The following is a 57395-nucleotide window of genomic DNA, read 5'->3' on the forward strand; positions in this document are numbered from 1 at the left end:
CTGGCCGGCATTCCGCCATTGCAGACGCTCGGCACCAACAAGGTGCAATCGATCTGCGGCGCCGCCTCCGCGACCATCGCCTATGCCCGCCAGGGCCATGTGCAGCTTCGCACGCAATTGCCGATGGCGCTGATGGCGGTTATCGGCGGCATGCTGGGCGCAGCGCTGGCGACGATCATGCCAGGCGACGTGCTGCGCATCATCCTGCCGTTCCTGTTGATCGCCATCGCGCTTTATTTCGCCTTCAAGCCTAATCTCAACGATATCGAAAAACATGGCCGCATGAGTGCCGCGCTTTTCGGCTTCACCTTCGTGCCGCTGATCGGCTTTTACGATGGCGCCTTCGGCCCCGGTACCGGCTCGTTCTTCATGCTCGCTTTCGTCACGCTTGTCGGCTTCGGCATGCTGAAAGCGACGGCTCATACGAAGCTATTGAATTTCGGTTCCAACCTCGGCAGCTTGATCGTCTTCATCTTCTCCGGCGCCATTCTCTGGAAGGTCGGCCTGACCATGGGGCTCGGACAGTTCCTCGGCGCTCAACTTGGTTCAAGGCTTGCCATGCGTATCGGCGCGAAACTGATCAAGCCGCTACTGGTGATCGTCTGCATCGCCTTCGCCATCAAGCTGCTGGCCGACCCGACCAATCCCGTTCGCGTCTGGCTAGGGTTCTAAAACAGGCTGCTTTGATTACCTGCCACGTAATTGATAGTGGTGAAGGGCTCACCCATGATCGCCTTGTCTGAATGTTCAGGCGATCCAAAGGAGTTGACCCGATGACCGATGCGACAACCATTGCCGAACGCTATCTCGCTGTCTGGAACGAGACCGATGCCGAACGGCGCCGCGCCCTCATCACCGAGGCTTGGACGGAATCCTGCACTTACGTCGATCCACTTATGCGCGGCGAAGGCCATGAGCAGATCGACGCACTGGTCGCCGCCGTACACACCCGCCTTCCCGGCCTCCGCTTCACGCTGGCAGGTCCAGCCGACCGCCACGGTGACAACCTTCGTTTCTCCTGGAACCTTGGCGCGGAAGGTGACGAGCCTTTGATCAAGGGCACGGACTTCGCCATTCTCGACGGCGAGCGGCTGAAAACGGTTCACGGCTTTCTTGATCAGGCCCCGGCCGCCCTATGATGGTGCCCGGCCGCTCTCTCGGCGATTACCTGCGCGAATGGCGGCAGCGCCGCCATTTGAGCCAGCTCGAATTCGCCCTCGAAGCGGAGATATCGCAACGGCATCTCAGCTTCATCGAAAGCGGACGCGCACTTCCAAGCCGCGAGATGCTGATCCATCTTGCGGAACGGCTCGGCGTGCCGCTCCGCGAACGCAATCCGATGCTGCTGGCCGCTGGCTTCGCGCCGGTCTTCCCGGAGCGCTCGCTGGAAGACCCGGCGCTGGCTCCCGCGCGCCGCGCAATCGATATCATTCTCAAGGGCCACGAACCCTTTCCCGCCCTTGCGATCGACAGGCATTGGACCTTGGTCGCCGCGAACGACGCGGTCGCGCCCCTGCTCTCCGGGGTCGCCGACGTTGCGTTGCTCAAGCCACCGGTGAATGTCCTGAGGCTCAGCCTGCATCCTGACGGCCTTGCGCCGCATATTTTCAATCTCCCGGAATGGCGCGCGCATCTGCTGGAGAGGCTGCGCCAGCAGATCATTGCGACCGGCGATCCGGTGCTCTCCGATTTGCTGAAGGAACTCTCGGCCTATCCCGCACCGGCAGCCCATAGGCCAAGCTCGCCTGATCGCGATTATGCCGGTATCGCCGTACCTCTGGAGCTTATCACCGACGCCGGACGCCTCTCTTTCATTTCGACAACCACCATCTTCGGCACGCCCGTCGATATCACCCTTGCGGAGCTGGCAATCGAATCCCTTTTTCCCGCAGATCAAGCAACGGCCGAGGCGTTAAAAGAGATGGCGGCGGTCGCGCGGAGTAGCTGAAACCGGTCTCAGCCGCTAATCCAACACGAACTCCCCGACTTTCATCGCCACGCCATTGACCATCGCGTCGATCCGATGGAGCCCTGGATAATGCTTGCGCGTCGTCAGGTCATCCAGACGCAATGCCTTGGAGAATTGCGCCGTTTCGCCGGGCGCCAATGAAACCGATGTCAGCTTGAAGACCTTCGGCCTGGCCGAGCCGTTGGCCTTGACGAAATGCACGGCAAAATCGACCAGCAGCGATTGCGCTGCGTCTCCGTCGTTGACGAGGGAAAAGCCGATACGGACGATATTGCCCATCTGCGCCTTCGCCGGAATTATCTCCGCGCTGCCGACACGAATGCCTTCGGCGGCAGAATAACCCATGGCGCCGATCGCATCCGCTTCGCCACGTTTGACGGCGGAGCGCAGCGCATGGCGGATGAGGCGCTGACGTTCCTTAGGCGCATCCACGCTCCAGCGCCGTACCGTGTCGATGAGAATGCCCGGATGATCCTTGCCAATATCGTTGAGATTGTTGGCGACGGAACGGCGGACGTAAAGCTCGGGATCGTCCTTCAGCAATTCCAGCAGCTCGAGCACCGGCGTCGGATCGGCTTGGAAGGCGCGGAGTCGTTGTGCCCATGGAAGGCGTGGGCGAGTGCCTTCCGACACCAGCCGCCGGACATGCACATTGGCGTCGCCGCTCCAGATGCGTAGCCGCTCCAACGTCTCATCCTGCCTCTTGTCGAGGAAGGTGCGGATGGAGAATTCGGCGGTGAAGCGCTTGGTCAGCTCATATTGCGCCCGCATGGATGGCTCGAAATGATCGATGCCGTTGTCGGCGACGAAGATCGTGTGCGGCAGATACAGAAACGGCGTCATGCCGAAATTGTCGCTGCCATCCATTTCCGGCCCCAGCGACCGAATGAGAATATCGACCGCCTCGGGATAATCTCCGGGCAAGAACGCCTTCAGCGTGCGCGCAATCGCCCGCCCGCGGTCCATCAGCTCCAGCGGCTCATATCCATCCAATGTCGCGGCGATGAAACCTTTCCGGTCGAATGGCGGATGCACCGCACCGATCATATCGGCGATGCGGGCCGGCACTTCTGCGCCGAAATGATCCTTCAGGCGTTCAGCCATGCCTATTCCTCAAAAGCTCCGCAGTTGTTCGAAATGCAGCACGCTGGTGCCGGCATTGGCGGAATCGATCTGCATGTGATCGAAATAGTCGAGGCAATCCTTGCTCGCATGCACCTTCGGCATGGCGGCCGCCGCATCGGCATGGGAGCGCCACCAAATGACGTCGACATAGCTGCCGTCACGGCCGCGCACCAGTTCGCGGTTGAGATAGCCGGGCTGCTGCTTCAAAAAACGATCCTGCATTCTCGCAGCCGCCTCCAAAAGTGCGCCTTCGGATACGTCGGAGCGTAGCCTGAACGGCGCCCATTCCATGACTTTTCCCGTCATCGTCTTTTCCTCGAGCTGAGTTGGATGGGCGTGGTCTATTGCTTAATAGGACAGATAACGACATATTTCAGCCATGGCGCGCACGGCAGATGGAACAAGGCTGAACAGGCTGGAGGAGCTGAAAGGGCTGCTTCGCGAACGCGAGCACGCGACCGCCGCCGAGCTTGCAGCCGAGATGGGCGTCAGCCTGCGCACCCTCAATCGCGATATAGCATTATTGCGCCAGAACGGCCTGCCGATCGATGCCGACCGCGGCCGTGGTGGCGGCATGCAACTGCACCGTAGCTGGTCGCTCGGTAGGCTGCATCTCGATCATCTCGAAACCATCGATCTGCTGCTCAGCATCACCATCGCCGAAAAAGTCGGCTCGCCCTTGCTGTTGCAACATCTCACATCGATCAAACGCAAGGTCTCCGCCACCTTCGCCGAAGGCTATCAGGGCCGCATCCGCGACTTACGGCGCCGCATTATCGTCGGTGCGCCGGCAACGCTCAACGTCGTCAACAGCTATGTGCCGCCCAGCCGCGCCAATCTTGCGCTGATATCGCAAGCCTTCTTCGAGCAACGGCAGGTGATCATCGATTACGAGGCCGGCGACGGCGTTGTCACTAGCCGCCGGATCGAGCCGCAATTCCTCTATTTCAATGCGCCGGTCTGGTATCTCATCACCTGGGATCACCTGCGTGACGACATCAGAACCTTCCGCGTCGATCGCATCCGCTCAGCCGAACTCCAGCCGACAACCTTTCGCGTCGGCGATCCGAAGATCTACATCGCCTCCGCCGACCGAAGTGCATCGCTGCTATGATCAGAATTCCACACCCGGCTGTCCCTTGATGCCGGAACGGAACGGATGCTTGATCAGCTCCATCTCCGTGACGAGATCGGCGATCTCGATCAATTCTTCCTTGGCGTTGCGGCCGGTCAAGACGACATGCGTCATATGCGGCTTCTCCGTGGTCAGGAAGTTGAGGACATCGTTGATGTCGAGATAGTCGTAGCGCAGCGCGATGTTGATCTCATCGAGAAGCACCATCGAGTTGCGTTCGTCGCGGATCAACTCCTTGGCCTTCTCCCAGGCAGCGCTGGCGGCAGCCACGTCACGGGCGCGATCCTGCGTCTCCCAGGTGAACCCCTCGCCCATGGTGTGAAACTGGCAGATATCGGAGAAATGCTTTTCGATGAGATCGCGCTCGCCGGTCCACATCGCGCCCTTGATGAACTGCACCACCGCACACGGCTTCCCATGGGCGATGTGACGGAAAATCATCCCGAAGGCGGCCGACGACTTGCCCTTGCCCTTGCCGGTATGGACGATGATCAGCCCTTTCTCGTCCGTTTTCTTCGACATGATCTTGTCACGCGCGACCTTCTTCTTGGCCATTTTCTCCGCATGGCGGGCTTCATCGTTCTTCGGTGCTTCAGTGCCCGTTTCGGTCGTCTCTTCGCTCATTCGGTCCTCCCTGGAATTGTCGATTTCTGCGCCAGTGGTCCGCCTCGCCAAAGGTAAAGCGCCACCAGCAGTGTTTCCTCGGTTCGCATCGCATGGCGAATATCCGAGGGATGATGAATGATTTCGCCCGTCCAGCGCGGCAGGAAGGCTTGGCTATCCTTCCTCCACAGAGAACCGTCGGCCAGCGGAATATAGATTTCCTCAGCGATATGATGGTGATCCGGATAGTACACATCCGGTCCAAGCAGCAGAAAGCCGCCGGCCATATCATCGCTGACAAAATGGCCGCGCGTCCCAAAAAGCTCGACCCAGCCATATCTCTGCAGAAAATCGGCGCCGAAGTCGGCGATGCTATAGGTTTGCGCCCAATGCAGCATGCTTGCCGCCCCCGCAAGGCTGGAAAACAGCTCACCTTCTGCGGCGTCGGCTGGCCGGTGGACTATATTCAGATAATTTACGACCGGCAGACTGTGAGCCGCAAGCGGCCGCTCCTCCATCCGCCAATCAAAACCTTCGACGAAACGCTTCAATAGCGGATCGCTCCGCGAAGCGACGTAACGATGGAAAGCCTCGAGAAGATCGCCGACCACGCTCAAGCGACGATCTCCTTATCCCCAGTCAAAGTCTCCAGATCGAACCGTGCCGAATTGCTGCGTGGCGTCCAGAGACGACGATCGATCGCTTCGAGCAGACGTTCTTTCATCTCCTGCAAAGCGGCCGGATTCTTCTCAGCCATGAAATCGCGCACCAGGGGATCGACAACAAAGGCCTGATAGACCGCCTCGAAATGATGATTGCGAACGGCGCCCGTCGTCGCAGCAAAGGCGAAGAGATAGTCGACCGTTGCTGAAATTTCGAAGGCACCCTTATAGCCGTGGCGCATGACGCCATCGATCCACTTCGGATTGACGACGCGGCCGCGTACGACACGGCCGATCTCCTCTTCCAGCGAGCGGATGACCGGCTTTTCCGGCCGTGAATGGTCGTTGTGATAAATCGACGGTCGGGCGCCTGCAAGCTGCTCCGCTGCAGCCGCCATGCCGCCTTCAAATTGGTAATAATCGTCGCTGTCCAGCAGGTCGTGCTCTCGATTGTCCTGATTCTGCACGACCGCCTGGATCGAACGCAGCCGCTCCTCGAACACGCCGCGCTCGGCTTTCCCGTCCTCACCTGCGCCGTAGGCATAGCTGCCCCAGACGAGATAGGCCTCCGCCAGATCGGCGCGCCTCTCCCAACCTTTTTCGTCAATCAGCGCCTGCAATCCGGCACCATAGGCACCCGGCTTCGAGCCGAAGACGCGGTAACCAGCTCGCCGGCTGGCCGATGCCTCGTCCAATCCCGCTGCCGCCAATCGCTTGATCTCGCCCCGCATGCGTGCCGCGATGGGATTGTCTGCCGCATCCTCATCCAACGCCCCAACCGCGCGGACCGCCCTGTCGAACAGCGCGATCTGCTCCGGAAAGGCATCGCGGAAGAAGCCGGAAATGCGCAGCGTCACATCGACACGCGGCCGCCCGAGTTTTGCCGGCGCGATGATTTCATAGCCGGTAACCCTCCGCGAGGTCATGTCCCAGACCGGCTTGACGCCGATCAAGGCCAGCGCCTGGGCAATATCGTCACCGCCGGTGCGCATATTCGACGTGCCCCAGGCCGTGAGCCCGAAGGAAACCGGCCACTCACCATGATCTTGCACATAGCGACGGATTAGCAGCTCGGCCGATTTCTTGCCCAACTCGTAGGCCGCCGGCGTCGGGACGGCGCGGCTGTCGACGGAATAGAAATTCCGACCCGTCGGCAAAACATCCGGCCTGCCGCGCGTCGGCGCACCCGATGGACCTGGCGACACGAACCGGCCGTCGAGGCCCTTCATAAGAGCAGCAATTTCGGCGTCGCCACAGGCAAGTATCGAAGGCTTGAGGCGGGATTCGATTTCGGCGAGGACGGCGTGGGTTTGCGGCCAGTCTTGAGGACACGCAATTTCGCCGGCGACAAAGCTCGCGGCCAGGAGTTCGATGCGCTCGACCGTATCGCCCTGGGTGCGCCAGGGAGCGTCGGAAATGTCGGCGAGGATATCGGGGCGGTGGCCAGTCCATGCCGCGGCCATATCGCAATCCAAAGGATCGAACGACACGGGCTGTCCGAACGCATCCCGCGCGATTGCCCGCTGCAGGCTCTGATCGCCGCCCTCGCCCAAGCCCCGCGGTACGCGCGCCAGCGCCACCGTCAAATCCGTCAGCAGCCTTCCGGAAGGCGAAACGCCGAAGATGTGTAATCCGTCCCGGATCTGCATTTCCTTGAGATCGCAGAGATAGGCGTCGAGTTTCTTGAGCGCCTCATCCTCACCCTCGCCCTTGGCAATCCCGGCATCCTGATCGAGGCCGATATCGGTGACGAGATCGAGAATCTGTTTGCGCAGCAACCGGATGCGTCGGGGATCGCCGCCGGAGGCCTCGTAATATTCGTCCACCAGCGCTTCCAGATCCTTGAGCGGGCCGTAACTTTCGGCGCGGGTCAAAGGCGGGGTCAGGTGGTCGATAATCACGGCACTCGTGCGGCGCTTGGCCTGCGTGCCCTCGCCGGGGTCGTTGACAATGAAGGGATAGAGATGCGGCAACGGCCCGAGGATCGCTTCGGGATAGCAGGCCTCTGACAGCGCCAGGGCCTTACCCGGCAACCATTCGAGATTGCCGTGCTTGCCCATATGAATGACGGCATGCGCGCCGAAGGACTGACGCAGGAATGCATAGAAAGCGAGATAGCCATGCGGCGGCACGAGATCCGGCGAATGATAGCTTTCCTTCGGATCGATGTTGTAGCCGCGCGCGGGCTGGATGCCCACCAGCACGTCGCCGAAGCGGGTGAAGGGCAGCGCAAAGGCGCCCTCTCGAACATAGGGATCGCTCCCCGGGTCGCCCCAACGGACGGCTATCTCTTCCTGAATCTGAATGGGAAGAGACGAGAGAAAATCCTTGTATTCCCTTATGGAAAGCCTTTCGCGCACGATCCTGCCATCATGACCCGAATTGGTCGGGCCATCCATCAGGTGCTGCATCAGCGCGTCGCCATCGGCAGGCAGATCGGCAGCCGGATAACCCGCCGCCCGCATCGCTTTCAGCACTTCCATCGTACCCGCCGGCGTATCGAGTCCGACGCCGTTGCCGAGCCGTCCGTCGCGGTTCGGATAATTGGCCATGACCAGCGCCACGCGCCGATTTTGCGGCGGCGCTTTGCGCAGATGCGCCCAATTGGCCGCCAATCGGGCGGTGTAGCGCATGCGGTCCGCTGCCGGCTCGCTGGCAACAATATTGGCCTCGACACGTTCATCATAACGCGCCGCCGCCTTGAAGGAGACGGCACGGGCAAGCACGCGCCCATCCACCTCCGGCAGCGCGACATTCATGCCGAGATCGCGCGCGGAAAGCCCCTGCGACGAGGCTTCCCAAGCCTCCATGGAGGAAGCCGAAAAGATCGCCTGCAGCACGACCGCATCACTCGCCTCCAACACGGTCGGCTGGCGATCAGCCCCTGGTGCCGAAACGGCAAAACCGGTGGTATTGATGACGACAGCCGGCTTCAACTCGGCGAAAACGCTTTCGAGAATGCCGACTGAAACGAGATCCTTGAGACTATAGGCAAACACCGGCAGCGGCCGCATGCCCTCGGCGATCAGCGCCTCGATCATGGCTTCGACCGGCTTGGTTTCACCGCTCTGAACGAGAGCGCGGTAGAAGGAAACAGCGACCGTCGGAGGTTCGAGTCCCTCCGGGACTACCACCGTGGAGGCATTTCTCCACTCCTCGATCCCGATCACGCCCCTGCCCGGCCACCAGATCCCCGCCTTCATCAACGGAGCGGCGGGCGCCGGTTTTTCGGCGCCCAACAGCATCGCTCCGGAATAGCCGAGAAAATCACGGGAATTGGCGTCGCCGCCTTCGATTAGATAGGACCACAGCGCATTGAGATCCTCGAGTGCAACATTGGAAAATGGCGTCAGCCCCGGATCAGGCTTCGAATCCCCCGGCAAAACCGCGATGAAAGCGCCATTGCGAACGGCGCTGGCATGCAGCGCCTCCAGCGCATAGTGAAAATAGCTGGCACCACCAAGCGCCCGGACGATGATCAGCTTCGCATGCCGCGCCGTCCGTTCGATATAGGTGTCGACGGACATGGGATGCTTGAGGCTCATCAGGCTTGCGAGCCGCAAGGAATGCGCGGCTCCCCCCTGCCCATAGGCCGCGGCTATCGCCGCAAGCTCGGTATCGGCCGCCGACAGAAACAGGATATCGCCTGGCGACTGACCGAGATCAATCGCCTCCTCGCCGTCGCTGATCGTTCCTTTTTGAGCTAGGAGGAGATGCATGGCTTCGCCTTAGGCCAACGTTTCTATCGCCTCGCGCACGATCCCTTCATCCATCTCATGCAGGCCAATCACCACAAGCCGTGTCTGGCGCTGTTCGCCCGGCGTCCACGCCCGGTCGAAATAGTGGTCGATGCGGCTGCCGACGGCCTGAATCTGCAAGCGCATCGGCTTGCCGGGCACATCAATGAAACCCTTGAGGCGCAGGACATCGTGTTCGGCAATCACGCCCTTCAGCTTCTCGATAAAGGCAGCCGGATCGGCGATCGGGCCGAGGTCGACGACGAAGCTGTCGAATTCGTCGTGATCATGCGGCGCGCCGTCCTCGTGCTCCAGCTCGTGATGCGATTTGCGGTTGGCGATGTCGCCTTCGGTGCCGATGCCGAGACCGAGGAGGATGGCGGCCGGAACCTCACCATTTTTCGCTTCGATGATCGTCGGCTTGCGGGCGGTGCGGGAGGCAACTTCGGTACGGACGCGGCCAAGGCCGGCGACGTCGATCAGGTCGGTCTTGTTGAGGACGATGAGATCGGCGCAGGTCAATTGATCCTCGAACAGCTCCTCGATCGGGCTTTCGTGATCGAGCGTTTCATCTTCGACACGGCGAGCTTCGACCGCATCGTGGTCATCGGCGAAACGGCCGGCGGCGACGGCGGCACTGTCGACCACGGTGATCACGCCGTCGACAGTGACCTGGGTGCGGATATCCGGCCAGTTGAAGGCAGCGACCAGCGGCTGCGGCAGAGCGAGACCCGAAGTCTCGATGACGATATGGTCAGGACGCGCCTCGCGCTCCAAAAGCTTGGTCATGGTCGGGATAAAATCATCTGCCACAGTGCAGCAGATGCAGCCATTGGTCAGCTCGATGATATCGTCCTCGGTGCAATTCTCCGCGCCGCAGCCCTTCAGCACGTCACCGTCAACGCCGAGATCGCCGAACTCGTTGATAATCAAAGCGATCTTCTTCCCGCCGGTGTTCTGCAAAAGATTGCGGATCATCGTCGTTTTGCCGGCGCCAAGGAAACCGGTGATGACGGTGGCGGGAATTTTTTCCTGGTTCATGCGGATCAACCTTTCATTTTCAGCGGCAGCCCCGCCGCGATAAAATAGACTTCGGCGCTCGCCGCCGCGATCATCTGGTGCAACCGGCCGGCATGATCGCGGAATTCGCGCGCCATACGGTTTTCAGGCACGATGCCAAGCCCGACCTCGTTGGAAACGAGGACAAGACGCGACTTTGCGCCCGGTAGGAATTCGGTGAGAGCGGAAAATTCCGCCGGGATGTTGCGCTCGGCCATCATCAGATTGGTGACCCAAAGCGTCAGGCAATCAACGAGAACAGCGCGCCCCTCGCTATCGATCGCCGCCAGCCGGGCAGTCAGATCGAACGGCTCCTCATGCGTCGTCCAAAGGAGATCGCCGCGATCGGCGCGATGCTGAGCGATGCGGTCGCGCATTTCATCGTCCCAAGCCTGGCCTGTCGCCACATAGTGACGTTCGAGACCGGTGTCCGAGACCAGCGATTCGGCGAATCGGGATTTGCCAGAGCGTGCACCGCCGAGAACGAAGACGACGCGGGACGATGGGGATGACATGACCTATCCCCGTCCCAACAGGAAAACAGTGGCCAGCGCGACGCGGCTGGAACCGAAAAGCGGGCGCCTGCGCGCCGAGAACTCATTTCGCGCCATGACAACCTCCGTGCTGGCAGCCGAGACATCCGTCCCTAGGTTGGGCCTTGCGCCCGGCACGTATGGCAGGTCTCCTGGCTCGCGGATGAGGCACAGCGAGGGCGGACCGAAACCGGTCGCCCCCGATCCTGCACCAGCGGATCTTTCTCGCCTTCCCGGCAAACATCATGAAAAAGCGGACGATTCGTAGATTTAGAGGCGTCCAGCCCTGGTTGATCATGATGCCACGCCAGTGGCTTTTCCGGCTCAAAGCTGCTTTCACCTGTCCGCACCATGCGGACCATCAGCGAAATACCACCAAGAACCGGATGAAAGACCCTGACCGCTCTACAGTCGCGGGGTCGGCTATGATGAGAGCGCCCGAGTTGGGTCCGCTCCTTCACATTCCCTTTTCATCCCATGCGGCAGATTGCCGCTCGGGAACCATTCGTTATGCCCGTAATGATTAGGCTTTCGGCCCCGGCAAGTCAATCAAGGCTGGTCGGCACGACATCGGCTGTTCCAATGGCGAAATATTGCCTAAAAGTCGCAGCCTGCGATGCTCTTTTTGCCGTATTTCTTTGATGTTAGGAGTTTATAGAAGCCAAGCACATAGCTTTGAGCACAAAACTGTCGTCTGTTCCCCATGTTGCAGAAATTCCAACCGCGCCGCTTCGGCGTCATCTCGGCTCTATTCGATCTCGGTCGCTTCAGGGCATTGCTGCGTCGTGGCGAATTGGGGCTCGTTTTCGCCGGCGCGCTGGCGGGAATAGCCTCCGGTTGCGCCGTGATAGGGATGAGCTTCATCTCACGCAAGCTTCACAGCGCCATCTACGGCATAACCGATTACGAGCGCCTCAGTTCTGCAGCGGTCGCGATACCCGACAAGTCGGTGCTGCTGATCGCCCCCATAGCCGGCGGCATTATCCTCGGCGCTCTGCTCTATCTATTGTCGCGCACGCGCAAGAAGCCGATGGTCGACCCGATTGAAGCCAATGCGCTGCATGGCGGCCGCATGTCGCTCACCGACAGTATCCTCGTCGCGGTGCAGAATCTCATCTCGAACGGATTCGGCGCCTCGGTCGGGCTTGAAGCAGGTTACACACAGCTTGCCGCCGGCATTGCGTCGAAATTCGGCTATAAGATGCAGATGCGCCGCGCGGACCTGCGCATGCTCGTCGGCTGCGGCGCTGCCGGCGCCATCGCAGCCGCGTTCAATGCGCCGCTGACCGGCGCCTTCTACGCCTTCGAGCTGATCATCGGCAGCTATTCCATCCTCACGCTGACGCCCGTCGTCGTCTCAGCGCTGATCTCGACCATGATCGCAAGACTGCTCGCCGGTGACGACTTCGCCATCGACATCGATCATTTCGGCGCGATCGTCCCCGCCGACTATCTTCCGGCTGTCCTGCTCGGTGCGTTCTGCGCCGGCATAGGCATCCTGATCATGCAGGGCGTCGCCTGGGTCGAAGAGTTTGCGCGCAAGAGTTCGATTGCACCGCCCTTTCGCCCTGCGCTCGGCGGCCTCGTCGTCGGCCTGTTGGCGCTGATCTCGCCGCAGGTTCTGTCGGCCGGCCACGGTGCACTGCATCTCAACCTGTCGACGAATGTCACCCTGGGCGCGCTGGCCGGGCTCTTCATCCTGAAATCACTGGCCTCAGCCGTGTCTATCGGTTCCGGCTTCAGGGGCGGCTTGTTCTTTGCATCGCTGTTCATGGGCGGGCTGCTCGGCAAGATCTTCGCCTATTGCGCCCCCTATTTCGATCACGCCACGCTGACGCCGGCCGTCTATGCCGTGGTCGGCATGAGTTCGCTTGCCGTCGCCATCATCGGCGGACCGTTGACCATGACCTTCCTGGCGTTGGAGATCACCGGGGATTTTCCGATCACCGCGCTGGTGTTAGCCGCCGTCATCACCTCGTCGCTGGTGGTGCGGACCACCTTCGGCTATTCCTTCGCCACATGGCGCTTCCATCTGCGCGGCGAAAGCATCCGCAGCGCCCATGATGTCGGCTGGATTCGTAATCTGACGGTCGTCCGCATGATGCGTCCGGATGTGCACACTGCGCCTGTCGACATGAGCATCGAGGAATTTCGTCAGCGTTTTCCGATCGGCTCGGCACAGCGGGTCATCCTAATCGACAAGGACGAGAAATATGCCGGCATGGTGCTGATGCCCGACATATATGCGAGCCCCGTCGAGAAGGACGACGAGGAACACGGCCTTTCCGATTTCATCCGCCATCGCAACGACTTCCTGCAGCCGCAGATGAACGCCAAGCAGGCCGCTGCCCTTTTCGATCAGACGGAAAGCGAAGCGCTGGTGGTGATCAACGACCTGATCGAACGCAAGGTGATTGGCCTGCTCACCGAAAGCTATACGCTGCGCCGCTACAGCGAAGAACTCGACCGCCGTCGCCGCGAAATGTCAGGCGAGCTTTAGGTTTCGCCTGGACGCTTCTAGAGCGGTTCAGCGTTTCACGGAAACGCTTTCCCGCTCTATCCCTTTGTTTCTTCGCATTCCGGGCGGGAAACCGCTACGCACTTTTCCTGGAACTGCTCTACTGCACCAGGCTGTCGAGCCATGCCGGATCGAGCACCGCTTCCAGCTCTGTCGCAACCTCGTCCAGAGCCGCCTCGACTCCGGCGCGGTAATCCACCCGCTCACCGGTCAAACCGAAGCTTGCAAGCAGCTTTGCCCGATAGGCATCGCTGGTGAAAAGCCCGTGGAGATAGGTGCCCATGACCAGGCCGTCGCTGGAGAGCGCGCCATCGGGCCGGCCGTCGATCATGGTCGAGGGCCGGTCGCAATCGACGCCGCGCGTCACGCCGAGATGGATCTCATAGCCCGAAAGCGGCGCGTCGTACTCCCTGGAAAAAGCCACGCTGTTCCGAAGGGTCTTTTCCGGCGCCATTTCGGTCTCGACATCCAGCAAACCAAGCCCGGGCGTCGCCGTCACCGATCCCTCTATGCCGAGCGGATCGTGCACCATGCGGCCGAGCATCTGGTAACCGCCGCAAATGCCGATAACGCGACCTCCGCGACGGACATGCGCAGCTAAATCCTTATCCCAGCCCTGCGCCCGCAGGTCCATGAGATCACCCACGGTCGATTTCGAGCCCGGCAGGACCACGAGCCCCGCATCCGTAGGCAACCGCTCACCTGGGCGAACGAAGACCAGATCGACATCCGGCTCGGCGCGTAGCGGATCGAGATCGTCGAAATTGGCGATGCGTGACAGCACGGGCACGGCGACCTTCAACGCTCCGTCGGTGCCGCGAGCAAGCCGTTCCAATACGACCGAATCCTCGGCCGGCAGCCGGCCCGCTGCCTTCAGCCAGGGTACGACGCCATAACAGGGCCAACCGGTGAAGCCCCCAATGGCATCCACGCCTTCGCCGAACAGCGAGATATCACCGCGAAACTTATTGATCAGGTAACCGCGGATCATCCGCCGGTCTTCTTCAGGCAGGATATGATGCGTGCCGACCAGCGAAGCGATCACGCCGCCACGATCGATATCGCCGACCAGCACGACCGGGACATTGGCGCGAGTGGCAAAACCCATATTGGCGATATCGCCGCGCCTGAGATTAATCTCGGCTGGCGAACCGGCGCCCTCGACAATCACCAGATCGGTTCCGGCGCGCATGGTCGCAAAGCTTTCCAAGACGGCGCCGAGCAGTTGCGGTTTGAGCGCCTGGTAGTCCCTGCCCTTCGCCTGTCCCCAGACCTTGCCCTGCACGATGATCTGGCTGCCGGTCTCCGATTGCGGCTTCAACAGCACCGGATTCATATGCACCGAGGACGGTACGCGCGCGGCCAGCGATTGCAGCCACTGCGCCCGGCCGATCTCGCCGCCGTCTTCGGCCACCGCAGCGTTGTTCGACATGTTCTGAGGCTTGAACGGGCGCACCCGAACACCCCTGTTGGCGAACAGCCGGCAGAGCCCGGCGACCAATACCGTTTTTCCGACATCGGAGCCGGTCCCCTGCAGCATGATCGCCTTCGTCATCCGTTATTGCTCCGATATGGTGCTTCTACTGGGAATGCTGGATTTTGCCTTGAATCCGCCGCGATGATTAACGGCGGAAAACCGGTTATATGCGGCAAAAACGCACCACTTCCAAAAATGCTCTATTTGCGACAATCGATGACGACTTCTTCCATTGTTCCTGATGCCGAAGAGGATTATCTCCATCACCAATTCAAACAACGAAAGCCGGTCGATCCGGCCCGAGGAAACCCCGATGCTCTTCATCTTCAACAACAAGAATTCCATTCAGATCGCCTGGAACTCGAAGGTGCCGTCGCGCCACCCCGACAACCGCCTGCAGCAGCTCGATACCCGCTTCGGCCTAGTCGGCTTCATCCGCACCTATAGCGCCGGTTGATTACTCGTCAAGCCGCAAGTCCATCGTACAGCAAAGCCGCCATGCCGCTGCATTGGCGGCTTTGCTGTTTCCGCCATTCAGGTGCACGCGAGCGCCCTATCCGTCCGCACCCGAGCGGTTACTTTAGTCGATTCTGCTCAAGACCGTTAGCGTAAGCCCCAAAACGCGAAAACCGCGCGATCGCGGGGATCGACGCGGTTTGCCAAAAAAACGCCGGCTCGCTTGCATTTCACACTGCAAGGCTCGCTTCCTCCGGTACGCACTACCTGATCCGGAGAGGCGGAAGTGTCTCCCGCCGCGTTCCGATTGATAGCCGGACATCGTTACCGGAGGGTTATTAAGTGCTTAAATAAGGATGAATCCGGAAATTTTTCGAACTTTTTTTCGACTTATTTCAAGAAGCTGAAAACGGCGCGAATGGAATACAAAAAGTCTTTGCCGGACGCGGCATTTTAGCGATCATCAATCTCTACCAGCTCACGGGGCATGATGGCGCGTCTTCCATGCCCATTTTACAGCCATGAATGGCAGAAAATAGGCTAATTCAAGCGCTTATATAAGCTTTTCGACAAGGCGTGGTAAGTCCGCGTAGTCGACGGCAGGTTGATTTCTTCACCTAAATCCTTAGGCTGCATCTTGTCGGTGCAGAAAAAGCGCGGCTGCGAGAGGTTCCGTAGCCGCAAAAAGAGCAAACGCACGACAGCAAAACAGGGGACCGGACAGGCGTCGTCAGCGGCGGGTGAACGGTTATGGTGCGACCACGCTGACGGGGGATCGGCAAGGCATCATGTCTGCTGGAGTCGATTCCGGTAACTTAACAAGAACTGGGAGACGTTATCCAATGAAGAAGCTCATTGCTTCCGCCATCTTCGCATTTGGTGCCTATGCTTTGGCTGGCTCGGCACAGGCTGCGGAATGCGGCGACGTGTCGATCGCCGAAATGAACTGGGCATCGGCCGGCGTCGCCGCTCAGGTCGACAAGATCATCCTGCAGAACGGCTATGGCTGCAATGTGACGCTGGTCACCGGCGACACACAGCCGACGTTCGCCTCCATGGACGAAAAGGGCGCACCGGACGTCGCGCCGGAACTCTGGGTCAATGCCGTGCGCACAGCGCTCGACAAGGCTGTTTCCGAAGGCCGCCTGATCGAGGCAGCACCCCTTCTCAGCGACGGCGGCGTCGAAGGCTGGTGGATTCCGAAATTTCTCGCCGACGCCCATCCGGATATCAAGACCGTTCAGGACGCGCTGAAGCATCCGGAACTTTTCCCCGCTCCGGAAGATTCCTCGAAGGGCGCGGTCTACAATTGCCCGTCGGGCTGGAACTGCCAGATTTCCACGGCCAACCTCTATAAGGCCCTCGGCGCCGAGAAGCTCGGCTTCACGCTGGTGGATACGGGCTCGGCCGCCGGTCTCGACGGCTCGATCGCCAATGCCTTCGAAAAGAAGAGCGGCTGGCTCGGCTACTACTGGGCTCCGACCGCGATCCTCGGCAAGTACGAGATGGTGCGCCTGAGCTTCGACGTGCCGCACGACAAGAAGGAATGGGACGCCTGCACCTCGCAGCAGGATTGCGCCAATCCGAAGGTCAATTCCTATCCGGTTTCTGACGTCTACACTGTTGTGACCAAGTCTTTCGCCTCCAAGGCAAGCGTTGCCATGGACTACGTCAAGACCCGCAAATGGGACAACGGCACGGTCGGCAAGGTTCTCGCCTGGATGACAGACAATCAGGGCACGAACGAAGACGGCGCAAAATACTTCCTGAAGACCTACCCCGACATGTGGACCAAGTGGGTTTCTCCGGATGTCGCCACCAAGGTCAAGGCTTCGCTCTGACGCGAAACGACGGAACTGGCGGCGAGTAAGCCGCCAGTTCCCCGCATTCGCTGCCGCCGTGTTGACGCCCATACCGACGGAGCGGCGGGGCCTTAGGTCGCAACAAGCGCAGAATGGCGACTGGGAATGGTATAAAAAATAAGAAGCAGCCTGACGAACCGGTCGCAGTGCTGCCTACCATCCACGCGTGAAGGCCACACGCTGAGCTGGGCAAAACCGGACAAGAAGGGGAATTTCATGGCTATTCAATGCAGTTTCTTGCCGGATGTTCTATGCAATTTTCCGGCGATCAACGAGACCCTCATTCGCGCCGCGCGCAAGAACATCGACGACGGCTTCAGAGGAATAGTGCGCGCCTACGGCAATGTTATCGACGCCGTGGTTCAGCCGCTGCAATGGTTTCTGAACTATCTGGAATGGCTTTTTACAAATACGCCCTGGTTCATCGTGCTCCTCGTCATGATGGCCGTCGTCTACGCTGCCAGTCGCAATCTCAAGATCGTCGCCGGCACGGCCATTTCCATGATCCTGATCGGTGTCTGCGGCCTGTGGGGCGACACGATGGTCACCCTCGCCATGGTGACCGTCTGTACCCTCATTGCCATCGTCATCGGCCTGCCGATCGGCATATTGATGGCCCGTTCCGACCGGCTGCAATCGATCATCAATCCCATTCTCGACGTGATGCAGACGATGCCGAGCTTCGTCTATCTCATTCCCGTCGTCATGATTTTCGGCATCGGCAAGGTCCCCGGTCTTATCGCCGTCGTGATTTACGCCATTCCGCCGATGATCCGGCTGACCAACCTCGGCATCCGCCTCGTCGACAAGGAAGTGCTGGAGGCAGCCGATGCCTTCGGTTCGTCGCACCGGCAGAAACTGTTCAATGTGCAGATCCCGTTGGCACTCCCCACCATCATGGCCGGCATCAATCAAACCATCATGATGTCACTCGCCATGGTCGTCGTCGCGTCCATGGTCGGCGTCGGTGGACTCGGCAGGAATACGCTGCAGGCGATCAACAGCCAGTTCTTCACCGTCGGCTTCCTCAACGGCTTCGCCCTGGTCGCGATCGCCATTATTTTCGACCGCACGAGCCAGGCCTATGGCAGACGGCTCCAGAAGCACTCGGAGGTCATCCATGGCTAGTCACGCGATCCAGATCAAAAACCTCTACAAGATCTTCGGGCCGCGCGGGCGCGACTATGTGGACGCAGTGAAGAACGGCATAGGCAAGGCCGAGCTCAACGAGACGCATGGCCACGTTCTCGGCCTGCAGGACATCAATATCGACATGCCAGCCGGTGCCATCACCGTGGTCATGGGCCTCTCTGGTTCCGGCAAGTCGACGCTGATCCGTCACATCAATAGGCTCATCGAGCCGACCGCCGGCGAAGTGCTCTATGACGGCGTCGATGTCTGTAATATGGGCGAAAACGCACTGCGTGAGTTTCGCCGCCACAAGACGGCGATGGTGTTCCAGAAATTCGCCCTGCTGCCGCACCGCACGGTGATGGAAAACACCATCTACGGCCTGGACATCCAGGGCGTGGCCCGGGCCGAAAGCCAGAAGAAAGGTCGCTACTGGATCGAGCGTGTCGGCCTGAAGGGGTTCGAGAACCATTATCCGAACCAGCTTTCCGGCGGCATGCAGCAGCGCGTCGGCCTTGCGCGTGCGCTCACCAACGATGCCGATATCCTGCTGATGGACGAGGCCTATTCGGCACTCGACCCGTTGATCCGCGTCGACATGCAGACCGTGCTTCTCGACCTGCAAAAGGAGTTGAAGAAAACCGTCGTCTTCATCACCCACGATCTCGACGAAGCACTGCGCCTCGGCGACAAGATCGCCATCCTGCGCGACGGCAAGGTCGTGCAGCAGGGCAGCGGCCAGGAAATCGTGTTGAAGCCAGCCGACGACTACATCACCGCCTTCGTCAAGGAAGTGAACCGCGGCCGCGTCATTCAGGCTCAGACGATCATGAAGCCGATTGCCGGCGAGCCGCATGGCGTGCGCATATCCGGCGACATGACGCTGGAGATCGCAGCTAAACAGATGACCGACAGCGGACAGACCGCTGCCGTCGTCACCGATCCCGGCGGCCGGCTGATCGGCACGATCGACCTGCAAGGCATCATTGCCGCCATGGTGACGCCGACGACACATGAAACGGCCGAGATGGCGGCCGCGTAAAAAACGCCCCACCGCAAAGCGAAAAAGCGCCCTGCCAGCCCCTAACTGAAATGTGGAATACTTTCTGTAACAAATATCTGTCGCGAAACTCTAACTTTTGGGAGCGAGTTTCGCGACAAGCCATCCTCGTGGAAGGGCAATACCGGCCTACAGTGGCTTTCGGAAGAACACGACGCGCTGTGTCTCCTCAAATCCTAAAGCGGTATGGAGCGCATGGCTGGCTGAATTCTCAAGCAGCGCGTCTGAGCCAAACTCAACACATCCAAGCGACTTCCCCCAATCAGCAACGGCATTGCAAAGCAATCGTGCGATACCCTTTCGCCTGTCAACGGGCCGGACATAAATCCCTTCGAGGAATAGAACGGGCGAGCTGCTGCATCCATTCACATAATCATATCGCAAAGTGGCCTCAGCAAACCCGACAGCTTCTTTCGCAGCGTTTCGAGCGATGAAGGCGACGGCTTCTCCACTTTCTGAAAGAAACGCCCGGCCCAACTCAGCTCGATGATCTTCAAGCGAGTGATGCGGCCACAGAGCAACGCGAAGCTGCGCCCATGGCTCAACATCTTTTATAGTCCCAACCTCAATCATCGATTCCATATTGCGGTTCTCTTCTTGTCTCAAAAACCCCAATTAAAGCGACAGTTTTGCAGCAGGTGAGTGCGCAGAATGCTTCACGAAGATATTTCCAGCAAGATAAACCGCCCCAAACACCCATGCCACAGGGGGATTCGGCACCAGTATCTACTTGGATTCCACATTTCGGTTGGGGGCTGGCCCCCTGCCCTGGGCGCTTTTTTCTTTTAGACCGCCTTATCGAGCAACCTCTGCCTTTATCCCGGGATTGTACTCATATAAAGAAATGTTTATATCTGCATTTCAATCCGGTTTATCTGACATTTGAGGAGACGCCATGACCGTCACAGCCAATCCCTTGACCGATCTTCTAGCCGAAAAGGGCGTACTGCTCGCTGATGGCGCGACCGGCACCAATCTTTTCGCCATGGGCCTGGAGGCCGGTGAAGCTCCGGAGCTCTGGAACGAACAGCATCCCGACCGCATCACCAAGCTGCATCAGGATTTCGTCGACGCCGGCGCCGACATCATTCTCACCAACACCTTCGGCGGCACCCGCCACCGTTTGAAGCTGCACCATGCGCAGGACCGCGTTCACAGCTTGAACAAGACGGCTGCCGAAATTGCCCGCGCTGTCGCCGACAAGGCTGGCCGCAAAGTCATCGTCGCCGGCTCGGTCGGCCCGACCGGCGAATTGCTGATGCCGCTTGGCGCACTGACCTATGAGGACGCCGTGGCCGCTTTCGCCGAGCAGATCGAAGGTCTGAAAGCCGGTGGCGTCGATGTCGCCTGGATCGAAACCATGTCATCGCCGGAAGAAATCCGCGCCGCCGCGGAAGCCGCCGTCAAGGTCGGCCTGCCCTACACCTATACCGGCTCCTTCGATACCGCCGGCAAGACGATGATGGGTCTTCATCCGAGAGACATTCACGGCGTTGCCAAGGATGTGGGTCAAGGTCCGCTCGCCGTCGGCGCCAATTGCGGCGTCGGCGCATCGGATATCCTCTCAAGCCTGCTCGACATGACCGATGCCGATCCGGCTTCGGTCGTGATCGTCAAAGGCAACTGCGGCATTCCGGAATATCGCGGCGCCGAGATCCACTATTCCGGCACGCCGCCGCTCATGGCCGATTACGCCCGCCTCGCCCGCGACGCCGGCGCCAAGATCATCGGCGGCTGCTGCGGCACTTCCTGCGGCCACCTTGCCGCCATGCGCGAAGCGCTCGACAGCTACACGCCCGGCCCGCGCCCGACGCTGGAAACGATCATCGATCGGATTGGCCCGCTGCGCAACAAGACGGCCAACGAAGGCGGGGCCGCCCCGACCCGCGAGCGCCGTCGCCGCGGATAAAAACAATTGGGCGGGATGACCTTTGAATGGTCATCCCGCCCTCACCTCAAATGGCGCTGAAGGTCCATTGACCCTTCGAGCTCAGCCCAAAGCCTATTTTTCGCCGCCCAGGATACGGCCCTCGGTGAAATGCGGCACGACGCGGCTCTCGAACGCCTTCAGGGCCGCGCCGATTGCCTGGTGCATGTCGAGATATCGATAGGTGCCGAGCCGTCCTCCGAAATGGACGTTGACTTCCGCTTCCGCACGCACCCGATATCGCAGGAAGACATCCTTGTCCTGCCGGGTGTCGATCGGATAGTACGGCTCATCCTTTCGCTGCGCCGAGCGCGAATATTCCCTTACGATGACAGTCTTTTCGGTCTGATAGCTTCTTTCCGGATTGAAGTGGCGAAACTCCAGGATGCGCGTAAAGGGGATCGTCTCATCGGCATAGTTCATGACCGCCATGCCCTGGAAATCGCCGGTGTTGACGGTCTCCTTTTCGAAATCGATCGTGCGCCAGCCCAATTCCCCTTCCGAATAGTCGAAATACCGATCGATCGGACCCGTATAGACAATCGGCAGGCCCGGCGGCAGCGAGGATTTCAGCGAAAAGAAATCGACGCCAAGGGCGATATTGATCTTCGGGTGGTTCAGCATCCGCTCGAAGATCGCCGCATAGCCGTCGACCGGCAGGCCCTCGTATTTGTCGTTGAAATATCTGTTGTCGTAGGTGTAGCGGACGGGCAGCCGCGTGATGATATGCTCCGGCAGATCGCGGGGGTCGGTCTGCCACTGCTTTGCGGTATAGCCGCGGATGAATGCCTCGTATAGGGGCCGGCCGATCAGGGAAATTGCCTTCTCTTCCAAGTTCGCGGGATTGCGCCCAGCCATCTCGGCCGCCTGATCCGCGATCAGCGTCCGCGCTTCAGCCGGAGAAAGTCGCCGGTTGAAGAACTGCGAGATGGTGCCGAGATTGATCGGCATCGCATAGACCTGATCCCGATACGTCGAATAAACCCGGTGCTTGTAGTCGGTAAAACCGGTGAACCTGTTCAGATAGGTCCAAACGGTTTCGTTTGGCGTATGGAAAAGATGCGCCCCGTAACGGTGGACTTCAATTCCGGTCTCGCTGTCGAATTCACTGTAGGCATTACCGCCGATGTGACTGCGGCGATCGATCAGTAGAACGTTCTTTTGCAGTTCGTTCGCAACCCGTTCGGCAATGGTCGCACCATAGAAACCTGCGCCGACGATCAGCAGGTCAACGTTGGAAAAATCGATCATGAAACTTTCAGGTCCCTCGGGATTGGAAGAGAAATCGGCTTGCTGGCTTGCCCCTCGACACATCGCCATCCGCAAGCCGCATGCATCAATTTACGCCTGGAATCGGCTTGTAACTAAACCCGTAGCTTCTCCAGAGCGCCGCTTGCTCGGCAATGGCGGACCGCACGTCATAGCTCGCGCCGATCGGCCTCGTGTGAACGATTCCAACCGCGTCGATGATGCCCATGCGCGTTGCAGGCCGTCCGAGGAATGAGGGCCACAAATGGTCCAGACCATAACCCGAGACCGCATCCTTGATGCTGCCGACGCAGATGCGGAGAGCGCGGCGCGAAAAGACCGGGCACATGATTTCGACGAAGGGTTCGAAGCGGACGTCGCCGCCTTGGCGTTGAGCGGTGATCGGATGATTGATGTGGCAGCCGGGTTCCTGGCGCAGCGATGGCTGAGCCAGATCCAGCCCGTATTTGCGCGACAGATGGAACATCTTGTTCAAATCCGGTCCGCTGCACAGCAGATCGTCGTCAGGCAACCAGATGCGATCGTAATTCCAAAGCGGGCTATCTTCATAAAACAGATCGAAGATCGGCTTGAATTTCCGCTGGTTCGGCGCATGAGTCAGATATTCAGGCGAAACCGACGGGTCGGGAATTTCGTTTCCGTACCAACTGACGCACAGATCCCAGGTGCGGGTATTGTCATTGAGCCCTTCGAACCAGCGCGGATGCAGCGATGAACCATTGGCGCGAACGACGACGAGATTGGCCCGGCGTGCGCCCACGGGCGGCTGTTTGATGAATCTCGCCCGACGCTCCATGTGCGGTGGCGTTGCCGATACCGGATGCGGCGGATGATCGACAAGGTTCAGAATGTAGATGGCGTCGACGCCGGCAAGAACGGCGCGGCCGGCAAGCGCCACGACCGCTGAATTCACGACGCGAGCCGCGTTGAATACGATCGCTGGCATCCCTTGACTGTCGAGGATGCAGAGCTTTCCATCAGCCACATACCAATGATCCAGCGATCCATGAAAGGCATTGCCGACCAATCCCTCGGGAGCAAGCATTAGAAACGGCAACAATTCCCGCCCGTCCAGATCGCCCAATTGCCAGGATGTACCGGAAAGCATCTCTGCCTGCAAATATGGAGCATCGGACCACTGCGCGGCAATTGCCACACGCTCCGCCTGCGTAAGAGTTTGCAGATTGCTCGCTGCAAATGACGTCATAGACTGCCCCTTATTCCTGGATTCAATGGCGCGCGCTGGCCGAAAGCCGCTGAACCTTTACAGTTTCCCTGAGCTCCGAAATTTCGATCCGCAGCTTCTCGACCTTATCGCTCAGTTCTTCGACCTGAACCGATATGATGTCGTCGTTCGGATCGACCGTTGACGGCGCCGCCTTCGGATATCCAAGCTCCATGGGAGCCTGCCGCGGCAAGGGCTGTTCCAGCGTAACCTTTGGAGCCACCGGCACGTCGAATTCCGCGCCGAAGAAATGCAGCCACATGCGCTCAAGCATATATCCGTAGACGGGCATGCCTAACGTCGCCTGATATGTAATTTCCAGGCTCTTCCGCGGCCATTTGGCGATGAGGTTGTTACGAACGGCGAAGATCGCACCGTAGGTGAACACTCCAAAAGAATGTGCCCGCGCTTTGTCCGCCAACTCATCGAGTCCGCATTTCCGCAGGAAATCGCTGGCAACGTTTTCTCCTTCCGGCGGGTTGCCGTGGAACGCGCAATAATCACGGCTGGTGCCCAAAGCGCCTTCGTCGACGAAATCCGGCGGACCCCAACTAGACAAAGAGAAACGTTCCGGACGAACACGCAGACGACCGCCCAGGCGTCGTTCGTAGTCCGCGAGCAAGGACGCCGGTGGAATATTGTGATCGGCCTGCCATTGCCAGGTCAGCGGCTGCAGGCTGTCCCATTGCCGCCAGTTTTCCAGCAGCGGCAGGAAATCCGGACTATGGGTAAAGGGATCGCCTTGCGAGAAGACCGTGAAGGAATCGGCGTCCCGCGGTACCGTCAGCATATGGTGGATGTATGTTTCGGACTCCCGCCCAACATTCTGCCTGTCGATGATGTGATCGGCTCTGTCAATGATGAGCGGATCGCTGATCGGCTCGCCCTTGTTGTAGATGTAGACCTCGAAATCGTCGGGAATGTTCAGGACCCAATCGAGAGACTCTTTATAGCGGGCAATAACAATTGAGTTCATATGACATCTCCAGGCACCGGCAGCCGCCAACGGCGGCATAGATGAAATCGCGCCTCGATTAATCGCCCCGCGCTGCCGACCCTGCCGTATCAAGTTCGACGAACCACCTTGGCAGAGGGATAAAAATCAAAGCTTGCACCGGGCTGGAGGCCGTATGTCGCTTCACACTCGCCTGGAATGAGCGTGAATTCTCCAGCCCCGCGAAAGCAACCTCTCCTATCCAACGGCAAAGCTCGCGATCCGAATCGCGCCGATGCCTCTGGAGAAGTCGATGTCCTCTATTGAATCCCCCGTCCTTTCGATCTGCGTTCCGACCTACAATCGCCAGTTCATGCTGGAGCGCAATGTAAGCTTCCATCTGGACGCGTTTCGCCGGCTCGGCATTCCCTTTGAGATCGTGATTGTCGATGACTGCTCGACGGACAATACCGCTGGCTATGTCCAATCCATCTCGCATCACCCGGAAGTCAGCGCCTACCGCCGCGCAAGCAATTCCGGTTTTCTCAGCAACTATGCCTTCGCCATGCAGCGTGCCCGCGGTCAATACGCAGTTTTCCTCGGGGACGACGACTTGCTCATTCCGGAAAAGGTCGTCGAATACATCCGCTTGATGGCGGAGGACCAGCGGATCGGCATGGTGCAAGCGCCGTGGATGCTTGTCGATGGACGGCCGGGCGGCGGCGACATGCAGCCCTTTTATCACCTGTCCTATCCGACGCGTCATTCGAAGGGCGATTTCCATTCGATGCTGGAATTCATCCTCGAGCGACACGTCTTCCCTGAGTTCATGATCATCCGGCGCGACGTCCTGGCCAAGTCTATCTCCAGCCCGACGCCCTTCATCTTCTGGGCATTTCTTTATACGACGCGCGCGCTCGACAAGGCCGACATTCTCTTCATGCCGGAACCCTTCGCACGCGTAACGGCGGTCTCCGACGACCCGCGCCTGCAGCAGGGTAACAAGGAATGCATGTTCCAGTGGGACACCTACAGAGGCGGCCTGGAATATCTCGCCTCTCAGGCCCTTCGCGACGGCAAGCTTCCCGCCGATTACCGGACGTCTCTGGTGCAGCGCATCACGCAATTCATGCTGCAGCGCCAGGCCGTCGCCATGCGCCTGCATGTCAACGCGCAGAATTGGGTCGAGGCCTACATCATGTATCATCGCATGGCGGCCTATCACGCCGCGCCGCTTCCGCCGGAATCCTATGATCAGATCCGCAAGCTCGCCGGTATCGCGACAGCCGCAACGGAAGCGATCGCATTCAACGGCGAACCGGTCATCATCGAGCCGATCATCGACGACACGACGATCAATCTTCTGTCGCCAGCGATCCGGGAACGTTTGAGCCGGGAAGCGCCGCAGCTCGATAGGTCCGACAAGCCAAGGGCGTTCCTTCGCTTCACGCAGAACTTTCCGCCCAATCCCGGTCCGAGAGACGGGCTGTTCGATATTCTCACTTATATCGAACAGTTCGTTTGAGGCTCCTCAGCCCGGCAGCAGCTCCGTCACCGCGATGATCGGGCCGAGCGGGAATAATTCATCCCGCCTCTGCCATTCCGGTATATCGAGGCTGGAGATGCTGCCATCGAGGAAGAGTGCATTGGCGCAGCCGAGATCGTCACGGAACAAAGTCGCAAAATCGTGGAAGCGGACAGCGCCGTCAGATACGGCGAAGATGACCTTGCCATCGGCTGACACGCCGACGCCGTTGCGCGTCTTGAAACTGGTGCTGTCGGCGAGGAACGACGGATGCAGCTTGCCGTCGATCACCAGCATCGGGCCGGATTGCGTCGCGTAGAAAGGCTTGATGCCGGAAGCCTGGAAGGCTTTGCTCTCCATGATGCCGGCATGGCCCGGCTGAAGATAGAAGACGCCGTTCGGCAGTAGATGAAAATTGCCCCACCCCTTGTTGGTGTTGATCTCTCTCTGTTGCTTGCCGTCTTCGACATAGAGGCCGACCGGCGATTGGTCATCCCGGTACATGCCGCCATTCATCGCAAATCGGATGTAGATGCGGTCCTGGCGAAGATCGTTTTCCAGCGCTCGGAACGAGCCATAGGGCTTGCCGCTGCGGTCGTTCTGGTAGAGCCGGATACCGTCGGTGGCGGGATCGAAGGTGCAGACGGTATAGCTGTCGCCAAGATGCTGAACCTTGCGGCAGGCCTCATCAGCAAACGCCGTGGTGGCGCAGGTGAGGATGGCGAACATGGTCAGCAACCGAATCAAACGCTTGGGCTCCGCAGCGAATTTCGAAGCTTTAAGGGCGCAATCAAAATGCGGCAAAAGAAGGAAATTCCTTCCTTTTTAAGACCGAAGTGCCGCCATGTGAAAAGCGAGCTGCGCCTGCGGATAGCGATAGGCCGATCCCACTGGGCAGGCATTGCGCGCCAGGCAGCCGCTAATTATGCAACCGGTTTTCCCTGCATCCGTCCGGAGATGCGACCGACAGGCGGCTACGTCGAAACCGACCGATGTGACGGCCTCGACGGGACAGGCGGTCAGGCAAGGCTTTTCGTCGCAATGATCGCAGGGATGTGCAGCCATCGTCCCTGCCCCATCCACTTCGATTATGTCGGCAAACCCGAGCGCACCGCGATAACCGTGCCACAAGCCATAGTCCGGATGGATCAGGATGCCGAGCGGCGAAGCCTTCAAACCTTCCGCCTGCATTGCCCATCGCTGGAACGGCTGCCACGGCGGATCGGAGGGGAAATAGGCTGTCGCATTGAATACCGCGGCTAGAGGCCTTATGATCGCCTTCGACCACTCGTCCAGCGGATCGGTATGATCCGCATTTTCGGGCGATTGCCGCCATCGGGAAAACGGCTCCCAGATGGAACCGCCGATATTGCCGAGCAGGATCACGCTTCGCGCCGGCGTCCCGTCGGCCAATGCCGGTCCCTCGCCTTCGCCGAAGGAAATGATCCCACGAACAAAAACTCCGTGCGGCGCAAGCGCCGCACGGAGTTCGCTGACAATCGCGGAGCCGCCACTCATCGCGGCCCCTTATATTGATAGTGCGGCCGCCAGACCTCTTTCTGAATCAGATCGGCGACGCGAACCGCACCGCCTTGCTCCCTGGCGGCCTCGGGCTCTCTTCAGGTGAAAGCGTCCGGCATCGAATCCTTGCGCTTCTGGATATAGGCCAGCAGCGCCTCATCGATCGCCGGATCAAGCGGCGGTGCTTCGTAATGGTCGAGCCAGGAGCGGCAAAGCGCATTGGCGCGTTCCTCGATGCGCTTCTGACCTTCGATTTCCCACTGTTCGAAGGAATTGTTGTCAGCCAGCGCCGAACGGTAGAAGGCCGTCTGGAAGTTGGCCTGCGTATGGCCGCAGCCGAGATAGTGGCTGCCGGGGCCGACTTCGCGGATGGCATCCATCGCCTGGCCGTTTTCTGAGAGATCGACGCCCTCGGCCATCTTCTGCATCATGCCGAGCTGATCCTGATCGATCATGAACTTCTCGTAGGAGCTGACGAGGCCGCCTTCGAGCCAGCCAGCGGCATGCAGCACGAAATTCGTGCCGGCAAGCAGCGTCATGTTCAGCGTGCTGGCCGATTCATGAGCCGCCTGCGCATCCGGCACCTTGGAAGCGCAGAGCGAACCGCCGGTACGGAAAGGCAGTCCGAGACGACGGGCAAGCTGGGCCGAGCCGTAGGACACCAACGACGGCTCCGGGGTGCCGAAGGTCGGCGCGCCCGACTGCATGGAGATGGAGGCGGCGAAGGTGCCGTAAAGCACCGGCGATCCCTTGCGAATCAACTGCGTGAAGGATGCACCGGCCAGAACCTCGGCCAGGATCTGCGTCAGCGTGCCGGCAACCGTCACCGGGCTCATCGCGCCGGAGAGAATGAACGGCGATACGACGGAGGCCTGGTTATGCCGCGCGTAGACCTTCAATGCACCGAGCATGGTCTCGTCGAACACCATCGGCGAATTGGCGTTGATCAGGTTCAGCGTGACGCAATTGTTTTCGACGAACTCGTCACCGAAAACGATCTTCGCCATGGCGATCGTGTCTTCGGCACGTTCCGGCGCGGTCACCGAACCCATGAACGGCTTGTCCGAATATTTGATATGGCTGTAGACCATATCGAGATGGCGCTTGTTGACCGGGATGTCGACCGGCTCGCAGACCGTGCCGCCGGACGAATGGATCGACGGCGCCATATAGGCGAGCTTCACGAAATTACGGAAATCCTCGATCGTCGCATAACGACGATTGCCTTCGAGATCGCGAACGAAGGGAGGGCCGTAAACCGGCGCGAAGATCGTTGCCTTGCCGCCGACCTGGGCGTTGCGGGCGCTGTTGCGCGCATGCCAGGTGAATTCCTTCGGCGCGGTCTTCAGGAGTTCGCGGCAAAGCCCTTTCGGGAAATGCACCCGCTGCCCCTTAACGTCGGCACCAGCTTCCTTCCAGAGTTCCAGTGCTTCCGCATCGTCGCGAAACTCGATGCCGATTTCTTCGAGCACGGTGTCAGCATTGCGCTCAATGAGCTGCAGGCCTTCCTCGTCCAGGACCTCGTAGACACCGATCTTGCGCTGGATATACGGGAGCGACGGACCTGGCCCGCCACCGCTGCGTGATGCGCGCCGCGCAGCCGCACCCCTGCCCTCGCCGCGCGAACGCCGTCCGCCACCATCACCTGCGGCCGGTTGCTCAATCATATCATCCATGATGCTTCCTCACTCTTGCGCATGAATACGTCTGTACAATTTGCCCCATGCTACCCGATTCCGTCGCACGGACATTCCTTTATGCGCCAGTGACTAGCATAGGACAGACATGGCCGGCGTGAAATTGCTTCATATCCATCTGTTCCTTCCGTCGCGATTTATCTGCGTCACGTCGCTTTCGAAAAGGGTTTTGTTAGGCTTCCGGTCTATCGATAAAGACAGCATTGTTTTATAGAAGCCCCTGATGCATCGCACGAAAACGGGATGGAGCGCATGTCTGACGAAGAAATCATTCTCTCGGAACTCTCGGACGAGGAACTTGTGCAGCAGATGCACGACGACCTCTATGACGGACTGAAGGAGGAAATCGAGGAAGCGACAAATATCCTCCTCGAACGCGGCTGGGCACCTTATGACGTCCTGACCCAGGCGCTTGTCGAAGGCATGCGTATCGTCGGTATCGACTTCCGCGACGGCATTCTCTTCGTTCCCGAAGTGCTGCTTTCCGCCAATGCCATGAAGGCTGGCATGTTTATCCTGCGGCCGTTGCTGGCGCAGACCGGTGCTCCGAAGCTCGGCAAGATGGTGATCGGCACCGTCAAGGGCGACATTCACGACATCGGCAAGAACCTCGTCGGCATGATGATGGAAGGCGCCGGCTTCGATGTCGTCGACCTTGGCATCAACAACCCGGTCGAAAACTATCTCGACGCCATCGAGCGCGAACAGCCGGATATTCTCGGCATGTCGGCGCTGCTGACGACCACCATGCCGTACATGAAGGTCGTTATCGACACGCTCAAGGAAAAGGGCATGCGGGATGATTATGTCGTCCTCGTCGGCGGTGCGCCGTTGAACGAAGAGTTCGGCAAAGCGGTCGGTGCTGATGCCTACTGCCGTGACGCGGCCGTGGCGGTCGAAACCGCCAAGGACTTCATGAAGCGCAAGCACAACAGCCACGCTGCCAGCGCCTGATCGCGACGAATGCCAAGGCGGCGGCATCCATTAGGGTTGCCGCCGGCCGATCGGCACCCCAAATCAGTTGACGACGGCCCTCTTTACGCTGTGACCGGCGCTCTCGGTTGCGTTGACGGCATTGGCGGTGTCCCTGCCCACGCCGCGAATTGTGTTGGCACATGAAGCGAGTACCATAAGGACTGCACAGGCGGCGGCGATTTTGGTGAGTGTCGGTGCTGTCATGATCGGAGCCCTTTCGGAATGGATATTGATCGGCAAGAGGCGGAGACAAACACGCCGCCCAATGAACGCACAATCGCGCAAAAAGTTCATGTGATCGCGTGCGGTGCAATCGCGCGCGAAATACTCGCGATCGCCAGAATCAATAACCTCGATCATATCGACCTGCACTGTCTTCCCGCGATCTACCATTCCTATCCACAGAAGATTGCCCCTGCCCTCAAAGAGGCGATTGCGGATGCCCGCTCACGCGGCTTCGAGAAGATTTTCATCGGCTATGCCGATTGCGGCACCGGCGGCGATATCGACAAAATCTGCGAAAAAGAAGGCATCGAACGCCTTTCCGGCCCGCACTGCTATTCCTTCTTCAGCGGCAACGAAGCCTTTTCCACTCGCGAGGATGACATTACCTCGTTTTTCCTCACCGATTTCCTGGCGCGTCAGTTCGAATCCTTCGTCATCGTGCCGCTCGGCCTCGACCGGCATCCAGAGCTGAAGGAAATGTATTTCGGCAATTACCGCAAGGTCGTCTATCTCTCGCAGGAAGAGGATTCGGCACTGCAGGAAAAGGCAAAAGCGGCAGCGACCTATCTCGGCCTCGACTACGAATATCGCTTCACCGGCTATGGCGATCTCGCCCGCGAATTGAAGGCTGTCTGATTACGACATTGCCCAACGCCGCCCCACTTGCGGTTGCCGCCGGACCCGGCCATGTTGAAAGCCCCGAATCCCAGCGAAAAACAAGACGATGTCACTTAGAGGTGACCAGAAGTGTCGGTTATGCGCAGATGGTTTCGACATCGCGTCGTTTTTTGGCATGGGCCGCGTCGTCGCAAGCGCAGTCCCCAGATCGGCGGACGTGCATTCTTGTTCAAAGAGGAGAATTTGCATGGCAGATCGCATTGTCGTCTACTGGCGGGACATTCCTGCCCAGATCATCATCAAGAAAGGACGGCAATCGGCCAAGCGTGAATTGTCGCTGCGCTTCACGGAAGCGATCGACATGTGCGCCATGCGCACCGGCGCTGCCGAGACTGACGACTACTTGGCCGAATGGCGCAAGGCCGATCCCGTGCCAGTCTCCGACGATCTTGAAGCAGAGGCCGACAAGGCCGCCAGCGAACTCGAAGCCGCCTATGATCGCGAGCGCCTGGTAGCGTTGGTGAAGGCCGGAGGACGTGACAATGGCTGATACCGTCCAGAAACCAGGCAACGCCGCGGCGGGTGCGAAGGCAGCCACCGGCGCCTATACGCCATCGGGTGTTTCGCCGAACCGCCGCGCTCGTCGCAAATACACTGTCCGTCTCTGGGCCGTGCGTCATTCGCGTTTCCTCGAGTGGTTCTATCACCGCTTCGCCGACGCCTTCCTCCTGCTGCATCCGCTCTGGAAGTCCATCGGCTATGCGCGCGTCGAACGGCCGATCACCTTCGTCGAGCGCAACGTGAAGGGCTTTCTCTTCGATTGCCGCATGTGCGGCCAGTGCGCCTTATCGTCGACCGGCATGTCCTGTCCGATGAACTGTCCGAAGCAGTTGCGCAACGGCCCTTGCGGCGGCGTGCGCGCCAATGGCAATTGCGAAGTCGAGCCCGATATGCCTTGCGTTTGGGTGCAGGCCTGGAACGGCTCGCGCAATATGAACGGGGGCGATGCGATCTTGAATGTGCAGAAGCCGGTAAACCAGTCGCTGCGGGAAACATCCTCGTGGCTGCGCGTGACCGCTGAAGCTGCGGCAGCGCGCGAAGCGAAGAAGAAGGAAGCCTGATCGAATGGCGCATATTGATGAAAACCCGCTTGGCGCGCATCTGCCGCTCGATCCCCTGCCGGGCCACTCGTCGCTTGGGCGGCTTGAGCGTGTGCTGCGCCGCGGCGAGTTCGCCGTCACGGCCGAGCTGAACCCGCCCGACAGCGCCAATGCGGAAGATGTCTACGAGCGCGCCTCCATTTTCGATGGCTGGGTGGACGGCATCAACGCCGTCGATGCCTCCGGCGCCAATTGCCATATGTCCTCGGTCGGCATCTGCGCGCTGCTGACGCGCATGGGCTATGCCCCGATCATGCAGATCGCCTGCCGCGACAAGAACCGCATCGCCATCCAGGGCGACGTGCTGGGCGCTGCTGCCATGGGCGTCTGCAACATCATGTGCCTGACCGGTGACGGCGTGCAGGCCGGCGACCAGCCGGGCGCCAAGCCGGTTTTCGATCTCGACTGCATGTCGCTGCTCGAAACCGTTCGCATGATGCGCGACAACGCCAAGTTCCTCTCCGGCCGCAAGTTGACGTCACCGCCGAAAGTCTTTCTTGGCGCTGCCATCAACCCCTTTGCGCCGCCCTACGACTTCAGGCCCTATCGCCTGGCGAAGAAGATCGAAGCCGGCGCGCAGTTCGTTCAAAGCCAATATTGCTACGACGTGCCGATGTTCCGCGACTACATGAAAAAGGTCCGCGATCTCGGCCTGCATGAGAAGTGCTTCGTCATGGTCGGTGTCGGACCGCTGGCTTCCGCCAAGACCGCTCGCTGGATGCGCTCGAACGTGCCGGGCGTGCATATTCCGGACGAGGTGATCAAGCGCATCGAAGGCGCTCAGGATCAGAAAAAGGAAGGCAAGCAGCTCTGCATCGACATCATCAACGAGGTGAAGGAGATCGAGGGCGTTTCCGGCATCCACGTCATGGCCTACCGCCAGGAAGAATATGTCGCCGAGATGGTGCACGATTCGGGTGTCCTGAAAGGCCGCCAGCCCTGGAAGCACGAGGCGAGCCGCACCGACGCGCTCGTCGCCGAGCGGCTGGAGCATATCCGCGGCGGCATGGAGGAGAACCAGCAGCAAATGGCCGAAGCCGCCGCCCATCATCCGCCGCACCTGGCGCATTGAACCAGAATGTTCTTAACAGGCCCGCGGGAAGCCGGCCTGACTTGTAACCGAATTCATCGCACGATAGACCACCTCTATCGGGCCAACTGACCAGAGGATCAGACATGACGCGCACCATCGTTGCTTCAGCCACTCGCGAAATCATCATTGGTTTCGACCAACCCTTTTGCGTGATCGGCGAACGCATCAACCCGACGGGGCGCAAGAAGCTGGCCGCCGAGATGATCGAAGGCAATTTCGAGACGGTCATCAAGGATGCGCTGGAACAGGTAGCCGCCGGCGCGACCATGCTCGACGTCAACGCCGGCGTCACCTCGGTCAATCCGAACGAGACCGAGCCGGGCCTGCTGGTGAAGACGCTGGAAATCGTCCAGGGCCTCGTCGACGTGCCGCTGTCGATCGACAGCTCGGTAACCGCCGCTATCGAGGCTGGCCTGAAGGTCGCCAAGGGTCGTCCGCTGGTCAATTCCGTGACCGGCGAAGAAGAGAAGCTCGAAGCCATCCTGCCGCTGGTGAAGAAATACGACGTACCCGTGGTCGCCATCTCCAATGACGAGACCGGCATTTCCATGGACCCCGACGTACGTTTCGCCGTCGCCAAGAAGATCGTAGAGCGCGCGATGGACCACGGCATCAAGCCGCATGACATCGTCGTCGATCCGCTCGTCATGCCGATCGGCGCGCTGGGCGACGCCGGCCGTCAGGTCTTCGCGCTGCTGCACCGCCTGCGCAACGAGCTGAAGGTCAACACGACCTGCGGCCTCTCCAACATCTCCTTCGGCCTGCCGCATCGCCATGGCATCAATGCCGGCTTCATCCCGATGGTAATCGGCGCCGGCATGACCTCGGCGATCATGAACCCCTGCCGCCCGCAGGAAATGGAAGCCGTCCGCGCCGCCAACGTTCTGAACGGCACCGACGCTAACTGCACCAACTGGATCATGACCTATCGCGACTACAAGCCGGCCGAGGGTGGCGCAGTAGCTGCCGCTGCCACGACAGCGCCGGCAGCCGGCGGCGGACGCCGTGGTGGACGCGCGGCCCGCACTGGAGCAGGCGCTTCGAGGGAGTAAAACCCCTCATCCGTCTTTTCGCGATTTCGCTTCGCGCAAATCGCTCAAATCCACCTTCTCCCCGTTACACGGGGCGAAGGCGCTTCGCTACTCCGTCGTCCCCTCTCCCGTTCATGGGGAGAGGCTAGGGTGAGGGACAACCGGGGCCTCCGTAGGGAAATTGTCCGAAAGCCGAGTCCAATGACCAACTTAGACCCCCTCGTCCTCTTCATGCCCTCCGGCAAGCGCGGCCGTTTCGCGGTCGGCACACCGGTGCTGGAGGCGGCGCGACAGCTTGGCGTCTATGTCGAGAGCGTCTGCGGTGGTCGCGCGACATGCGGACGCTGCCAGGTGTCGGTGCAGGAAGGCAATTTCGCCAAGCACAAGATCGTCTCTGCCAATGATCACCTCTCGCCGATCGGGCCCAAGGAAAAGCGCTACGCCGAAGTCCGCGACTTGCCGGACGGACGTCGCCTCTCCTGTTCAGCCCTGATCCAGGGCGATCTGGTCATCGACGTGCCGCAGGATACGGTGATCAATGCGCAGGTGGTCCGCAAGGCCGCCGACGAGCGCGTCATTGCCCGCGATACGGCCGTGCATATGTGCTACGTCGAGGTCGAAGAGCCGGATATGCACAAACCGTCAGGCGATCTCGACCGGCTGAAAGCCGCATTGGCCGCCGACTGGAAATACGACAATCTCGAAATCGATTTTCATATCATCCCGCAGGTACAATCGATCCTGCGCAAGGGCGAGTGGAAGGTTACGGCCGCGATCCACAGGGATCGTGAGAGCGACCGTCCGCGCCTGATCGCACTTTATCCGGGCCTGAAGAATGAGGCCTACGGCATTGCCTGCGATATCGGCTCGACGACAATTGCCATGCATCTCTCTTCGCTGCTGTCGGGCCGCACAGTGGCATCCGCGGGCGCATCCAACCCGCAGATCCGCTTCGGCGAAGACCTGATGAGCCGCGTCTCCTATGTGATGATGAATCCGGACGGCCGCGGTGCCATGACCAACGCCGTGCGCGAGGCGCTGAACGGGCTGATCGACAAGGTCTGCGCCGATGGCGGTGCATCGCGCCAGGACATTCTGGACGCCGTCTTCGTCGGCAATCCGATTATGCACCACCTTTTCCTCGGTATCGATCCGACCGAGCTCGGCGGCGCCCCCTTTGCGCTTGCCGTCTCTGGCGCGGTGCATCTGACAGCAGCCGAAATCGGCCTGCCGATGAATGCCGGCACGCGCGTCTACATGTTGCCCTGCATCGCCGGCCATGTCGGCGCCGATGCCGCCGCCGCGACGCTGGCCGAAGGGCCGCACCGGCAAGACGAAATGATGCTGCTGGTCGATATCGGCACCAACGCCGAAATCGTGCTCGGCAATAGCAATCGTGTCGTCGCAGCCTCCTCGCCGACCGGCCCGGCCTTCGAAGGCGCCGAGATTTCCAGCGGCCAGCGCGCCGCTCCCGGCGCCATCGAGCGCGTGCGCATCGATCCCGTCACCCTTGAGCCGCGCTACCGCGTCATCGGCATCGAACCATGGTCAGACGAACCCGGTTTTGCGGAAGCCGCCGCCACAGTCGGCGTCACCGGCATTTGCGGCTCGGCCATCATCGAGGTAGTCGCCGAGATGTTCCTGACCGGCATCATTTCCGAAGACGGCGTTGTCGACGGCAGCATGGCGGAACGCTCGCCACGCATCCTGCAAAACGGCCGTACCTTCTCCTATCTGCTGCGCGATGGCGAACCCCGCATTACGGTGACGCAGAATGATATTCGCGCCATTCAGCTCGCCAAGGCCGCGCTTTATGCCGGCGTCAAGCTGCTGATGGACAAGCAGGGCATCACCCATGTCGACCGCATCGGCCTTGCCGGCGCCTTCGGCACCTTCATTGATCCGAAATATGCCATGGTGTTGGGTCTGATTCCGGACTGCGCCCTTGACAAGGTGAAGGCGGTCGGCAACGCCGCCGGCACCGGCGCTCGCATGGCCCTCCTCAACCGCGGCCACCGCCGCGAGATCGAGGAAACCGTCAGCAAAATCGAGAAGATAGAGACGGCGCTTGAATCAAAATTTCAGGAGCATTTTGTCTACGCGATGGCGCTGCCAAACAAGGTCGATGCCTTCCCCGAACTGTCGAAAGTGGTGACGTTGCCGGAACGCAAGCAGCTTGCCGACGATGCCGCTGGCGAAGGCGGCGGCCGCAGACGTCGCCGCAGCCGCGAGTAATAGGTGAAAGGCTGCGGCTCACGCAGCCATTTTCCGCCCGATCTCTACGAACGCCTGCCGGATGCTATCGGCCACCGCCTTCATCGGTCCTGTCATCTGCGATGCCGTCAGCAAACGAATGTCGAAGGATGTGAGTTCCGGCAGCCCCTCATTCGGCCCAAGGATTTCCATATCCTCCGTGATGTAGGAACGTGGAAACGGCGCAACGGCCAGATCCGAGACGATAGCGGCGCGCTGCGCCATCGTGTGGGCGCTGAGATAGGAAACGCGATAAGGCCGCTTCTGCCGCTCGAGCTGCGCCAGGGCCTCCGATCTCCAGATACAGCCATCTTCCCAAATCGAGATCGGCAACGGATCGCGGCGATAGGCCGTACCGCACTTTGCGCCGGCCCAGACCAAGCGCTCGGTGTAGATCACCTCGCCCTCCGTCGGGAAAGGCCGCGTCGCGCAGTTGATCAGCGCCAGATCCAGCCGCTGCTCCTCGATACGCTTCTTCAATTGGAGGCTCATGTCGACTGTAACATCGACCATGATGCCCGGATAACTCTCCGAAAAACTCCTCAGAATGCTCGGCAGCAGGCGCTCACCGATATCGTCGGGCGCGCCGAGCCGCACGACACCGCTGAGTTCGGGCATGATGAAGCGTGACACGGCCTCATTGGAAAGAGCCAGGATGTTGCGTGCATAGGAGAGCAGCATTTCGCCATGCTGCGTCAGGCTGACAGAGCGTGCATCGCGCAGGAACAGCGTCACGCCAAGCTGCTCTTCCAGCTTCTTGATCTGCATTGAGACAGCGGACGGCGTGCGAAAAACCGCATCGGCAGCGGTCGAAAAATTGCCGGTTTCAGCGATGGCGACGAAGGTGCGCAGAACTTCATTGTCGAGCAGCGGTATGGGCCGGCGGAGCGGTACGGTCATAACGGCATCCTTCAATTTTTCTGATTTTAAACACCATATCATTTCATTTGTCTGAATGTCAACGAAGCACCATATTAGGCCTAACGAAATTGATAGAGACGGCCGAAAGGAGCAAGAACCATGACTAGCACAGCACTTCGCGAGGCATCTCGCTTGTTCAACCTTATGCGCGCCCGAGACATTCAGCGCACGGCGCAACACACGCTCGATGAAATCGCAACGCATTTCCCGGCGCATCTGATCGACGACGTCAACGCCCGCGGCCTGCCCCCGGATCGCGTGATCTCCGCCCTCGAACGGAAGCCTGCCAGCGCACGATCGTTCAAGAATGCTAATGGCATCTATAAGATCTATTCGTTTGATTGATGGGCGAAGTACCCCCATATTAGCTCGTAAAGGTCGCGACCTTTCGGGCATCTGAAAACCGAAGGAACCTTGAAATGACGACGATCACCTATAGACATTCCGATAGGACGCGGAGCCCGCTTCCGTCGGCTGGCACTTTTGTGCAACTCATCACTCGGATTACCGATCGCTGGCAGCAATGGCGCTCCGAGCGCGAGCTCGAATCTCTCCCGGACGACATGCGCAAGGACCTCGGCTGGCCGGCCGTCGACGAAGCCAAGAATTCCAGGGCCGGTCGATGATCGTGACATGCTGTAAATTCTGAAGGCGACACTCAACCAAACCGGGTGTCGCCTTTCGAACATTTATGCATCTCAGCGCGTATTTGGTTTTTATTTCGATTGTTGCTGACATATATATTTAGTTGCTTCACGAAATTGCTTACCCGCTTCGCCTGCTTTCTTCGCAGCGGCAATTTTAGTGGGATTGCACAAATATCTCTTTGCGGCCGCTATTATCCATGCCAATGTCGCTATTGGACCATCGAGCCGACGCATTTGACGCAAGGAATACAGGATGGTCCTGGAGGATGGATTTTCCTGATATGAGCAAGACTCCGATTAAGACGCGTTCCCTCGTTTTCTTCCTCGTTCCCCACTTTACCATGCTGCCGTTTTCGGCTGCGGTTGAGACGCTGCGGATTGCGAACCGCATGCTCGGTTACCCAGCCTACACGTGGCGACTGGCCTCGACCGACGGCCAGAAGGTTTATTCCTCCAGCGGCATCGGCCTCGAAGTCAATACATCGCTCGCCGACGAGCGTCGCAATCTCGGCGGTGAGAACAGGCCGAACATGGTGCTCGTCTGTTCGGGAATCTACGTCGAGGAGTTCCTCAACAAGTCTGTCAATGCTTGGCTGCGCGAGACCTACAATCGTGGCGTGGCCGTCGGCAGCCTCTGCACGGGCGCGCATGTGCTGGCCCAGGCCGGCCTCCTGAACGGCAAGCGCTGCGCCATTCACTGGGAAAATCTCCCCGGCTTTGCCGAGAACTTCCCGCAGGCCGAAGTCTATGCCGATCTCTATGAGGTCGACAGCAATCTCTATACCTGCGCCGGCGGTACCGCTTCGCTCGACATGATGCTCAACCTGATCGGACAGGATTTCGGCGAAAACCTTGTCAATCGCGTCTGTGAGCAGCAACTTACCGACCGTGTCCGCAGCCCGCATGACCGCCAGCGCTTGCCGCTGCGCGCCCGCCTCGGTGTTCAGAACGCCAAGGTGCTGTCGATCATCGAGCTGATGGAAAGCAATCTCGCCGAGCCGCTGTCGCTGCTCGAAATCGCCGACGATGCCGGCCTCTCGCGCCGTCAGATCGAGCGCCTCTTCCGCCAGGAAATGGGCCGCTCGCCCGCGCGCTATTATCTGGAGATCCGCCTCGACCGTGCCCGTCACCTGCTGGTGCAGTCGTCGATGCCGGTCGTGGAGGTGGCGGTTGCCTGCGGGTTCGTTTCCGCCTCGCACTTCTCCAAGTGTTATCGCGAACTCTACAACCGCTCGCCCCAGCAGGAGCGCGCCGAGCGCAAGCTCACCCTGTCGAGCAACCGCAGTGGCGTCGTTGTCTAAGGCTGGCTGATGGAGGCGGCTATTCGGCCGCTTCCTCCGTCATCTTGGCGTCGGAATAGACCTGATTGCGGCCCTTGTGCTTGGCCATGTAAAGAAACTGGTCGGCCGCGTTGAGATAATTCTCGAATGCCTCACGACCTGCAATTTCGGCGACACCGATCGACACGGTCACCGAGAGTTCTTCGTCGTCCGCATTCACCTTCAAATTGGAGAGATTGACGCGCACCTCGTCGCACAGCGCCGTTGCTGCGCGTGAATCCATTTCGGTGAATAGGATAGCGAACTCCTCGCCGCCGAGACGGGACAGCAGGTTCTCGCTGCCTTCGAACAGCGAATGAAGCCGGCCGGCAACGGCCTTCAACACCTGGTCGCCGATCTCGTGGCCATAGGTGTCGTTCAGATGCTTGAAATGATCGATATCGAGGATCGCGACCGAGGTCGGCCGATGATGGCGCAGGCATTCGTGGACGATCCGCGGACCATGATCGTAAAAATAGCGTCTGTTATAGAGCCCTGTCAGATAGTCGCTCGCGGCGGCAGCGCGCAATTGCTTGAGCTGCATCAGGGTTTCGACATTGTGCGCTATGCGGCACTGCAGCTCTTCGGCCACAAACGGACGATAGATGAAATCGGTGGCGCCGGCCTTCAGGAACATCGCCGATAATAGGCGGTCGTTCGAAGAGGAGATGCCGATGACCCTCATCCGATCCGAACCATAGCGATGGCGAATACGCCGGGTCAGCTCGTAACCATCCATGTCGGGCATATGATGATCGGTCACCACCACTTCTATGTCGCCGTAGTCATCAAGCGCCGCCAACGCTTCGACACCGGTGCCGGCTTCGGCCACCTTGAACTGCTGCGCCTCTAGGAGCTCCACCAGCACGCGCCGCGCCGACGGGAGATCATCCACTACCAGCACCCGCGTGCCGCGGTTGGAGATGGCCCGCCGTACGGTGGAAACGAGATTGTCGAGGGCGAATTCATTGTCCTTCAGGACGTAATCGACAATGCTGCGCTCCATGATGCGGTTGCGCGTATCCATGTCGAAGGACGCAGTGAAAACGACGGTGGGAATATGGTGAGTGATGGCAACATCCAGCGCCTCCCCATGGGGTGCATCCGGCAGATTGAGGTCGACCACAGCCATGGTGAAGCTGCGCCCATCTACCGCCAACGCTTCATTCAGCGCCTTCAATGAGGCGCAATGGACAACATTGAGGCCGAGTTCGGTTTGGAACCGGTGGGACAGGACCGAAGAAAACATGCGCGAATCTTCAACCAGAAGTATGCTCTGGCTGCCGCGGCGACGGTTACGGCCATCGCTGAGGAAATCCACGCGGAACACCATTTGACTTCAAGTCCTCCCAGACCACACGGCGCGCACCGATCGCTGTTGCCTATCGCGAGCGAAAATGGCGCCGTCCTTCAACTCCATCGTGAACAGGATTCGTGAAGAAAGTGGAACCAGAGATTGCAGAAATCTTGTACTGAAGATGAATTATCCTCATATTTTACTTTTCTGAAACTCGGTCGGCTCCTTCTTCCGGCATGTCACGCACTCAATCGCATCGACTGGATCTGCAGCAAGGTGTCGAGGTTCTGGTTCACGCGGCAATAGAACTCTTCATCAATGAACGGCCGCAGAATGAAATCATTGCCGCCGGCCTTGAGAAAGCGCGCCGATAGCAACCTGTTGGTAGACGACGAGACACCGATGATGCGCAGCTCATGCGAACCGATGCTGGCCCGGATACGGCGCGTCAGTTCGAAGCCGTCGATGTCGGGCATGTTGTAATCGGTGACCATCAGACCGATGTCGCGATTGGCCTTCAGGATCTCCAGTGCCTTTGTGCCGTTCTCGGCGACGCTGACGCGGAAATTATAGCGCTTCAGACGGCTGGACAGCAAAGCACGCGCCGTGGCGCTGTCGTCGACGATCAGTACGTGATGACGATGATTGGTCAGGAAGCGGCAAATCGACTCAGCCAGCAGATCGACGGCGAAGATATTGTCCTTGAGAATATAGTCGACGATATCCTTGGCGATCAGCTCGTCGCGCATGCCTTCGTGGAACGTGCCGGTGAAAACGATCGTCGGGATGCTGAGATCGATCAGATATTCCAGCGCCTCGCCTTTTTCTGCTCCCGGCAGATTGATGTTGGAAATCGCCAGCCGGATCGGCTCGGACGACTTGTCATAGGCAAACTGCAATTCTTCGAAGTTCCGGCAGATTTCGATGTCGATGTCGAAGAGTTCCTTCAGCTTCGCGCTGATCATCGACGTAAAGACATTCGAATCCTCGGCGAGAAGAATACGCGCTCCAGCAAGCGAGCCGCCGGAATACTGCATTCCCGAAATACCCAAAAATGGCATGATTAAACCTGCTAATAGAAATCGGCCCCGTCCCAATTTTCTACAGCAAAGCACTTGAATATTTATTAAGTCGACTGGTTTCCCATAAATGAAAGGCGACCATCGGGCCGCCTTCTCATTTATTATACTCTGGACGTTCGGATATCAGGCGCAACGCCGCATTATCCTCGTGACCACATCACTGGGCGGATGCCTTGCCGCGACGGCGAACGCCGCTCCTGACCTCCAGCGGCTGCGGCAGTTCCTCTTCGGCCGGCGGAGCAATGTCTTTGATGAGATCTTCTGGAACGACTTCCGGCCCGTCTGCGGAATCGGCCAGATTGGTGGTCGCCAACAGATCGGTCTGTCTGCCTCGCTTGCTGTCGCGGACGATGTGCAGTTCCTGATGCGGATAGGGAATGGCAATCCCCTCTTCGCGAAAACGCTTCAGGATATCGATGCGCAGATTGTTGCGGATCTCCATGCCGTCGGAGAGATCGGAGAGGTAGAAACGCATCTCGAAATCGAGCGAAGACGGACCGATGCGCAGGAATTCGACATGCGGCTCGGGATTCCTGAGCACCTTCGGGATGCCGCGCACCAGCTCCAGCAGAATGTCCATAACTCTCTGCGGATCGGCATCGAAACTGACGGAAACCGGAATTTCCGAGCGCGCCAAGCGGTTACGGTGCGTCCAATTGCCGACCGAGCCGTTGATCAGCTCCGAATTCGGCACGATGATCGACTGCTTGCGGAAAGTTTCGATCTCGGTGGCGCGCACAGAGATGCGCTTGACGATGCCTTCCGACGTACCCGAGACGATCCAGTCGCCGACCTTGAAGGGCCGCTCAACCAGCAGGATCAGGCCTGAGACGAAGTTCGACACGATATTCTGCAGGCCGAAACCGATACCGACCGAGAGCGCGCTGGCGACGAGCGCCAGGCTCGACAGGTCGATGCCGGCAGCCGAAATGGCGATGATAGACGCCACCGCTACGCCGAGATAGCCGATGCCGGTCTTCACCGAGTTGCGGACACCCAAGTCCACCTGCCCCCGCGCCATGACATTGCTGTCCAGCCAGCGCTGGAACCAGCGCGTCACGAGATAACCGCCGGCAAAGAGCAGAACGCCTGCGAAGATGCCGACCAGAGAAATCGAGATGTTGCCGATGCGGATTTCGGTGAACAGTCGATAGGCGATCAGCTCCAGATCCTGGATATGGAATCCCCAGGACAGCAGGATCAGCGGAATGCCGGTCATAAGCGCGACGGCGTAGGTCGCAAGGCCCGCCCCCAGACCAGCCTGATCGAGCGCGACGTCGCCGAGCGCGAAACGGCTTTCGAGGAAGCGCCCGATGATCGTTTCGGCAAAAACGCCCTGCCTCGACACCGACTTACCGAGCTGGAAGCCGAGATACATGGTCGCCAGAACGGCGCTGGTGACGATCAACTGCGTTGCGATGAAGCGCGCCAGACCGACATAGCCGATAAAAGCCGTGAAGATCAGCAATGTACCGAGCACCCGAAGGATGATCGCCATGCCATGCGGCCAACGCCGGCCAGGAGCATCGGGATTGCCGTTCTTTGCGAGGATCGGCGAACCGAAGGAGGCGGCAATCAGGATGAGGCCGATCAACAGCGCCGCAAAGAAGCTCTTCGCCACGGTGACGACGACAGGCGAACCCATGGATTCGCTGATGCGGTCGAAAACATAATCAAGACCATTGACGACGGCCATGGCCTGCATGCACCAGCTTAGCGAACGAGCGCCTTTGTTGGACAGCTTGACGAGCCGCCAATGCGGCCTGAAGGGCGCAAAAACGGCATTGGCCAGGCGGCCGACGAAATAGACCAGCCCGATGAAGCCGAAGAGAGCCGCCAGGACCGGCGCAATATCCGGCCGCAGCACATTGAAATTCGACAGGAAGAAAAAGGACGTAACGAGAAACGCGACCAGCGACAGCGTGCGGATCAGCGTTGACCAGAAGGCGACCGAGAGGCGGCTGATATAGGGCGGATTTTCGATATTTTCGTCCCGCACATAATATCTGCGGAACAACCGATAGCCACCGGACAGGAAAAGCAGCGCCGCACCAAGCGATAGGAAGAGGGCGGTGAGGAGCGAACCGAGCTTGGCCTTCACGACGAAGCCGATCCAGCTTGTTACGGCAGTGCTGAACTCCGCGCCCTCGTTGACAAAGGCCGTTCCCGCATCCTCGAATGTGGTGGCGGAAACGCCCGTACGCTTGAACAGTGTCTCGGCAAACAACTTGCGGCGCATTTCGACGAGCTGCATCACAAGCCGGTTGCTCGCAGCAACAAGATTATCGGCGTCGACGGTCACGGCGCTGATCTGCGAACGTTCGGCGTTAAGACGGTCACGCTCCTGGGTGACGATCGCTGCTTCCGGCGGCTGCCCCTCCTTGGGCGGCGCACCGAGTTGCGTCAGGCGCGCGTCGATCTCTGTAGCGCGCGGCTTCAACCGCGCGGAAATCGCCGCTACGGAGCGATTGAGCTCATCCGCCCGGCCGGAAAGGGCCACCAGCGCACTGTCATCTGCCCCCTCCTCTTTGGATTCCCCTTCGATCGAGGCAAAGTCCTTCTTGGCCTTGGCAAGATCGGCAACGGCAGTTTCCAACAAACCATTGGCGAGCTGCGTCGGCTGCGGCGCTTGAGCTGCGGGCTGCAGTTCCGATTGCTGCGCGGGCTGTGCCTGTTGCTGATTTTGGGCAAAAGCGTGCCCGCCCGTCAAAGAGCCGGCAACAGTGGCTGCGCTCAGTGCCAGAAGCAGCACGGGCAAAAAACGGAAACGGTGTGTCAGCAGGCGCAAGCAAAGCTCCTCGTCGCAGATTAAGTCGCTGGCGGCTGAGCAAACGGATTCGCCGCACGAAACAATGGAAGAACGGGGTCTTCCCATACAGTGATTGCGAATTTCATATTCCCTACGCGTACGCCTTGTAAGGCAAAGAAAGGCGACACAAAGGCATTTACACCTTTATTCCCTCAGAATCCCGCTTCTGGCTGGGCAAGATAGTCTTTCTCCGCCTCCGTCGACGTCCTGCCAAGGAAGACATTGCGATGCGGGAAGCGGCCATAGGCGGCGATGACGGCACGATGCCGAAGCGCATAGTCGATCTGCTCTTCAAGGCCGAGCGAGCGGAAAAGCGCAACGGCTTGGTCTTGTTCGGCAAGGTCCTCGGCATGCTCGAACGGCATATAGAGGAATATCCGCCGTTCCGCCGGCATCCCTTGATCCGCGCCGACCTCCAAAGCCTCTTTCGCCTCCTGCAATGCCAAACCATCCGTCGCAAAGGCCAGCGGCGTGCCGCGATAGATGTTGCGGGCGAACTGATCGAGGACGATGACCGCCGCAAGCCGGCTTTCGGGCGTTGTCCTCCAAAGATCGGGGACGCCGGCTGCCAATGCCAGATGCGTGTCGCGAAACCGACGGCGCATTTCTTCGTCGAGAGCAACGGTCGAGCGGAACCAATCCTCGCTCGTGCATTCCTCGAACCAGAAGCTCAGCACCTCCTCTGGCGTACAAACAATCGGATATACGGCCATTCTCTTCCTCCGGCATGCCCGTCGGGAAATAGGTCCACGAGCGGCGGCCGGCAATGGGGAACACCACGCGTTGCTCAGCTTTTTCGTAGGATCAGAATGAAGGCGATGCCGCCTGCCAGACCGGTGACGATGCCGATCGGCATGTCCTCCGGCGCCATGATAAGCCGCGCGGCCATATCGGCCCAGACCAATGTCAGTGCTCCGAAGGCGGCGCTCAGCGGTACGACGCGGACGTTGTCGCCACCGGCAAGCAGCCGGACGAAATGCGGCACCATCAGTCCGATAAAGCCGATCGCTCCCGAAAAGGCGACCATGACGCCCGTCAGCAGCGCCGTAACGATGAACAGCAGGAAGCGGAATTGCGATACGGCGATGCCGAGCGTCGCTGCCGTCTCATCGCCCATAGCAAGCGCGTTCAGCTCCCGTGATTTCAGCATCAGCACGCAAAGGCAGACGAGGAACACGCCGGCCGGATAGATCAGATGCTGCCACTGCGCCAGCCCCAAGCCGCCGAGCATCCAGAAGACAACGGTATTGGCCGCCCTGGGGTCGCCGAGAAAAATCAGGAGATTGCCGAGCGCGGTAAAGACAAAGGCGACGGCGACACCCGACAACACCAGCCGGTCGGCCGAATGCGAACGCGTCAGCCGCGTTACCAGCGCCACCGCGGCAATCGCAAGAAGCGCGCCGGCGAAGGAAAATAACGGGACAGTCAACAGCCCGAAGATGAGCCCCGTGTGCAGGAGTGCCAATATAGCGCCGAAAGCCGCACCTGAGGAAACGCCGAGAAGATGTGGATCAGCCAGCGGATTTCGCGTCAAAGCCTGCAGCACCGCTCCGGTGACCGCAAGCCCGGCCCCCACGAGCAACGCCAGGATGACGCGCGGAAAACGGACGTCCCAAACGATGCTTTCCTGTCCGCCTGACCAGGTGACGGGAAACAACCCGGCATGCAGCTTGTTGCCGACGATCGACCATACGGTCGCAAACGGGATCGGCGCCGCGCCAAACGAGACGCCGGCCGTGATCGACATGGCGAAGAAAGCAGCAAGGAGCAGGATCATAATGGGAAGGCCGAGGCGCATGCGAAAATCCAGGAAGCGATCCGTCCAGTAATCGACTGGACGGATCGGCATTGTCGTTGGTTACATCGCCTCGGGATGGAATGCCTTCGCCAGCGCGGCGATGGCTTCGATGTTGCGCGGTCCCGGCGTGGCCTCCACATAGGGCAGCACGACGAAACGGTCGTTCTTCACCGCATCGATATTCTTGAAGGCCGGATTGTTCTTCAGAAATGCGATCTTCTGGGCTGCGGTGACCTGGCCATAATCGACGATGACGATGACTTCGGGGTTCTTCTCGATCACCGGCTCCCAGGAGACCTCCGTCCAGCTCTTTTCGACATCGTCCATGACATTGCTGCCGCCAGCCGCTTCGATCATTGCCGTCGGGATGCCGTAGCGGCCCGAGGTGAAGGGCTTTTCCTCGCCGGAATCATAGACGAAGACGCGGGTCGGCTTGTCGACATGACTGATTTTCGACCGGATATCGCTAAGCTGCTTGCGATAGCTGGCAACCAAGGCCTCGGCCCTATCCTCGACGCGGAAAATCTTGCCGAGATTCAGCAGGTCGACGAACATGTCGTCCATCGTCGGCTTGTTCTTCTGCATGACGAAAATGCAGGATTCGGTGAGCTCATAGACCTTGATGCCGAAGGGCGCCATGGTCTCGGGTGTCACCTCACCGCCCACTTTCATGCCATAGTTCCAGCCGGCGAAATAAAAGTCGGCATTGGCTCCGAGCAACACTTCCTTGGTCGGATATTTCGGCGATAGCTCCGGCATTTCCTGAATGCCGTCCCTGAGCTTCTCATCCAGCGTCTTCCAGCCGGAAACGCCAGTATATCCGACCATACGATCCCTGAGCTTCAGAGCCAGCATCATCTCCGTAAGATTGACGTCGTTCGAAACGGCGCGCGCCGGCGCCTTGTCGAAGGTGACATCGCGATTGCAGCTACGCACGGTGACGGGCTCAGCCAGAGCAGCGCCGGCAAAGAGTGTGCCGAGTAGCAAGCCGGTGGCGGACAAGGACATGCGGAAAGACATAAACGGCTCCAAATTATCGAAGAGAAAAACTAAAACGATGGGATGCGTCGCCCGCGACCTGACGGCTCGCTTCGACACGGAATGCGGATGAGATGCGCTCGGCGGTCAGAACTTCGGCAGGCAAGCCGTGACCGCTCAGACGGCCGGAATCGAGCACAGCAACATGCGTCGCGAAATCGGCGGCGAGATTGATGTCGTGCAGAGTGGTGATGATCGTCAGGCCAAGGCCTTTCAACAGCGCCAATATTTCGAGCTGATGGCGGATATCGAGATGATTGGTCGGCTCGTCGAGAATGATCAGCTCCGGCTCCTGCGCCAGCGCGCGGGCAATCAATACCCGCTGTTTCTCGCCACCCGAAAGCGACGCGAATTGCCGGAGCGCCAGATGCTTGAGGTCCAGGCGGAGAAGCGCCGCCGCCGTTGCCGCATGATCCTCTTCGCTCCAACGCGCCATGCCTTTGCGATGGGGAATGCGGCCCATCATCACCACGTCACGAACGCTGAAGGGAAAATCACCCGGCGTCTCCTGCAGGACGACGGCGATACGCCGCGCCGCTTCGCGCGGGCCGATCGACCAGAGATCGGTGCCGTCGAGGCGCACCAGACCCTGTTGCGGCCGGATACCACGATAGAGGCAGCGCAGCAGGGTCGATTTGCCCGCCCCGTTCGGACCGATAATCGCCAGCCGATCTCCGGTTTTCACGGACAGGCTGATGTCCCGGATGATTGGCTTTCCCCTATACGGGCCCCAGGTGACGCCGTCAGCTTCCAATCGCAAGCATTTTTCCAGCATGACCCGCTCCTATTGCAAAAGCGTCGCGTGACGCTCGGCTGAAAGGATGGCTGCCGGAATGCGCGCCAATGTCTTGCCGCCCAACATTTTCGGGCGATCGCCTTCCCGTGTCAGGCCATCGGGCCGATCGCGATAAAGCTCCGCGAAGGAGACGAGCGCGCCGATATCGGCCTCGCCCGAGATGTCACCGAAGAGGTAGGTCGCCTTTGCCGACGTCTGGAAGGCGACGGTGCATGGCCGGTCGCAGCCAGCCATGCAGACACTGCCCTCCAGACTGAAATCGTCGGAAAGTGTCGCACCGGCCTCGGCAATAGCCGCCTGCAAATGTTTCAGCAGATCGAGACCGGGATGGCATGGCGCGCCGACGTGGCGGCAACTCGTGCACACGGTGATCCGATGCGTCTGCTCTTTCGCTTTGTCCATGAAAAGCCTCCCGGAGATTTCGCCGGAGGCAAAGTCAAGATAGGGCTTGCGGACGCGAATGCGCCCCCGCCCAACCACTGAATTTCCATCGGAACACCCCGTCCGTTGCGGTTGACGTTATCGATGGCAGGTCTCCTGGCTCACGGGTCACAGCCCATTCGCACCTTCCCGGCATGAAGCCAGTGGTATATCGCGAACGCGCTCTCCGCTTACAGTTGCGGGGGCAGCCACGGTTTTGGCCCCTGATGGGTAATCCGCACCGTGTTCCCTTTTCAGCCGCCCTCCGGATGATTCCGGCGGCAGCACCATCGGCGTCGTTCATCTCACAGAAAATCGAAACGAGCAATGGCGATATGATCAATGTCTGCACTACCCTAAGTCCCGGCTGCATGATCGAAGTAATTTCGTTATGTTATTACGTTACTAATTTCAACAACAAAAATCAGATGCGGCGACGGGTTCCAAAGCTCTTATTCATTGGAGGCTATGGCGAACGTGGACGCTATCTCGCCCCGAGCTTATTGAAGGGCCGGCAAGATCAATCCTGGTCACACAGCCTTGCACTGCGGATAGAACCGCGCAGCCACCCCATCCGCAGCCGCATAGGCCTGCGTGACGATCTCGGGCACGAGATCGATATCCGGCAAGCTCCCGAGTCCCAGCGGGCCGATGGCAAAAAGCCCCTCGGTCGCTTGTCCATCCACGGAAAGCGCACCCGTCGCTTCGACAGCCAGACCGAGACCAAGTTCGTCCGGTGTGGCGAGGCCCGCCTCGATCAGGCTCCACATTAATGGCGTGTCGAGATCAGGCTCCTGGCAGCGGCAATCGATCACCTCGTCAGCATAGATCTGTTCCACGCCTTGCTGACCCGCGGGCTTCAGCATCAATCCGGTCGGCGTGCGCCGGAGGAACTGCCCGCGGCGCGACAGCGTATTGCCCTCCGCCAGCTCTTGCTTCAGCCGGACATAGAGAGCCTCCGGCAGGCGGTTACGGTGGCTATCGTAAAGAGCGCGCAGATGGCGATTGAATTGCTGCTTCTGTCCCGCAGGCAGCGAACGCCAGAGCGAGCGCGCATGTTTGCGCAGGCCGTTCATGACGGATTGCCAGCTTTGCCCGTTCGCCTCGGCGTTCTCGCAAGCCCGCCGGATGAAACGCACGATGTCGCTGAGACTGCCGGGCATGGCTTCTGCGGGAAAGACCGGATCGGCATTGCTGCGGGTGTGGCTCTGCGGCAGGAAGCCATGTCTCGAAACGATGGTGATCTGGCCGTCGTAGCCGTTGTCGCGCATCTGCAACAGCCGGTCGACGACGCGCAGACCGCTGCCGAGCAATACCGTATGCGGGCGTGACACCAGGCGGCGCGCGCGGACCGTCGTCGGCGTCGCCACGGGTTCACCGCTCTGCGGCTCATGATCGGCAATGCCGTAACCGGTCGCCAGGATCACCGTATCGAACGGTGGATTGGCAGCGCCGGCGCTCTCGACCATAAAGCGGTCACCATGGCTGCGGCAAAGGCCGGTCACCGTCTCGCCGCTGACTTGCACGGTTATATCCCGCCGCGACGACAGCGCCTCGGAAAAGCGCTGGTAGACATAGTCGCTGAAAATGCTCTTGGGGACGAATATCTGCAAAAACCCTGGTATTGCAGCCGGCACGGCACTGCGGAACGTCGCATTGCTACAGAGCCAATCGTTGAAATCATCGGGATCGCCAGCAGAAACCGAGAGATCGCGGACACGGCTGTTCAGGATTTCGCTGCTATGGCCGGACGCCAGAGCCTGACCGCCGCTGACGCTGGAATTGGGATCGAAAAGCTGCAGATGAAACGGCGTCCGCACCGTTTTCATCAAGGCAATTGCCATCATCATACCGGAAAAGCCGCGGCCGATGACGGCGATACGCGGTATTGCATAGGCTTGTGCCGAGGCGTTGGCCCTGGCGGAAAAAAGTCCCTGAACCGTCATATCAACTCCTGGGGCAAAGAGGTGGTCGATCATGCTTTTCTAAGGGCATACTGATACTTTGCCTGTGAACCGCACACAGCGCGCGGCCACCGAACGCTTGGCCGCTAGAGCGCCGCGCATCCGTAAACGCACAATGGCCGCTCTGGTTCTTTTGAACCCAGGGCGTCTGAAAACGAGAGGCTCTGGGCGGGTTCCCACGCAACCAGGAACCAATTTCACTTCGTCAACCTTCACATATCGAGCCTTTCGGCGGCCCGACGAGGTAATTGTTGCTATTGTCTACTTATTTAGTCGTATATGAAAGCGCGAAAATGCGCCGGTAGCAAGCGCTTTCTTGCGACCGACGTCTTTGAAGGTGGATCACATTTACGACATGGCCTCGCACAAGACGCTGTGCACCTGTGGTTTCGCCGACCTGGCCCGCTGATCCCAGACCCTTTTGGTGAACGCGGAAAATAGCTGATAGCCCTGCTGCCAGCGGCGGCTGCACTGAGCCGCCCGCTTACAATTTCTCCATTCGATGCCTATTATGGCGGGTAGCGAAATCTGGATAAGCAAAGAAAAACCATTGTAGAGTAGATCTATAGAAATTACGATCATACCGCTTTCGCACCGCTAAGTCACTGATATGCCAACCCTGATGGGGTCATGAATGGGAACTGTTTCACAGTTGCACGAGCGGGTCAGGCCGCTCGCACACCGCATTCAAAGCGATGAGGAAGCGCTGGAGATCGCGCGATCGCTGGCCGCCCGGTTCTCTCAGCAGGCAAGCGACCGCGACATCAACCGCGTATTGCCCTACGAAGAACTGGAGGCCCTGTCGCAATCCGGCCTGCTCGGCATCACCACTCCGTCCGAACATGACGGCCTCGATATCTCCAACTCAGTTCTTGCCGAAATCATCGCTATCCTGGCCGAAGCCGATCCTTCGATCGCACAAATTCCGCAAAACCATTTCTACATTCTGGAAGCGCTGCGCATCGACGGCAGCGAAGAGCAGAAGAACTTCTTCTTCTCCAGGGCGCTGGCCGGTGACCGTTTCGGCAATGCATTCTCCGAACTCGGCACGGCAACGGCCGGTCAATACAATACGCGCTTGACATCGGACGGACTTGGCTTTCGCGTCAACGGCCGCAAATTCTATTCCACCGGCGTGCTTTTTGCCGACTGGATCGCCATTTTTGCGCTGAATGCGCAGGACGACCTCACAATGTCACTCGTTCCGCGCGGCACCGAAGGCATCCAGATCATCGACGACTGGGACGGTTTCGGCCAGCGCACATCCGGCAGCGGCACGACCATCCTGCACAATGTCTATGTCAACGCGGACGCTGTCGTCCTGCATCACAAAGGCTTCGAGCGGGCAACGACCATCGGTTCGGTTGGCCAAATCATCCATGCCGGCATCGATCTCGGCATCGCCCGGGCCGCCTTCGCCGAGACCGTGGAGTTTGTGAAAACGCATGCCCGTCCCTGGACGGACAGCGGCGTCGAGCGAGCGGCCGACGATCCGCTGACCATCGCGAGAATAGGCCAGATCGCCATTCGCATCGAGGCGGCCGCCGCGATGCTGGAACGCGCCGGCAAGAAGATCGATATAGCCCAGATCAACCCAACCGAAGACGATGTGATCGAGGCAACGCTTGCCGTAGCCGCTGCGAAAACCCTGACGACGGAAATCGCCATCGAGGCCTCGAATACGCTGTTCGAGCTCGCTGGCACCTCCTCCACGCGCATCGGCCTCAATCTCGACCGCCACTGGCGCAATGCCCGGACCCATACGCTGCACGACCCGGTACGCTGGAAATATCACATCGTCGGCAACTACCATCTCAACGGCGTGATCCCGCCGAAGAACTGGACGCTCTGACGAATTTTGTAGCAGAAAAATGGGGGGAGCCCGTGACTGCAAATCGCCGTGCCAGTTTGGATGAGATACGAGCTTTCCACGCGAAAATGATGGTTGCCGCCAGCAATTCCCTGGATGAAAGGCTAGAGCGGATTTTTGAGCTTGTGCCGCGCGAAACCTTCCTGGGGCCGGGGCCCTGGCTGATAACGGTCAATCGGCGATATGTCGAAACGCCCAGCGCCGATCCCGCCTTTCTCTATCAAAATGCGCTCGTCGCTTTGGACAGAACAAAGGGCATCAACAATGGGGAACCCTTCCTGCACGCGGCCTGGATCGGCTTTGCCTCTCCGAAGTCCGGCGAGACAGTCATCCATATTGGCGCGGGAACGGGATACTACACCGCACTTCTGTCGATGCTGGTGCTGCCGAACGGTCATGTTCATGCATTCGAAATTGAAGAAGACCTAGCCAGTCGTGCGCGCGAAAATCTGAGGCCATTCGAGGGAATTTCCCTGATACAAGGCGACGCAACCACTCTGGCGCTGCCGGACGCCGATCTCATCTACATGAATGCCGGAGCAATCGCCCCACCGGCATCGTGGCTCAAAGCATTGCGGCCGGGCGGCCGCATCATCTTTCCCTGGCAGGCCAACAAGAAGGCTGGGATTGCTGTCCTGATCACGCGCACGGAGACTGGCTATACGGCACGGCCCTTGATGCCGTCATGGTTCATCCCCTGCGTCGGCGCCTCTGATCTTGCCGAATGCAGCAAGTCCCCAAGCGTTGACGACGCCTGGTCGATCAGGAGGGTTTGGTTGACCGAGGATCGCGCGCCTGATGAATCCGCCGTCGCGATCTACAAGGATCTGTGGTTCTCAAAAGCTGGAGACGACGAACAATCAGGGAATGGCTGAAAGGGTCAGCCGATATTCGAAGCGCGATAGTCTTCCTGCTCTTCGATCTCGATTCCCGGCCCGCCGCCGGCAACGAATTGTTCGAGCGTCATATTGTCGAGGATCGCCGCAATCGCATCACGGACTTCCGTCATCGAGCGGCGCACATGACAGCGCTCCGGATCGGCGCAATCGTCGCAGGCTTCATAGGCTGTACGGCTGGCACAGCGGATCGGCGCGAGCGGACCGTCGAGCGTGCGGATGACATGGCCGATGCGGATGTCGGAGGCAGGGCGCGACAGCGAATAGCCACCACCCGGTCCCTTCTTGGAGCGCAGCACGCCGGCATTGCGCAGTTCCAACAGGATAGTGTCGAGGAATTTCTTCGGGATATTGTTGCGGGATGCGATGTCGTTGATAAACGCAGTCTCGCCCGGCCCCAGACGTGCCAGGTCCACGAGAGCCTTCAACCCGTATTTTCCTTTTTTCGTGAGCATCGCTATCCGCTTTACTGCAAAATCGATTGTTGGAAGTCCGGCATGGTTCGATCGAGACTCAACCGGCTCTGTTCCGTCATTGACCACGGAAGTAACGCCGTCGCCTCCTCCGAACAAGACAATAACTCACAAATTGTATAGTTTATATGAGTAAATTTAGGCAAATGTATCGTCAAAGCAACGATTCTGCGTTTTTTATGCCTTTATGCAGCGCTGTTGTCGAGTTTTAGCTTGTTATGCTTGTGCTTGGTGTGGTCCGCAACTGCCGATACCACCTGCTCGGAGACGAAGACGGCATGCTCGATCACTTCAGGCAAGCCCATCAATTCGCCGAAAGTACCCCGGGCGAGAGGTCCTGAAATGAACAGCGATGGTGCCAACTTGCCGTCCACGCCGAGCGCTCGCGATGCCGTGTCGCAGGCAAGGCCGAGCCCTGCGGCATCGATAGCGAGATAGCCCGTATCCGCAAGCGCGCCGATCCAGCCTTGCGAGCCCAAAATGCCGCGATGGCCCGGCCCGGTCGTCACCACGACCGCGTCGAATTGGCGATTAAGGCTCTTATCCGATCGACCGAGCCGGAGCGTACATTCAATCACCTCGCCCCTCGCCTCTACGGATGCGACGGAGGCGGCGAACACCTCCAGCCTGCCGGCGCGAATCGCCTCTTCACTGACGGCCTCCACCTGCGGCGCAACACGGAAACGGTGCACATCCCAAAAGGGCCGCAAATGCCGCACGACGCGACGCCGCTCGTTGACCGGCAATGCCCGCCACAAATCCTGCCCCTGCGCGCGCACCTGATCGATGACCGCATGCCAACTCCACCCCTCGCCTTCCGCCGTGCGAATGGCGGCGCGCACCCGCCTCAGAAGATGAAGTGCCGTCCGCGACGGGTGACTGACGAAATCGCCGAACAGCTCCTGCTTGACCGGCGCATGCCCGCGCGACCGCAGCCCACGTCGCGAGATTGCGGTGATCGGTCCTTTGTGACCGCGCAGCTCGAGGGAGGCGATGACGTCAGCAGAAGTCAGGCCGTTACCGACCACCAGCACGCGGTCGGCGGCCCTGATAGCATCGAGTGCATCCGGCCGCGTTGGGTCCGCAACAAAACGCGGATGGCCGGCAAGCGCATTTTGCAACGACCGCGGCGGCAGCGGCGACGGATGGCTCGTGGCGATGACAAGGATATCCGCCTCCAAGCGCCGCCCCGCCTCGCCCGTAACCACCCAGCGGCCGTCTAGGCGCCGGACATCCGTAGCCTGCTCAGCAACATGAGTGATGGCGCCGCTATCGATAAAAGGCTGCACCATACTGCCGATATAACGACCAAAAAGCCCGCGCCGCGGAAACAGACCGCCATTCGCCGCGACAGCCGTCTCGTCGCCCTCCAGCGCATTGCTTTCCTGAAGCCAACGCTGGAAATGCTCGATGTCGTCGGGAAGCAGGCTCATCTTTGCCGCCGGCACATTGATGCGATGGGCAGGGTCGCGGGTATCATAGGCAAGCCCGGCCCCGAGTCTGGCGCGCGGTTCGAAAATGAAGAGCTGACCGGGCTGCAGCGCTTGCGATTGCAGTAAGTGAAAGGCAACCGCCGCCCCGGAAACGCCGCCGCCAATGATTGCGATGACAGGCCGATCACGCGACTGATCGTGAGAACAAGTGGTCATCGTCAAATCCTTCCAGATCGCTCGACTGCGCGGGACACCTCGCCGCCATCAACCGCGCATGTCCCAAGGCATAGGAATATACTCTATAAAATTTATTGACAATACGACGCCGACGGCAGCTCGATGGTTTTCCAATGGGCCGCTAGCATTCATCAAGCCGAGAAGAGCTGTGCAAACAAGCACTTGGTTGTGCCTCGCACAATAGCTCTATTGCACCGCAAGATGTGAAAATCTTGGCATACACGGAACAAAGGCACATACTGCCGATTGTTCTGGTACGTGTTCTCTGGGAGGAGAAACATCATGGAACTGCTCCACCTGCTGACCCCCTTCGACTATATGCTGGTTCTGGTTCTCGCAGCCATTTTGGTATTCAGCGTGATGGAAGGCGGCGGGCATAAAAGGCATTAATTAAGCCCCAAACCGAATGGCGGAATCCAGAGGCCAGCGATGGCGAATTGGTATAGCTGTGCGTCCGCCGCTCATCCCCGTTTCTCAACTCCAATTTCATAAGTCGGTCCTGCTCCGAAAGCGATCCGTCGATCGCACCGGTGGTACATACCAATGCGGGGAACTTCCTTTAACGCCGGCAGTTAGATTCAGAGATCTATGAGTTCGGCCATGGCCACGCACGAAAGCCACCTTGCGCTCATTCTTTATGCCGGAGCAGTCATCGCGATGGGATGCATCTTGATCGTCGCGACGCTAATTGCGCCGGACCCCGATTATTCGAACCGCCTCCCGGCATCGCCTTATGCAATAAATCATGTGCAATGAAGTTGCGGCGATGGCGCTGACCATGCTCAGAGCGTGCACAGCCACGGAAGACGTCTGCAACGAAATCTGATAGCATAACCGTCGTCTTCTGGATCGGCCATTTCACGATGGAGGGTCACATGGTCCGCACCCCTGCACTATCGTTCGCCTTCCTCATGCTCGCGCTGTCGACACTCAGTGCGGCAACCGTCGATCCAGCCACTGTGACCTGCAAAGAGTATAATTCGGATAGTCACCAAGGCATGCAGGACATAATCTCAGCAGTGTATGATGCCACCAGAGGCGACCCAAAGCTTGGCACGCTCAAGGAAAGCAAATTGGGCGAAACCATCGACAAAGCCTGCGCTGCGAATCCAGACGCGAAGGTGATCGACGCGCTGCACTGATCAGTGGTTCGTTGCTCAGGCAGAGCCATCCACCGGGCTATCCAGCTCCCGCATCGGCAGATATGAGTTCGTCTTCAGCCATTCCTTGAGGATGTAGCGGATCATGTCGTTTCGCGTCATACCGAGTTCGTCGGCGATGCTGGCAATCACGTCTTCTACATCGCCATCCAAGGCCACCGAGGCGGAATTTCTGAGCATCAACGCAGTTCGCCGCAATATGATCTGAAGTTCTGCACGCGACATATCCGCGACGCGGTTGGCGGCGTCTTCAAGCAAACCGGCATACTCGCGTGTCGTCATCCGGGCCCTCCTTTCGCAACGACGTATCGCGCCGTTAGCGAAACAGAACCCAGGCCCGCGAGGATTGTTCCCAACCGACGGCTCAGCGTCAACCGTGCTCAAGAGGCTTGCAGCCGGTGAATGGCTCAAATTCATCAACGGCGTCACGGAGAATGTGCGGCTCTAACCGCAGT

At 59.5% G+C, this 57395-nt stretch carries 53 protein-coding genes and 2 riboswitches (1 of these 55 cut by a window edge); of the genes, 24 read left to right on the forward strand and 29 right to left on the reverse strand.

Features of this window, described 5'->3' with window-relative positions:
- The 3 genes from C9E91_RS11100 to C9E91_RS11110 form a co-directional block, all read left to right on the forward strand.
- Positions 1-672 carry the 3' portion of a TSUP family transporter gene (locus C9E91_RS11100; RefSeq protein WP_107108330.1) on the forward strand. The gene continues 114 nt to the left of window position 1, outside the view, so 672 of the gene's 786 nt are visible here — the last part of the coding sequence; the start codon falls outside the window, past its left edge; it ends in the stop codon at positions 670-672.
- 101 nt (positions 673-773) lie between these two features.
- Entirely contained in the window at positions 774-1139 is a 366-nt protein-coding gene (locus tag C9E91_RS11105) for a nuclear transport factor 2 family protein (protein WP_107108331.1), read from the forward strand.
- Positions 1136-1948 (forward strand): helix-turn-helix domain-containing protein, encoded by an 813-nt coding sequence (locus C9E91_RS11110; protein WP_107108332.1) that lies wholly within the window; start codon positions 1136-1138, stop codon positions 1946-1948. The genes C9E91_RS11105 and C9E91_RS11110 overlap by 4 nt, the downstream gene beginning before the upstream one ends.
- A gap of 15 nt (positions 1949-1963) precedes the next feature.
- Here the strand turns inward: C9E91_RS11110 and C9E91_RS11115 are convergent, their stop codons facing one another.
- Both C9E91_RS11115 and C9E91_RS11120 read right to left on the reverse strand, forming a co-directional pair.
- Positions 1964-3073 carry a DNA alkylation repair protein gene (locus tag C9E91_RS11115; protein ID WP_107108333.1) on the reverse strand — a complete coding sequence of 370 codons (1110 nt, stop codon included), beginning with the start codon at positions 3071-3073 and terminating at the stop codon, positions 1964-1966.
- Between the two features lie 9 nt (positions 3074-3082).
- Positions 3083-3400 (reverse strand): antibiotic biosynthesis monooxygenase family protein, encoded by a 318-nt coding sequence (locus C9E91_RS11120; protein ID WP_107108334.1) that lies wholly within the window; start codon positions 3398-3400, stop codon positions 3083-3085.
- A 73-nt stretch (positions 3401-3473) separates the two neighbouring features.
- Here C9E91_RS11120 and C9E91_RS11125 point away from each other — a divergent pair, with 73 nt between their 5' ends.
- Entirely contained in the window at positions 3474-4208 is a 735-nt protein-coding gene (locus C9E91_RS11125; RefSeq protein WP_107108335.1) for a helix-turn-helix transcriptional regulator, read from the forward strand.
- On the opposite strand, the gene cobO is transcribed toward C9E91_RS11125, so the two are convergent.
- The 5 genes from cobO to cobU are packed head-to-tail and all read right to left on the reverse strand — an operon-like array spanning position 4209 to position 10805.
- Positions 4209-4853, reverse strand: a complete 645-nt coding sequence (gene cobO, locus C9E91_RS11130; protein WP_107108336.1) for a cob(I)yrinic acid a,c-diamide adenosyltransferase — start codon at positions 4851-4853, stop codon at positions 4209-4211.
- Positions 4850-5449: a dimethylsulfonioproprionate lyase family protein gene (locus C9E91_RS11135; protein WP_107108337.1), complete on the reverse strand. Its 600-nt coding sequence runs from the start codon at positions 5447-5449 to the stop codon at positions 4850-4852. Before C9E91_RS11135 ends, cobO begins: the two co-directional genes overlap by 4 nt.
- Positions 5446-9213, reverse strand: a complete 3768-nt coding sequence (cobN, locus tag C9E91_RS11140; RefSeq protein ID WP_107108338.1) for a cobaltochelatase subunit CobN — start codon at positions 9211-9213, stop codon at positions 5446-5448. Before cobN ends, C9E91_RS11135 begins: the two co-directional genes overlap by 4 nt.
- A gap of 9 nt (positions 9214-9222) precedes the next feature.
- The gene (gene cobW, locus C9E91_RS11145) at positions 9223-10272 is read right to left on the reverse strand and encodes a cobalamin biosynthesis protein CobW (RefSeq protein ID WP_107108548.1); all 1050 of its coding nucleotides are present in this window, start codon (positions 10270-10272) and stop codon (positions 9223-9225) included.
- Positions 10273-10277: 5 nt separating this feature from the next.
- Positions 10278-10805, reverse strand: a complete 528-nt coding sequence (cobU, locus tag C9E91_RS11150; RefSeq protein ID WP_107108339.1) for a bifunctional adenosylcobinamide kinase/adenosylcobinamide-phosphate guanylyltransferase — start codon at positions 10803-10805, stop codon at positions 10278-10280.
- A 143-nt stretch (positions 10806-10948) separates the two neighbouring features.
- Positions 10949-11344, reverse strand: a riboswitch (cobalamin riboswitch).
- A 182-nt stretch (positions 11345-11526) separates the two neighbouring features.
- Here cobU and C9E91_RS11155 point away from each other — a divergent pair.
- Positions 11527-13323 carry a chloride channel protein gene (locus tag C9E91_RS11155; RefSeq protein ID WP_107108340.1) on the forward strand — a complete coding sequence of 599 codons (1797 nt, stop codon included), beginning with the start codon at positions 11527-11529 and terminating at the stop codon, positions 13321-13323.
- Between the two features lie 118 nt (positions 13324-13441).
- Here the strand turns inward: C9E91_RS11155 and C9E91_RS11160 are convergent, their stop codons facing one another.
- Positions 13442-14896, reverse strand: a complete 1455-nt coding sequence (locus tag C9E91_RS11160; RefSeq protein ID WP_107108341.1) for a cobyric acid synthase — start codon at positions 14894-14896, stop codon at positions 13442-13444.
- A 235-nt stretch (positions 14897-15131) separates the two neighbouring features.
- Here C9E91_RS11160 and C9E91_RS19795 point away from each other — a divergent pair, with 235 nt between their 5' ends.
- The 4 genes from C9E91_RS19795 (at position 15132) to C9E91_RS11175 (ending at position 19309) form a co-directional block, all read left to right on the forward strand.
- On the forward strand, positions 15132-15275 hold the full coding sequence (locus C9E91_RS19795) for a hypothetical protein (protein ID WP_181316064.1): 144 nt from the start codon (positions 15132-15134) through the stop codon (positions 15273-15275).
- A gap of 841 nt (positions 15276-16116) precedes the next feature.
- A complete protein-coding gene (locus C9E91_RS11165) occupies positions 16117-17115 on the forward strand; it encodes an ABC transporter substrate-binding protein (RefSeq protein ID WP_107108342.1) in 999 nt (332 codons plus the stop codon).
- Positions 17116-17352: 237 nt separating this feature from the next.
- Entirely contained in the window at positions 17353-18264 is a 912-nt protein-coding gene (locus tag C9E91_RS11170) for an ABC transporter permease (protein ID WP_107108343.1), read from the forward strand.
- Complete coding sequence (locus C9E91_RS11175; protein ID WP_107108344.1) at positions 18257-19309, forward strand: quaternary amine ABC transporter ATP-binding protein; 1053 nt, start codon at positions 18257-18259, stop codon at positions 19307-19309. The genes C9E91_RS11170 and C9E91_RS11175 overlap by 8 nt, the downstream gene beginning before the upstream one ends.
- 147 nt (positions 19310-19456) lie before the next feature.
- On the opposite strand, the gene aac(6') is transcribed toward C9E91_RS11175, so the two are convergent.
- Complete coding sequence (gene aac(6'), locus C9E91_RS11180; RefSeq protein WP_414124091.1) at positions 19457-19900, reverse strand: aminoglycoside 6'-N-acetyltransferase; 444 nt, start codon at positions 19898-19900, stop codon at positions 19457-19459.
- A gap of 322 nt (positions 19901-20222) precedes the next feature.
- Between aac(6') and bmt the strand changes: the two genes are divergently transcribed.
- Entirely contained in the window at positions 20223-21236 is a 1014-nt protein-coding gene (bmt, locus tag C9E91_RS11185) for a betaine--homocysteine S-methyltransferase (protein WP_107108346.1), read from the forward strand.
- A 93-nt stretch (positions 21237-21329) separates the two neighbouring features.
- Here the strand turns inward: bmt and glf are convergent, their stop codons facing one another.
- The 3 genes from glf to C9E91_RS11200 form a co-directional block, all read right to left on the reverse strand.
- A complete protein-coding gene (gene glf / locus C9E91_RS11190) occupies positions 21330-22505 on the reverse strand; it encodes a UDP-galactopyranose mutase (RefSeq protein ID WP_107108347.1) in 1176 nt (391 codons plus the stop codon).
- An 85-nt stretch (positions 22506-22590) separates the two neighbouring features.
- Entirely contained in the window at positions 22591-23730 is a 1140-nt protein-coding gene (locus C9E91_RS11195) for a DUF707 domain-containing protein (RefSeq protein WP_107108348.1), read from the reverse strand.
- Between the two features lie 22 nt (positions 23731-23752).
- A complete protein-coding gene (locus C9E91_RS11200) occupies positions 23753-24724 on the reverse strand; it encodes a hypothetical protein (RefSeq protein ID WP_107108349.1) in 972 nt (323 codons plus the stop codon).
- 271 nt (positions 24725-24995) lie between these two features.
- Between C9E91_RS11200 and C9E91_RS11205 the strand changes: the two genes are divergently transcribed.
- Positions 24996-26207 (forward strand): glycosyltransferase family 2 protein, encoded by a 1212-nt coding sequence (locus C9E91_RS11205; protein ID WP_181316065.1) that lies wholly within the window; start codon positions 24996-24998, stop codon positions 26205-26207.
- A gap of 6 nt (positions 26208-26213) precedes the next feature.
- Here C9E91_RS11205 and C9E91_RS11210 read toward each other — a convergent pair whose 3' ends face one another.
- The 3 genes from C9E91_RS11210 to C9E91_RS11220 form a co-directional block, all read right to left on the reverse strand.
- Entirely contained in the window at positions 26214-26936 is a 723-nt protein-coding gene (locus tag C9E91_RS11210; protein ID WP_181316073.1) for a phosphodiester glycosidase family protein, read from the reverse strand.
- A 96-nt stretch (positions 26937-27032) separates the two neighbouring features.
- Entirely contained in the window at positions 27033-27725 is a 693-nt protein-coding gene (locus C9E91_RS11215; protein ID WP_107108351.1) for a 4Fe-4S dicluster domain-containing protein, read from the reverse strand.
- 101 nt (positions 27726-27826) lie between these two features.
- Positions 27827-29404, reverse strand: coding sequence for a trimethylamine methyltransferase family protein (locus tag C9E91_RS11220; RefSeq protein ID WP_028752248.1), 1578 nt, complete (start codon positions 29402-29404; stop codon positions 27827-27829).
- A 273-nt stretch (positions 29405-29677) separates the two neighbouring features.
- Between C9E91_RS11220 and C9E91_RS11225 the strand changes: the two genes are divergently transcribed.
- Positions 29678-30379, forward strand: coding sequence for a cobalamin B12-binding domain-containing protein (locus C9E91_RS11225; protein WP_107108550.1), 702 nt, complete (start codon positions 29678-29680; stop codon positions 30377-30379).
- Between the two features lie 63 nt (positions 30380-30442).
- Here the strand turns inward: C9E91_RS11225 and C9E91_RS19985 are convergent, their stop codons facing one another.
- Positions 30443-30604, reverse strand: a complete 162-nt coding sequence (locus C9E91_RS19985; protein ID WP_107108352.1) for an entericidin domain-containing protein — start codon at positions 30602-30604, stop codon at positions 30443-30445.
- An 18-nt stretch (positions 30605-30622) separates the two neighbouring features.
- Here C9E91_RS19985 and C9E91_RS11235 point away from each other — a divergent pair, with 18 nt between their 5' ends.
- From C9E91_RS11235 to C9E91_RS11265, 6 genes are all read left to right on the forward strand, one after another.
- Positions 30623-31261 carry a DUF1638 domain-containing protein gene (locus C9E91_RS11235; RefSeq protein ID WP_107108353.1) on the forward strand — a complete coding sequence of 213 codons (639 nt, stop codon included), beginning with the start codon at positions 30623-30625 and terminating at the stop codon, positions 31259-31261.
- A gap of 229 nt (positions 31262-31490) precedes the next feature.
- A complete protein-coding gene (locus C9E91_RS11245; protein WP_107108355.1) occupies positions 31491-31793 on the forward strand; it encodes a virulence factor in 303 nt (100 codons plus the stop codon).
- On the forward strand, positions 31786-32364 hold the full coding sequence (locus C9E91_RS11250) for a methylenetetrahydrofolate reductase C-terminal domain-containing protein (RefSeq protein ID WP_107108356.1): 579 nt from the start codon (positions 31786-31788) through the stop codon (positions 32362-32364). Before C9E91_RS11245 ends, C9E91_RS11250 begins: the two co-directional genes overlap by 8 nt.
- A 4-nt stretch (positions 32365-32368) precedes the next feature.
- On the forward strand, positions 32369-33475 hold the full coding sequence (locus C9E91_RS11255) for a methylenetetrahydrofolate reductase (protein WP_107108357.1): 1107 nt from the start codon (positions 32369-32371) through the stop codon (positions 33473-33475).
- Between the two features lie 104 nt (positions 33476-33579).
- Entirely contained in the window at positions 33580-34548 is a 969-nt protein-coding gene (locus C9E91_RS11260; RefSeq protein WP_107108358.1) for a methyltetrahydrofolate cobalamin methyltransferase, read from the forward strand.
- A gap of 180 nt (positions 34549-34728) precedes the next feature.
- Positions 34729-36762 carry an ASKHA domain-containing protein gene (locus C9E91_RS11265; RefSeq protein ID WP_107108359.1) on the forward strand — a complete coding sequence of 678 codons (2034 nt, stop codon included), beginning with the start codon at positions 34729-34731 and terminating at the stop codon, positions 36760-36762.
- An 18-nt stretch (positions 36763-36780) separates the two neighbouring features.
- Here the strand turns inward: C9E91_RS11265 and C9E91_RS11270 are convergent, their stop codons facing one another.
- Positions 36781-37722 carry a LysR family transcriptional regulator gene (locus C9E91_RS11270; RefSeq protein WP_181316066.1) on the reverse strand — a complete coding sequence of 314 codons (942 nt, stop codon included), beginning with the start codon at positions 37720-37722 and terminating at the stop codon, positions 36781-36783.
- A 78-nt stretch (positions 37723-37800) separates the two neighbouring features.
- Between C9E91_RS11270 and C9E91_RS11275 the strand changes: the two genes are divergently transcribed.
- The 3 genes from C9E91_RS11275 (at position 37801) to C9E91_RS11285 (ending at position 39649) form a co-directional block, all read left to right on the forward strand.
- On the forward strand, positions 37801-38046 hold the full coding sequence (locus C9E91_RS11275) for a hypothetical protein (RefSeq protein WP_107108361.1): 246 nt from the start codon (positions 37801-37803) through the stop codon (positions 38044-38046).
- A 74-nt stretch (positions 38047-38120) separates the two neighbouring features.
- On the forward strand, positions 38121-38327 hold the full coding sequence (locus tag C9E91_RS11280; RefSeq protein WP_107108362.1) for a hypothetical protein: 207 nt from the start codon (positions 38121-38123) through the stop codon (positions 38325-38327).
- 302 nt (positions 38328-38629) lie between these two features.
- Entirely contained in the window at positions 38630-39649 is a 1020-nt protein-coding gene (locus C9E91_RS11285; RefSeq protein WP_348626963.1) for a GlxA family transcriptional regulator, read from the forward strand.
- A 19-nt stretch (positions 39650-39668) separates the two neighbouring features.
- On the opposite strand, the gene C9E91_RS11290 is transcribed toward C9E91_RS11285, so the two are convergent.
- The 9 genes from C9E91_RS11290 to C9E91_RS11330 all read right to left on the reverse strand — a co-directional run bounded on the left by C9E91_RS11290 (position 39669) and on the right by C9E91_RS11330 (position 50853).
- Positions 39669-41000, reverse strand: coding sequence for a diguanylate cyclase (locus C9E91_RS11290; protein WP_107108364.1), 1332 nt, complete (start codon positions 40998-41000; stop codon positions 39669-39671).
- Between the two features lie 203 nt (positions 41001-41203).
- Positions 41204-42025 carry a response regulator gene (locus C9E91_RS11295; RefSeq protein ID WP_107108365.1) on the reverse strand — a complete coding sequence of 274 codons (822 nt, stop codon included), beginning with the start codon at positions 42023-42025 and terminating at the stop codon, positions 41204-41206.
- 178 nt (positions 42026-42203) lie between these two features.
- On the reverse strand, positions 42204-44834 hold the full coding sequence (locus tag C9E91_RS11300) for a mechanosensitive ion channel family protein (protein WP_107108366.1): 2631 nt from the start codon (positions 44832-44834) through the stop codon (positions 42204-42206).
- Positions 44835-45007: 173 nt separating this feature from the next.
- Positions 45008-45568 (reverse strand): DUF924 family protein, encoded by a 561-nt coding sequence (locus C9E91_RS11305; protein ID WP_107108367.1) that lies wholly within the window; start codon positions 45566-45568, stop codon positions 45008-45010.
- A gap of 74 nt (positions 45569-45642) precedes the next feature.
- The gene (locus C9E91_RS11310) at positions 45643-46653 is read right to left on the reverse strand and encodes a FecCD family ABC transporter permease (RefSeq protein WP_107108551.1); all 1011 of its coding nucleotides are present in this window, start codon (positions 46651-46653) and stop codon (positions 45643-45645) included.
- Between the two features lie 60 nt (positions 46654-46713).
- The gene (locus C9E91_RS11315) at positions 46714-47673 is read right to left on the reverse strand and encodes an ABC transporter substrate-binding protein (protein ID WP_107108368.1); all 960 of its coding nucleotides are present in this window, start codon (positions 47671-47673) and stop codon (positions 46714-46716) included.
- Between the two features lie 13 nt (positions 47674-47686).
- Positions 47687-48466 (reverse strand): ABC transporter ATP-binding protein, encoded by a 780-nt coding sequence (locus C9E91_RS11320; protein WP_107108369.1) that lies wholly within the window; start codon positions 48464-48466, stop codon positions 47687-47689.
- Positions 48467-48475: 9 nt separating this feature from the next.
- Positions 48476-48889: a DUF1636 family protein gene (locus C9E91_RS11325; RefSeq protein ID WP_107108552.1), complete on the reverse strand. Its 414-nt coding sequence runs from the start codon at positions 48887-48889 to the stop codon at positions 48476-48478.
- A gap of 108 nt (positions 48890-48997) precedes the next feature.
- Positions 48998-49214: riboswitch (cobalamin riboswitch) on the reverse strand.
- A gap of 223 nt (positions 49215-49437) precedes the next feature.
- Positions 49438-50853, reverse strand: a complete 1416-nt coding sequence (locus C9E91_RS11330; RefSeq protein ID WP_107108370.1) for an FAD/NAD(P)-binding protein — start codon at positions 50851-50853, stop codon at positions 49438-49440.
- Between the two features lie 652 nt (positions 50854-51505).
- Here C9E91_RS11330 and C9E91_RS11340 point away from each other — a divergent pair.
- Positions 51506-52723, forward strand: coding sequence for an SfnB family sulfur acquisition oxidoreductase (locus tag C9E91_RS11340; protein WP_107108372.1), 1218 nt, complete (start codon positions 51506-51508; stop codon positions 52721-52723).
- 32 nt (positions 52724-52755) lie between these two features.
- Positions 52756-53616: a protein-L-isoaspartate O-methyltransferase family protein gene (locus C9E91_RS11345; protein WP_245407470.1), complete on the forward strand. Its 861-nt coding sequence runs from the start codon at positions 52756-52758 to the stop codon at positions 53614-53616.
- A gap of 5 nt (positions 53617-53621) precedes the next feature.
- Here the strand turns inward: C9E91_RS11345 and C9E91_RS11350 are convergent, their stop codons facing one another.
- Entirely contained in the window at positions 53622-54092 is a 471-nt protein-coding gene (locus tag C9E91_RS11350) for an RrF2 family transcriptional regulator (protein WP_104823420.1), read from the reverse strand.
- 203 nt (positions 54093-54295) lie between these two features.
- Entirely contained in the window at positions 54296-55759 is a 1464-nt protein-coding gene (locus C9E91_RS11355) for an FAD/NAD(P)-binding protein (RefSeq protein ID WP_107108374.1), read from the reverse strand.
- Between the two features lie 896 nt (positions 55760-56655).
- Here C9E91_RS11355 and C9E91_RS11360 point away from each other — a divergent pair.
- The gene (locus tag C9E91_RS11360) at positions 56656-56922 is read left to right on the forward strand and encodes a hypothetical protein (RefSeq protein WP_107108375.1); all 267 of its coding nucleotides are present in this window, start codon (positions 56656-56658) and stop codon (positions 56920-56922) included.
- Between the two features lie 15 nt (positions 56923-56937).
- Here C9E91_RS11360 and C9E91_RS11365 read toward each other — a convergent pair whose 3' ends face one another.
- The gene (locus tag C9E91_RS11365; protein WP_107108376.1) at positions 56938-57222 is read right to left on the reverse strand and encodes a CopG family transcriptional regulator; all 285 of its coding nucleotides are present in this window, start codon (positions 57220-57222) and stop codon (positions 56938-56940) included.
- Positions 57223-57395 lie beyond the last annotated feature (173 nt).

It is taken from the genome of Rhizobium sp. SEMIA4064 (assembly GCF_003025035.1).
In the GTDB taxonomy this organism is placed as follows: Bacteria; Pseudomonadota; Alphaproteobacteria; order Rhizobiales; family Rhizobiaceae; genus Rhizobium; species Rhizobium paranaense.

Excerpts from the sequence above, each read along its gene's own strand:
- C9E91_RS11170 (WP_107108343.1), top strand. The coding sequence starts at position 17,353 with ATGGCTATTCAATGCAGTTTCTTGCCGGATGTTCTATGCAATTTTCCG.
- C9E91_RS11340 (WP_107108372.1), top strand. The coding sequence starts at position 51,506 with ATGGGAACTGTTTCACAGTTGCACGAGCGGGTCAGGCCGCTCGCACAC.
- C9E91_RS11295 (WP_107108365.1), bottom strand. The coding sequence starts at position 42,025 with ATGCCATTTTTGGGTATTTCGGGAATGCAGTATTCCGGCGGCTCGCTT.
- C9E91_RS11285 (WP_348626963.1), top strand. The coding sequence starts at position 38,630 with ATGAGCAAGACTCCGATTAAGACGCGTTCCCTCGTTTTCTTCCTCGTT.
- C9E91_RS11165 (WP_107108342.1), top strand. The coding sequence starts at position 16,117 with ATGAAGAAGCTCATTGCTTCCGCCATCTTCGCATTTGGTGCCTATGCT.
- C9E91_RS19795 (WP_181316064.1), top strand. The coding sequence starts at position 15,132 with ATGCTCTTCATCTTCAACAACAAGAATTCCATTCAGATCGCCTGGAAC.
- C9E91_RS11250 (WP_107108356.1), top strand. The coding sequence starts at position 31,786 with ATGGCTGATACCGTCCAGAAACCAGGCAACGCCGCGGCGGGTGCGAAG.
- cobU (WP_107108339.1), bottom strand. The coding sequence starts at position 10,805 with ATGTCATCCCCATCGTCCCGCGTCGTCTTCGTTCTCGGCGGTGCACGC.
- C9E91_RS11325 (WP_107108552.1), bottom strand. The coding sequence starts at position 48,889 with ATGGACAAAGCGAAAGAGCAGACGCATCGGATCACCGTGTGCACGAGT.
- C9E91_RS11260 (WP_107108358.1), top strand. The coding sequence starts at position 33,580 with ATGACGCGCACCATCGTTGCTTCAGCCACTCGCGAAATCATCATTGGT.
- glf (WP_107108347.1), bottom strand. The coding sequence starts at position 22,505 with ATGATCGATTTTTCCAACGTTGACCTGCTGATCGTCGGCGCAGGTTTC.
- C9E91_RS11235 (WP_107108353.1), top strand. The coding sequence starts at position 30,623 with ATGGATATTGATCGGCAAGAGGCGGAGACAAACACGCCGCCCAATGAA.
- C9E91_RS11115 (WP_107108333.1), bottom strand. The coding sequence starts at position 3,073 with ATGGCTGAACGCCTGAAGGATCATTTCGGCGCAGAAGTGCCGGCCCGC.
- C9E91_RS11160 (WP_107108341.1), bottom strand. The coding sequence starts at position 14,896 with ATGACGAAGGCGATCATGCTGCAGGGGACCGGCTCCGATGTCGGAAAA.
- C9E91_RS11110 (WP_107108332.1), top strand. The coding sequence starts at position 1,136 with ATGATGGTGCCCGGCCGCTCTCTCGGCGATTACCTGCGCGAATGGCGG.
- C9E91_RS11205 (WP_181316065.1), top strand. The coding sequence starts at position 24,996 with ATGTCCTCTATTGAATCCCCCGTCCTTTCGATCTGCGTTCCGACCTAC.
- C9E91_RS11280 (WP_107108362.1), top strand. The coding sequence starts at position 38,121 with ATGACGACGATCACCTATAGACATTCCGATAGGACGCGGAGCCCGCTT.
- C9E91_RS11120 (WP_107108334.1), bottom strand. The coding sequence starts at position 3,400 with ATGACGGGAAAAGTCATGGAATGGGCGCCGTTCAGGCTACGCTCCGAC.
- C9E91_RS11225 (WP_107108550.1), top strand. The coding sequence starts at position 29,678 with ATGTCTGACGAAGAAATCATTCTCTCGGAACTCTCGGACGAGGAACTT.
- C9E91_RS11220 (WP_028752248.1), bottom strand. The coding sequence starts at position 29,404 with ATGGATGATATGATTGAGCAACCGGCCGCAGGTGATGGTGGCGGACGG.
- C9E91_RS11155 (WP_107108340.1), top strand. The coding sequence starts at position 11,527 with ATGTTGCAGAAATTCCAACCGCGCCGCTTCGGCGTCATCTCGGCTCTA.
- C9E91_RS11200 (WP_107108349.1), bottom strand. The coding sequence starts at position 24,724 with ATGAACTCAATTGTTATTGCCCGCTATAAAGAGTCTCTCGATTGGGTC.
- C9E91_RS11245 (WP_107108355.1), top strand. The coding sequence starts at position 31,491 with ATGGCAGATCGCATTGTCGTCTACTGGCGGGACATTCCTGCCCAGATC.
- C9E91_RS11210 (WP_181316073.1), bottom strand. The coding sequence starts at position 26,936 with ATGTTCGCCATCCTCACCTGCGCCACCACGGCGTTTGCTGATGAGGCC.
- bmt (WP_107108346.1), top strand. The coding sequence starts at position 20,223 with ATGACCGTCACAGCCAATCCCTTGACCGATCTTCTAGCCGAAAAGGGC.
- C9E91_RS11290 (WP_107108364.1), bottom strand. The coding sequence starts at position 41,000 with ATGGTGTTCCGCGTGGATTTCCTCAGCGATGGCCGTAACCGTCGCCGC.
- C9E91_RS11320 (WP_107108369.1), bottom strand. The coding sequence starts at position 48,466 with ATGCTGGAAAAATGCTTGCGATTGGAAGCTGACGGCGTCACCTGGGGC.
- C9E91_RS11310 (WP_107108551.1), bottom strand. The coding sequence starts at position 46,653 with ATGCGCCTCGGCCTTCCCATTATGATCCTGCTCCTTGCTGCTTTCTTC.
- C9E91_RS11350 (WP_104823420.1), bottom strand. The coding sequence starts at position 54,092 with ATGCTCACGAAAAAAGGAAAATACGGGTTGAAGGCTCTCGTGGACCTG.
- C9E91_RS11315 (WP_107108368.1), bottom strand. The coding sequence starts at position 47,673 with ATGTCTTTCCGCATGTCCTTGTCCGCCACCGGCTTGCTACTCGGCACA.
- cobN (WP_107108338.1), bottom strand. The coding sequence starts at position 9,213 with ATGCATCTCCTCCTAGCTCAAAAAGGAACGATCAGCGACGGCGAGGAG.
- C9E91_RS11195 (WP_107108348.1), bottom strand. The coding sequence starts at position 23,730 with ATGACGTCATTTGCAGCGAGCAATCTGCAAACTCTTACGCAGGCGGAG.
- C9E91_RS11355 (WP_107108374.1), bottom strand. The coding sequence starts at position 55,759 with ATGACCACTTGTTCTCACGATCAGTCGCGTGATCGGCCTGTCATCGCA.
- C9E91_RS11305 (WP_107108367.1), bottom strand. The coding sequence starts at position 45,568 with ATGGCCGTATATCCGATTGTTTGTACGCCAGAGGAGGTGCTGAGCTTC.
- C9E91_RS11255 (WP_107108357.1), top strand. The coding sequence starts at position 32,369 with ATGGCGCATATTGATGAAAACCCGCTTGGCGCGCATCTGCCGCTCGAT.
- C9E91_RS11175 (WP_107108344.1), top strand. The coding sequence starts at position 18,257 with ATGGCTAGTCACGCGATCCAGATCAAAAACCTCTACAAGATCTTCGGG.
- cobO (WP_107108336.1), bottom strand. The coding sequence starts at position 4,853 with ATGAGCGAAGAGACGACCGAAACGGGCACTGAAGCACCGAAGAACGAT.
- C9E91_RS11275 (WP_107108361.1), top strand. The coding sequence starts at position 37,801 with ATGACTAGCACAGCACTTCGCGAGGCATCTCGCTTGTTCAACCTTATG.
- C9E91_RS11360 (WP_107108375.1), top strand. The coding sequence starts at position 56,656 with ATGGTCCGCACCCCTGCACTATCGTTCGCCTTCCTCATGCTCGCGCTG.
- C9E91_RS11215 (WP_107108351.1), bottom strand. The coding sequence starts at position 27,725 with ATGAGTGGCGGCTCCGCGATTGTCAGCGAACTCCGTGCGGCGCTTGCG.
- C9E91_RS11330 (WP_107108370.1), bottom strand. The coding sequence starts at position 50,853 with ATGACGGTTCAGGGACTTTTTTCCGCCAGGGCCAACGCCTCGGCACAA.
- C9E91_RS11270 (WP_181316066.1), bottom strand. The coding sequence starts at position 37,722 with ATGATATGGTGTTTAAAATCAGAAAAATTGAAGGATGCCGTTATGACC.
- C9E91_RS11125 (WP_107108335.1), top strand. The coding sequence starts at position 3,474 with ATGGCGCGCACGGCAGATGGAACAAGGCTGAACAGGCTGGAGGAGCTG.
- C9E91_RS11265 (WP_107108359.1), top strand. The coding sequence starts at position 34,729 with ATGACCAACTTAGACCCCCTCGTCCTCTTCATGCCCTCCGGCAAGCGC.
- cobW (WP_107108548.1), bottom strand. The coding sequence starts at position 10,272 with ATGAACCAGGAAAAAATTCCCGCCACCGTCATCACCGGTTTCCTTGGC.
- C9E91_RS11365 (WP_107108376.1), bottom strand. The coding sequence starts at position 57,222 with ATGACGACACGCGAGTATGCCGGTTTGCTTGAAGACGCCGCCAACCGC.
- C9E91_RS19985 (WP_107108352.1), bottom strand. The coding sequence starts at position 30,604 with ATGACAGCACCGACACTCACCAAAATCGCCGCCGCCTGTGCAGTCCTT.
- C9E91_RS11105 (WP_107108331.1), top strand. The coding sequence starts at position 774 with ATGACCGATGCGACAACCATTGCCGAACGCTATCTCGCTGTCTGGAAC.